The organism is ANME-2 cluster archaeon (assembly GCA_014237145.1).
GTDB lineage: Archaea > Halobacteriota > Methanosarcinia > Methanosarcinales > Methanocomedenaceae > Methanocomedens_A.
Genome location: JAAXOC010000046.1, coordinates 1 through 47,663 on the forward strand (window position 1 = coordinate 1; position 47,663 = coordinate 47,663).

General features: G+C 42.5%; 33 protein-coding genes, 1 tRNA gene, 3 rRNA genes, 1 other RNA gene and 1 pseudogene. 25 read left to right on the forward strand and 14 right to left on the reverse strand.

Translation table 11 applies throughout. The features are described 5' to 3' along the window. Positions 1-409: 409 nt before the first annotated feature. On the forward strand, positions 410-1,480 hold the full coding sequence (locus HF974_06550; GenBank protein ID MBC2697993.1) for an NADH:flavin oxidoreductase: 1,071 nt from the start codon (positions 410-412) through the stop codon (positions 1,478-1,480). Between the two features lie 456 nt (positions 1,481-1,936). Here HF974_06550 and HF974_06555 read toward each other — a convergent pair whose 3' ends face one another. Further along, the gene (locus tag HF974_06555) at positions 1,937-2,383 is read right to left on the reverse strand and encodes a CGGC domain-containing protein (protein MBC2697994.1); all 447 of its coding nucleotides are present in this window, start codon (positions 2,381-2,383) and stop codon (positions 1,937-1,939) included. A 410-nt stretch (positions 2,384-2,793) separates the two neighbouring features. Between HF974_06555 and HF974_06560 the strand changes: the two genes are divergently transcribed. From HF974_06560 to HF974_06585, 6 genes are all read left to right on the forward strand, one after another. Continuing rightward, on the forward strand, positions 2,794-3,564 hold the full coding sequence (locus HF974_06560) for a hypothetical protein (protein ID MBC2697995.1): 771 nt from the start codon (positions 2,794-2,796) through the stop codon (positions 3,562-3,564). 176 nt (positions 3,565-3,740) lie between these two features. Next, positions 3,741-4,049, forward strand: a complete 309-nt coding sequence (locus HF974_06565) for a hypothetical protein (GenBank protein ID MBC2697996.1) — start codon at positions 3,741-3,743, stop codon at positions 4,047-4,049. Positions 4,050-4,199: 150 nt separating this feature from the next. After that, complete coding sequence (locus HF974_06570) at positions 4,200-4,445, forward strand: hypothetical protein (GenBank protein MBC2697997.1); 246 nt, start codon at positions 4,200-4,202, stop codon at positions 4,443-4,445. Positions 4,446-4,765: 320 nt separating this feature from the next. After that, positions 4,766-5,956: an IS110 family transposase gene (locus HF974_06575; GenBank protein MBC2697998.1), complete on the forward strand. Its 1,191-nt coding sequence runs from the start codon at positions 4,766-4,768 to the stop codon at positions 5,954-5,956. Between the two features lie 1,080 nt (positions 5,957-7,036). Further along, positions 7,037-7,510 (forward strand): hypothetical protein, encoded by a 474-nt coding sequence (locus HF974_06580; GenBank protein MBC2697999.1) that lies wholly within the window; start codon positions 7,037-7,039, stop codon positions 7,508-7,510. Between the two features lie 18 nt (positions 7,511-7,528). Next, positions 7,529-12,172 carry a M6 family metalloprotease domain-containing protein gene (locus HF974_06585; protein MBC2698000.1) on the forward strand — a complete coding sequence of 1,548 codons (4,644 nt, stop codon included), beginning with the start codon at positions 7,529-7,531 and terminating at the stop codon, positions 12,170-12,172. 25 nt (positions 12,173-12,197) lie between these two features. Here HF974_06585 and HF974_06590 read toward each other — a convergent pair whose 3' ends face one another. From HF974_06590 to HF974_06635, 10 genes are all read right to left on the reverse strand, one after another. After that, entirely contained in the window at positions 12,198-12,956 is a 759-nt protein-coding gene (locus HF974_06590; protein ID MBC2698001.1) for a hypothetical protein, read from the reverse strand. 540 nt (positions 12,957-13,496) lie between these two features. After that, a complete protein-coding gene (locus HF974_06595; protein ID MBC2698002.1) occupies positions 13,497-14,483 on the reverse strand; it encodes an MBL fold metallo-hydrolase in 987 nt (328 codons plus the stop codon). 58 nt (positions 14,484-14,541) lie between these two features. After that, a complete protein-coding gene (locus HF974_06600; GenBank protein MBC2698003.1) occupies positions 14,542-14,787 on the reverse strand; it encodes a thioredoxin in 246 nt (81 codons plus the stop codon). 244 nt (positions 14,788-15,031) lie between these two features. Further along, on the reverse strand, positions 15,032-16,519 hold the full coding sequence (locus HF974_06605) for an ATP-binding protein (protein ID MBC2698004.1): 1,488 nt from the start codon (positions 16,517-16,519) through the stop codon (positions 15,032-15,034). A gap of 225 nt (positions 16,520-16,744) precedes the next feature. After that, entirely contained in the window at positions 16,745-18,052 is a 1,308-nt protein-coding gene (locus HF974_06610) for a prephenate dehydrogenase (protein MBC2698005.1), read from the reverse strand. A 26-nt stretch (positions 18,053-18,078) separates the two neighbouring features. After that, positions 18,079-18,924 (reverse strand): shikimate dehydrogenase, encoded by an 846-nt coding sequence (gene aroE, locus HF974_06615; protein MBC2698006.1) that lies wholly within the window; start codon positions 18,922-18,924, stop codon positions 18,079-18,081. Further along, entirely contained in the window at positions 18,921-19,619 is a 699-nt protein-coding gene (gene aroD, locus HF974_06620) for a type I 3-dehydroquinate dehydratase (protein ID MBC2698007.1), read from the reverse strand. The genes aroE and aroD overlap by 4 nt, the downstream gene beginning before the upstream one ends. Positions 19,620-19,848: 229 nt before the next feature. After that, positions 19,849-20,994 carry a 3-dehydroquinate synthase II gene (locus HF974_06625; protein MBC2698008.1) on the reverse strand — a complete coding sequence of 382 codons (1,146 nt, stop codon included), beginning with the start codon at positions 20,992-20,994 and terminating at the stop codon, positions 19,849-19,851. After that, on the reverse strand, positions 20,991-21,788 hold the full coding sequence (locus HF974_06630) for a class I fructose-bisphosphate aldolase family protein (GenBank protein ID MBC2698009.1): 798 nt from the start codon (positions 21,786-21,788) through the stop codon (positions 20,991-20,993). Before HF974_06630 ends, HF974_06625 begins: the two co-directional genes overlap by 4 nt. Before the next feature lie 580 nt (positions 21,789-22,368). Then, entirely contained in the window at positions 22,369-23,568 is a 1,200-nt protein-coding gene (locus tag HF974_06635) for an HD domain-containing protein (GenBank protein MBC2698010.1), read from the reverse strand. A gap of 73 nt (positions 23,569-23,641) precedes the next feature. Here HF974_06635 and HF974_06640 point away from each other — a divergent pair, with 73 nt between their 5' ends. The 4 genes from HF974_06640 to HF974_06655 all read left to right on the forward strand — a co-directional run bounded on the left by HF974_06640 (position 23,642) and on the right by HF974_06655 (position 29,008). Further along, positions 23,642-24,352, forward strand: coding sequence for a UPF0280 family protein (locus HF974_06640; protein MBC2698011.1), 711 nt, complete (start codon positions 23,642-23,644; stop codon positions 24,350-24,352). Positions 24,353-24,499: 147 nt separating this feature from the next. After that, on the forward strand, positions 24,500-24,802 hold the full coding sequence (locus tag HF974_06645) for a nucleotidyltransferase (protein ID MBC2698012.1): 303 nt from the start codon (positions 24,500-24,502) through the stop codon (positions 24,800-24,802). Positions 24,803-25,151: 349 nt separating this feature from the next. After that, positions 25,152-26,375, forward strand: coding sequence for a hypothetical protein (locus HF974_06650; protein MBC2698013.1), 1,224 nt, complete (start codon positions 25,152-25,154; stop codon positions 26,373-26,375). Continuing rightward, a complete protein-coding gene (locus tag HF974_06655; GenBank protein ID MBC2698014.1) occupies positions 26,375-29,008 on the forward strand; it encodes a tetratricopeptide repeat protein in 2,634 nt (877 codons plus the stop codon). The genes HF974_06650 and HF974_06655 overlap by 1 nt, the downstream gene beginning before the upstream one ends. Before the next feature lie 21 nt (positions 29,009-29,029). Here the strand turns inward: HF974_06655 and rnpB are convergent. From rnpB to HF974_06670, 3 genes are all read right to left on the reverse strand, one after another. After that, an RNA gene (rnpB, locus tag HF974_06660) (RNase P RNA component) lies at positions 29,030-29,412 on the reverse strand. A gap of 65 nt (positions 29,413-29,477) precedes the next feature. Further along, on the reverse strand, positions 29,478-29,726 hold the full coding sequence (locus HF974_06665; protein MBC2698015.1) for a hypothetical protein: 249 nt from the start codon (positions 29,724-29,726) through the stop codon (positions 29,478-29,480). 5 nt (positions 29,727-29,731) lie between these two features. Continuing rightward, positions 29,732-30,724, reverse strand: a complete 993-nt coding sequence (locus tag HF974_06670) for a hypothetical protein (GenBank protein ID MBC2698016.1) — start codon at positions 30,722-30,724, stop codon at positions 29,732-29,734. 251 nt (positions 30,725-30,975) lie between these two features. Between HF974_06670 and cofH the strand changes: the two genes are divergently transcribed. The 14 genes and pseudogenes from cofH (at position 30,976) to HF974_06740 (ending at position 47,570) form a co-directional block, all read left to right on the forward strand. Continuing rightward, positions 30,976-32,115, forward strand: coding sequence for a 5-amino-6-(D-ribitylamino)uracil--L-tyrosine 4-hydroxyphenyl transferase CofH (gene cofH, locus HF974_06675; protein MBC2698017.1), 1,140 nt, complete (start codon positions 30,976-30,978; stop codon positions 32,113-32,115). Between the two features lie 45 nt (positions 32,116-32,160). Next, positions 32,161-32,964: a hypothetical protein gene (locus tag HF974_06680; GenBank protein MBC2698018.1), complete on the forward strand. Its 804-nt coding sequence runs from the start codon at positions 32,161-32,163 to the stop codon at positions 32,962-32,964. A gap of 7 nt (positions 32,965-32,971) precedes the next feature. After that, positions 32,972-33,442, forward strand: coding sequence for a hypothetical protein (locus HF974_06685; protein ID MBC2698019.1), 471 nt, complete (start codon positions 32,972-32,974; stop codon positions 33,440-33,442). A 4-nt stretch (positions 33,443-33,446) separates the two neighbouring features. Next, positions 33,447-34,478, forward strand: a complete 1,032-nt coding sequence (locus HF974_06690; protein MBC2698020.1) for a hypothetical protein — start codon at positions 33,447-33,449, stop codon at positions 34,476-34,478. 2 nt (positions 34,479-34,480) lie between these two features. Continuing rightward, complete coding sequence (locus tag HF974_06695) at positions 34,481-36,478, forward strand: hypothetical protein (protein MBC2698021.1); 1,998 nt, start codon at positions 34,481-34,483, stop codon at positions 36,476-36,478. Then, positions 36,475-37,683 (forward strand): hypothetical protein, encoded by a 1,209-nt coding sequence (locus tag HF974_06700; GenBank protein MBC2698022.1) that lies wholly within the window; start codon positions 36,475-36,477, stop codon positions 37,681-37,683. The genes HF974_06695 and HF974_06700 overlap by 4 nt, the downstream gene beginning before the upstream one ends. Then, positions 37,680-37,976 (forward strand): DNRLRE domain-containing protein, encoded by a 297-nt coding sequence (locus HF974_06705; protein MBC2698023.1) that lies wholly within the window; start codon positions 37,680-37,682, stop codon positions 37,974-37,976. The genes HF974_06700 and HF974_06705 overlap by 4 nt, the downstream gene beginning before the upstream one ends. Before the next feature lie 424 nt (positions 37,977-38,400). Then, positions 38,401-38,763 carry a hypothetical protein gene (locus HF974_06710; GenBank protein ID MBC2698024.1) on the forward strand — a complete coding sequence of 121 codons (363 nt, stop codon included), beginning with the start codon at positions 38,401-38,403 and terminating at the stop codon, positions 38,761-38,763. A gap of 150 nt (positions 38,764-38,913) precedes the next feature. Then, positions 38,914-39,285 carry a hypothetical protein gene (locus tag HF974_06715; GenBank protein MBC2698025.1) on the forward strand — a complete coding sequence of 124 codons (372 nt, stop codon included), beginning with the start codon at positions 38,914-38,916 and terminating at the stop codon, positions 39,283-39,285. Positions 39,286-40,836: 1,551 nt separating this feature from the next. Continuing rightward, positions 40,837-42,317 (forward strand): 16S ribosomal RNA (locus tag HF974_06720). A 146-nt stretch (positions 42,318-42,463) separates the two neighbouring features. Next, positions 42,464-42,567 (forward strand) — tRNA-Ala (locus HF974_06725). Positions 42,568-42,825: 258 nt separating this feature from the next. Then, positions 42,826-45,671: ribosomal RNA gene (locus HF974_06730) — 23S ribosomal RNA — on the forward strand. A 166-nt stretch (positions 45,672-45,837) separates the two neighbouring features. Then, positions 45,838-45,959, forward strand: a 5S ribosomal RNA gene (gene rrf / locus HF974_06735). The 16S, 23S and 5S rRNA genes sit together here with 1 tRNA gene alongside, the layout of an rRNA operon. Before the next feature lie 850 nt (positions 45,960-46,809). Continuing rightward, positions 46,810-47,570, forward strand: a pseudogene (locus HF974_06740) (IS630 family transposase). Positions 47,571-47,663 lie beyond the last annotated feature (93 nt).

Sequence of the window (47,663 nt, forward strand, 5' to 3'; positions counted from 1 at the left end):
GTTACATTAAATGTTGGTATTATCAAACTAACCGCAAATGAACGCGGATAAACGCGGATAAGCTACCTGAAAATCTGTGTTCATCTGTGTTCATCTGTGTTCATCTGTGGTTTAATTAGATTAACCAACACAAATTGTAACGGTCTCAACAAACCGAAAGGTATAATAGTACGTTTATCTGTGGTTTAATTAAATTCACCAACACGAATTGTAACGGTCTCAAAAAATAGATGCAGTTTAGTATATCGTAAAATCGTATGAAAATGCGAAGAGTAATAATTTTTAAAATCGTTACGCGTAAGGTCTGGAGGGTCATATGAACCTATGTCAAGTTTGAGTAAGACTATTGAATCATAGAATAAAGTGTTTGCTCATGAGGTTTATATATAATAAAAAAGGATGCACCATCATGCTTTTTGAGCCGATAGAGATAGCAGGATCGCATATCCAAAACAGGTTCGTGCGCTCGGCCACCCATGAATGGCTGGCAGGGGAAGACGGCACACCTACACCAGCCATAGGTGATATGTACGAGGAACTGGCAAAGTACGAAGTCGGGCTCATTATTTCAGGCTATTCTTACGTGAACCCGGCAGGCAAAAGCAGCCAGTGCCAGCAGGGTATCTACGACAACAGGTTCATCGAACCCTACAGGCAGATAACTGAGCGGGTGCATAAATACGGCAGCAAGATAGCACTCCAGATCGTACACGGCGGCAGGCAGGCGCTGGTCACACCCGAATACACACACACACTGGCACCATCGGCAGTTAAGGATTCATCTTCAGGCATAACACCGCAGGCCATGACCGAAGAGCAGATACAGCAGACCATCGAGGATTTTGCCCAAGCTGTGCGCCGGGCACAGGCGGCAGGTTTTGATGCGGTACAGCTTCACGTTGCCCATGGTTTTCTGCTCAGCAGTTTCATCTCACCATACACCAACCAGCGCACTGATAAATGGGGCGGGTCAGTGGATAACCGCGCGCGCATCATTGCAGATATTATCAGGCGAGCCCGGGATATGGTGGGTGAGGACTTCCCTATCATGGCGAAGATGAACGCCACCGATGGCTTTGGGGACAGGGGACTGGATGCACCCGAATGTGTGGATGTGGCCGTAGCACTGGAATCGGCTGGTGTATGTGCAATAGAGGTCAGCGGCGGGATATTTGAGGCAGGGGAAGTGATGTCCGGACCGGGTATCAATTCGCCAGAGGTGGAGGCGTATTTTAAGGAGTATGCAAGGATGATAAAGCAGAGTGTGGGTATCCCGGTGATGCTGGTAGGGGGACTGCGGTCGAGAGCGGTGATGGAGGAGATGCTTGCCAGTGGCTGTGCCGATATGGTGTCGCTTTGCAGGCCGCTTATCAGGGAGCCGGACCTGGTGGTGAAGTTCAGGGAGGGGGCGCAGGAGGCGGAGTGTACTTCGTGTAACAGGTGTTTTGATGAGAGTGGGATCAGGTGTAATTCCAGGTAGATGGGCACCTGAATTCTTAAGACAGTAATCTATATGCCAGATGAGTATAGTGGTCTTGTCTGACCGCCTGATTCCGGTCAAGCATATGATCCATTTCAAGGGTCATATTTTCCTGACCTCATCAAAATAATCGGGTCTTGGAATTACTTTATCAGCAGGGTTGATGCTGCTTGTCTGCCACCAGTAGGTCCTTTTTTTTTAGTAAGTTATTATAAATTATTTATCCATATACAAATATAGTACGCAATATATATGTAAATGTTGCGGTGTGTATTTGCATTAAGTGGTGCAATAGGGAATTAATTGGATATTGCACCAGTTATTAGGATATGGTGATACTGTTCCATGATCCAGTTATGTGCCATCAGTCTTCATGACCCTCGATGACCAGCCATGACTATGAAAATGTTATTTCCTGAAAAAATTCCAGCATTATGTAATTCCATCACTTCGACATCAGTCGTACGACAAACGGGTCTCTTCATCCGCAAGTGTCGGTTGAATGATCTCCTTCCATCGAGGAGAGTTCCATGTCCCGAGTTTCGTATGCATTTCAAAGTAGTTCTGGGGGATAGGATGCGTCCCGATCACAACGTCAAGTCCATACTTTGCCTGGATAAAGTCACGAAAGTTGGTCACACGAGGGCATGGAGGATATCCGACGATCAGTCCTGTGGCGAGGTGTATCACTTCTGCTCCGTTCTTCTTCATCTCCTCCGGAGCGTATTCGATATTTCCACCAGGACAGCCACCACACGCAGTATATCCGACCAGTTTCACTTCTTTATCGTTATAAATGCTGAATGCACCTTCCCGGTTATGGAGCGCCCTCAGACATTTACCTCCGGCACACACATGGTAGCGGTCACATATAATTATCCCAATCCGGATTTCATCACTCATTTTACGTTCTCCGTATCTTTTAATTTTTGATACGGGTTCATATGGATTGTGGTTAATAAATGCTTTTTGGACATAATCTTTCACCCCGGACCCTCTTCCCTCCTAAACCCAAAAATTCGGCTTCAAGAGATATGTTTCAAATTATTTTGAGAAGGGGGATGCCCCTGTAGGTGGGTGCACTCCAAACTGTCCCTACACTATTAGTCCTTGGAGAAAAGGATAATTTAGTAGGCCATCCAGAAAAATCCAGATAACTTGACCGGAACATCCCCTATATCCAAATCAACGTGCTCAATACCGGGCATGCAATAGGTGTTGAATAGCCTTCAAGTCAATGTTCTTATCTACGAATTCTTCGAGGAGCTTTACATGAAATAATTAAATATGAACCGGGATATTTCTATTATACCATGTTTCAAGTGATAATTACACCAGCAGCAGGAAAAAGGCTTATTGCCAAGGCAATTACTCAACATGCAGATGTGAAGAAAGCTCTTTCTTCGGGTACGGTGGTGATTATTGCCGGTACAACAAACGGCTATGTTGCTGAGGAAATATTGAAACTTACTGATGAAAATGATGGCTTTATACGAAGACGGTTTTTCCGAGGAATTACATTACCTCCCAATATTCTAACAACTGACAGCGGAAGGCTTTCAGATGAATCAGAGTTTCCAGGTGATGTAGTTCTCGTTAATGGAAAATGGCAGAAGGGTAAGACCGTCTTTGATGTTATCGACGATTTGAAAGAAGGAGATGTTATTTTAAAAGGCGCTAATTCTGTTGACCTGAAGGAAAAGAAAGCCGCCATTCTTATTGGTCACCCGAAAGGTGGTACTATCGCTATATCGATGCAGGCTGTTATTGGAAGGCGTGTACGCCTTATTGTTCCTGTTGGTCTTGAAAAGCGTGTCACTGGAAATCTTGATGAATTAGCAAAAAGGTTGAATGCTCCTGGTTCTACCGGACCAAGACTGTATCCGGTACTTGGTGAAATATTTACAGAACTTGAGGCAGTCTCCCTTCTCTATGGAGCAAATGCGGAACTTATTGCAGGAGGAGGTGTTTGCGGAGCAGAGGGGGCTGTCTGGCTCGCTATTGACGGGCAACCTGATAAACTTAAATCGATCAAAGGCATAATCGATTCGATTCAAAATGAGCCTGCTTTTACACTTCAGTAGGTAATAGATAATGTCCAGCTTAATTATATCAAAACTGAGTAATTCAAAGGATAGTGGGGAACTTGATATTCATAATTATACCCCGCAGCTCTGCTGTGGTTGGGTGTGACGTCTGCGTGCCTTGAAGCATAAAAGAGAAAGATAAATAAACAGGACATTGGAGGTTAAAAAAAATCATGTCCCATTGCGGGTTAAAATCCCCCCACCTGGGTCTGCTCCCGGATGAAGAGAACCGGAAGTGCGGTATTGTGAGGTGCTGTGCGGCGTTCCCTAGTATCGGCAACCAAAGCCCGAAGCGCAAGCGAACGCAAGGTGGCCTTAGCGATTGGCGACATTCCCGCCGCAAATGGAAGCCTGAGCAGAAAATAATCGCTGGGGTGGTTATCGTTGGGATGGTTGTGAATGCTCTTTTGTGTGACCGAGGGAGGTCTCATGCTGTCCTGCCCGAAATTGAATTTACATCCTACACGTTTCAGGATAAATGAACTCAAAGGAAGGAGAACAGGTAGGCGAGGTATAACCGAATGGGAAAGCCAGACCAATGCAGTATGAGAAGTCGGACGAACTCATAGTAGCCATGATGGTCAAGCTGATGATATACCGAACCTGTGCCGCAGGGTGCAGGGGGCGACGGTATGAGGAGAAAACTTGACTTAACGAAAATCCTTCCTACGGTCGGATTTTCTATGCCTTCATTCCTATGGAATGCTGGTAGCGAAGGGGTTCTGAAGAAGCGGTTTGAGGAACTGGACGGATATGTCAGAGCACGATTACGAAGTTTTCGGGTGAAGAAACGCACCTGGAAGGTCATTCTGTACACGCTCCCGAAACCCGAACTTGAGAGAATGGATCTGGTTTCACTTAGTTCATTACTTAAATAGTCCATCTCCTGCAACGGGATAGTCCAAACGAAAGCCGCTTACGGGAAATCTCGTATATAGGATAAGTGCACCCACTGCTTATATTGGGTGTTTCAACATATTTGTTGAACGTAGGCTGAGAGCGGTAGGCTACAAATCTTACGGCATTGTCCGGCAAACACAGACTACCACCCTCGCTCCTACGACCCTCCGGCAATTTAACATGTTACAGCCCTGATTTAACAGGTGTCTGGCTATTGGCCACGAGATTACGGTTCGTAGAGAGTAAAGGGATATTTGGTCCTCAGCCTATTAAACAATTTCGGGCTGAAAATATGTATTTGAACATTGGAATAGACATCGCCAAAAATGTGCATGAAGTATGCTTTGTAGATGAGAACGGTAAACAGATCGGGAATTTCATGAAGCTTAAAAATTCCAGGAAAAGCCTAGATAAATTCAGGAATAAGATCGAATCCATCTCAAAAGAGCTAAATGCAAAACCAAGAATCGGGATTGAAGCCACAGGAATATACTGGTATTCACTATACAGTGAACTGTCCAAGTATTACGAAATACAAGTCTACAATCCATCTCAAATCAGTGGATTTAGATCTGTGAATATCAGAGTTTCCCACAACGACAAGATTGATTCGAGGACTATTGCAAATATGCTCCGATTTGGAGAAGCTCCAAAAACCGATTATAGCGATAAGCAAATACTCGAGATGCGTGAATACTGCAGGTTCCATTTTAAATTGATAACTATAAAAACAAACTTAAAGAAACGGTTTAGACGGAATCTGCATTTGATATTTCCAGGCTATGATATGGTTTTTAAAAATGTGTTCACAAAAACATCGAGAGGAATACTTGTTCAATCTCCTACACCTGATGACATACTTGACATGGGTACGGAAAAACTTCGTGATTTGATGAAGGATCTAAGCAGAAACCACATTAATCCAGACAAAGCAAATGAACTGATGGAAAAAGCAAGAGACACAATCCCCTCCGAGATAATAAAAGAATCTGCACTTTTCGAACTTCAGATGTTACTTTATCTAATAGAAACTCTGGAAAAACAGATTGAAGAGGTGGAATCTAAAATATTAATTATTTGGGACTCTGTGAAAGACCGGTATTACACACAAACAATTACTGGGATTGGAGATATCAGAGTTGCAACAATCTGTGCTGAGATTGGAAACTTTGATCATTTCAGTCATCCGGACAAGATTCTCGCATTCGCTGGTCTGGATCCTAAAGTGACACAATCTGGAAACAAGGAAATTGTTCGTGGACCAAATAAGAGAGGTTCAAAGATGTTGAGATGGGCATTGGGCTGGGCCGCAGAGGAAGCTAAAAGGAATAATCCTGTTATAGGTTCATTTTTTCAGAAAAAGCTGGATGAAGGAAAGCACTACAATACTGCAAGATGTGCTACAGCTAAGAAACTTGTTAGAATTATCTGGTCGGTTGAGAATAATAAAAAACCATTCCAGATTCCACCCAACTATCTATCTTCTTAAGTGAAAATACAAGCCAAAAATGATACCACCATAGTGGATTGTCACTCGTAGATATGTAAGTAGACTGAGCATTAAAGGAGGGGCAGTGAAATGTCCCACGGTATAATAGGAGTTGACCCATAATAACGGTTGAAATCTATTATTTATATAGCAGTAGCTATATATAAATGGAATACGCGCAACATCCTTTTCATCGTATATCTCGCCTATCGCCGCCCTGCCTTACGATATATTTGCAGACAGGCAACAAAATGCTTGCGGCGTAGCGTACCCGAAGGGCGCAAGCTTTTTGATTGCCTGACTGCCTCAAATGAGGCAGGGCGGAGGTAGATAACGAAAATTGAGTGACAATACAACAATTCCCTTTTCATCGGAATTGAGCCAGGAGCTGTCCTGCCTTCATCTGAGATTTAGTTAATCTGTACAGTATTTTGAAGATGTTGGGGTTAAATATCATATATTGGTGAGAAATAGTTATACTGTGCGGGAGATAATCTTATATAACATGTCTGTTCGCTGGTGTGGGACAATTCAGCATTCTGATCGAGTAACAGGGCTCCACCAAGCAGAGTAAAACCCATCACCAACAGAGAAGAAGTAAATTTTTGGTTTCAGTCTATTTGCAGGCTTGTCGATCTTGTTGATAGCAGTGCAGTTATTGCGTAAAAAGGAATAGATTGGGCTAGAACCCAATGGTGGAGATGGATAAGATCCAAAGTCCTGTTGTCTGGTCAGGGACGGGTGCTGGTGGATAAGAAGGGGATTGGAGTGCACTCCTTCCAGCGGAGAAGGTAGTCTGGAATTGTGAGGGAGATCGCGAAGAAGATAGGGGAGAAGCGCGGGTGATTGGAATTGTTATCCTGCCTTGTGCAGTGATCTATAGCCCAGGACCTGGAGAAAATTCTATACATTCGAATACATATAATTAATTTCTTAATATTTTTTCCCATATTTTTAACACAATATTTTAAATTGGTAATTTTTATATATTTCCATTGAAAAAACAGAAAAATTCATGCATGATCAATTAATAATATATAAATGGCATTTTCAACTGGAGGGAGGGAGATTATAAGAGCTATGTCTAAAATCATATGTTTAAGTCTTATTACATGCTTAATTACGATGATAATCAGCGGATGCATCGATGAGGGAGAAAATGCCAATGGCATAGATCAAAATATCACACCATTTTTCACTCCAGAACAACCAGACTCCTATGCTCCACCAGCCCCAAAACAATTGTTTATTTACCCAAATTCCAGCGAGACCTTTCAATTCTGGGGTTATAACATGACGGTCTCTTATTTATCTGCATTCCCTCATGTGGTTGAAGTTACAATAGGCGGGGTCACAGAGACCATTGAGATCAACCGCAGCACCCCGTGTCTGGGAAGTCACTGCGGCTATTATGCCGTAAAAGATGACATCGATTATTCTCTAAAACCTGTGGTCTGGAGATATAATGAGGTGGATGAGAAGATCTGGTCCTTTGAGACCTGGAATGCCAGTGAATTGTATTTTGAAGCTCATATTAAAAGTATAAAAAGATAGGTTAGGGAGTAAGAGGTTATGAGAAAAATAACTGTTAGTTTGTTTGTGTTCTGTTTGATATTGATCATTGAAAATGCGGCTGCAGTTACTGCAAGTCCGTATCCTTTCACACTTGAGCAGCCGGATGGGTATAGTTTCCAGGCTAGGCAGTATGGGGATGAACGTCTTCACTGGATTGAGACTTTGGATGGGTATACTATTGTCAAAGAAGAAAAAGGTTGGTGGACGTATGCGGCAAAAAACAATGAAGGGAAATTGATTCCTACAAATAACCGTGTGGGAATGGTTAAACCGCTAAGTATAGATATTGAAAAACATGTTACACCGATTTGGAAGCCAGATGACATTATGATTAGAAAATCCTCTCCCAGACCTGTTAAGATCAAGACACTTGATCTAAAAGCAAATGGGGTGTCTGGAATCGCATCTGTAACCACAGAAAAAGTTGTAGTAATTTTAATCAATTTCACAGATGTTTCTCAGGAATCTACACATGACAAAACCTATTATGATAATCTCATCTTCAACGATTCAACTGACGCCAATAGTATGTTTAACTATTATAGGGAAGTCTCATATGATCAGTTAAATATTACAGGTACAACTGGAAGTAAATGGTACCAAAGTTCGCATAAGATGGCGTATTATGGGGAAGACGCTACCGATATTGATGAAAATACAACCCGCAGTGATCCAAATACATGTTATATTGAAAATCTGGCAAGAGAAACTGTTCAATTGGCAGACGATGATTTTAATTTTTCTGAATACGATACCGACTCCGATGGAGTTGTCGATCATGTCATAATAGTACATGCAGGCAATGCCCAAGAATCAAGTGGGGTTTATGATGATATCTGGTCACATCAAGGGAGCATCTGGAATTATTACAGCGGGAGTTGGCATGAAGATGGTGAAATGACTGATGATGGAGTAAAGGTGATCGGTTATACAATGGTGGCCGAGAGCTCTCCCCTTGGTACTTTTGCACATGAATTCTTCCATGATCTGGGAGCGCCGGATTTATATGATTACGACACGGGAGTTGATGAAGGTTTTCCGGTGCAGGATTGGGATCTTATGGCTGGTGGCAGTTGGGCTAACTCGGGTAATACACCAACACATATGGGAGGCTATCTGAAATGGGATATCGATGCTGACCCGACTAATGGAATTAACGGCTGGTTAACGCCTACAACAGTTTCAACTCCGCAAACTGTTGCAATAGACCGACTGGAATCAAGTACAGGAAACAGGCTTTTCAAGGTAGATATTCCAGAAACCAACCAATATTTCTTAATCGAAAATCGACAACAAACTGGTTACGACGCTTATCTACCAGAAGCAGGAATTCTCATATGGCACATCGATGAAGACATGATATCATATCATAATGACATTAAAGACGGTTGGGTAGATTTAAATGATGGACCGCCATGGAATCCTTACTACCGTGCATGGGTAGAAGACCCTGTAAACACTAGTTTAAAAGATGGCGCTGCTTATTCGTATGACGACGGTCAGACCTCATTCAACCAGACCACAATACCAAACAGCAGCCAGAACAATGGTGACCCTACTGGGATCAGGATATACAATATCGGAGCTAAAGGTTCTTCAATGAACGTCACATTCTTCAATACCGCACCTACGGTCAATGTCATATCTCCCAATGGCGGAGAAACGATATCAGGCAATATAAACATCATATGGACGCATAGCGATATCGATCCGACAGATACCCATACCTTTACCATTAAACTATCTTCTGACGGTGGCACTACATATCCCACAATAATAGTATCGGGATTGGGCGAATCGCTTTCGTCGTATGTCTACAACACCACGGACATGCCCGATGGTTCAAACTACAAGGTTCAGGTGATAGCCACAGATAATTATACCCTGCCATTGAGTGGAAATGACTCATCTGACGGCGTATTTACCATCGATAACCACCCACCCGTATTGATTGGGAATCCTACCGGATATCCCGCAGGTCAGACCGCAGCTAAAAACGGCAGTCAAATAACGTTAAATGTCAGCATAATCGAATCTGGAGCAGGAATAAAGAATGCCACAGTTAATGCATCCCAGATTAATGCAAGCTTGATCATACCCCTGATATTTGAAAAAGTGAACGATTACTGGATCAATCAGAGCATCATTGTCAATGCTGTAGATGGAGTTTATTACCTTCCGGTGACGGTTTACGATAATGCTTCAAGTACTAATACCAGTTCAGTCGTTCAGGTTATAGTCGATAACACTCCACCTGTTGTAATTGCAAATCCAATCGGTTATCCTGATGGTTTAAGTGCTGCAAATAATGGTACAAGAATAATCCTTAATGCATCCATATCAGATACATTAGCAGGCGTTAAGAATTCTACAGTGAACGTCTCACAGATTAACAGCAGTTTCGGTGATATCCAATTGACCAATATTAACGGCTTCTGGATAAACGACCGTGTCATTGTAATGGCTCCGGATGGCACTTACTTTTTGAATTTCACAGCATATGATAATGCGTACAATTGCAACGATAGCGCTCAGGTTACAGTAGTGATAGATAGTACTATGCCTATCATACTCAGTGCTGATGCTAATCCATCCGTTATTGAGTCAAACGGAACTGATAATACATTGCTAAATGTCACAGCGATTGATAATGGCAGCGAAATTGCATCGGTGACAATTAATCTTTCTGCGATCGGCGGATTGTCGGCTCAGGTAATGACCAATTACAGTGGAGTATGGCAGTTCATCACAAATACAACCAGTTTCGGCACATTTGAACTACCGGTCAATGTCATAGATAATGCAGGCAATTCCAATACGTCTATTACGATCTTGCTGATCGCAAATGATACTACACTTCCGGTTGTGATTGATACATTACCTAAAAACCTGGCAACTGATGTAACGATTGGTTCCAGCATTACAGCCACATTCAGCGAACCCATGAACAGTTCAACACTGAACGATGCAGCAATAAAAGTGTACAGTCTTTCAAGTGGCAAGATTACAGGTGATATCTTTGAAAATACCAATGGCACATGGAACTCCAGTAATTTCCAGGATTTAAGATATGATGAGGAACTCACAGTTTTTCAAACTCCGATAGATGATGCACACAGAATCATTTTAAAGAATAATCTTGTATATTCAGCCAGCCCCCTAACGAGATACTATCAACTCTATATCTATCAAGGTGAAAAAGTAGCTGGATCTGAAAATTACAGTATTATCGGTTGGCTGGGAGATGAGTATGTTGCAGTAAATGGCACACCAAACAAATTGACAAAGCTAGTTTTAGAGCAAAAGTCCTATGAAACCAAAACATTGCGGATAAATGAGATTTGGGATATGGGAGATGGATATTCATTAGAGGTTGCTGAAATTGATTATTATGACGGTGAAGCATGGCTAGACTTGTATAAGAATGGTGGGCCTTTTAATAGTAAGGTAGTTGATAATCAGTCCTACTGGTGCGTGAAGGATGATATTGCAGGCGAGTCTAAGGTCCCAATTTTTGTAACCTATCTTGACAAGGTCACCAATAATACGATCCAGATAAAGTACACATGGTTAATATCTCAAGATGCCACTGTTATTAATTTGGGCGAATACTTCGGTGTGTTCGAAGTAAAATCTATTTCCAGTGATGCAATTCGATTGGCCAATGATGAAAATGTCTCGCTGAGAAGAGGCAGCGCAATACCTCTGGCAAATGATCTGAAGTTTGAGGTTGAGGATACCCCAACTGTACGATATTGTCTTGTAGGCACAGGTGAAAAAAAGACGGGATTGGTAGGGGATATTTCTTATGACAGCGCCATCAGAACAGTGACTTTTGATCCCGTTTCCAATCTTATGTATGATACAAATTATATTTCATACATTACAACCGTTGCAGAAGATCCGGCTGGTAATGGTTTAATAGAAGATTATGAATGGGAATTCAAGACAATGTATTATACTCCGAGTAGAAATGGCGGGGGAGGAGGAGGAGGTGGCACCTCTGGAGAAGACTACTATAATATTGTCCTTTCAGAAACCGACAGGCAGAGCGTATTCAAGAACTCGCGTATCTCATATAGGTTCGATCTGGAGGGCAACATAGTCAAGCATATCAATTTCACAGCCCTGAATAGCGCCGGTACAATAGCCGCCAAAGTTGAGATATTGAATAATACCTCTACGATGGTGAGCACACCGCCACCAAATGAAATATATAAAAACCTGAACCTATGGGTCGGAAACGCTGGATGGGCTACAAAGAGGAATATTGCCGATGTCACTGTTGTTTTCACTGTAGATAAATCATGGATCACTGAAAACAATATCGATGAATCATCAATAGCCCTCTATCGTTACAGTGATGATACATGGCATGAACTGATAACCAGAAAAATCGCCGAGGATGCCAATAGTTTACAATTTGAAGCTGAAACGCCAGGATTTTCACCATTTGCTGTAACAGGTAAAGGGGGAGAGGGAGAAACAGGAGGAGAAGATATTATTGCAGAGCCTACAGTAACAGTAGATAAAACCCCTGTCCCGACACCAACTGAGAAGAAAGGGATACCTGGATTTAGTCTATTTGCAGGCTTGTCGATCTTGTTGATAGCAGTGCAGTTATTGCGTAAAAAGAACTAAATAGGGCTGTATCAGCCCTTTTTTTTTATTTTATTGGATGTATACCATCTAGATCTATTGTAACCCACTCTTCATCTATAGTAGGATTTGAATTTTGCCAGATTATGACGTTATTTCGATTAATATCAGCGTAATTGATCTGGTCATTAAAATAATATCTTACCACCCAATGCAGTCTTTCGTTTATTAAAGTCACCCCAACGACTTCAGCAGAAATTCCTTTTGCCTCCAGTATTGAAGCAAATGCCACTGAAAAATCCTCACAATCGCCTATAACACCATTTGCTAAATAATAATCGGGGTTTTGCCACATATCACCATCAGGAGGATAATTAAACAAATTATCATCTGTTTGATAATTAAAAACTACTGCACTTCCATTATGTTTCCACAATAAAGCATCATCTGTTAAAACAGTATTTTCTGCATACCATGTTACCACTTCGTTTTCAGGTATAATATACAACGATGCATCTTTTGGATATAAAATATGGTTATTCCAGTTCAACTTTCCCATTAGCCTTAATTCAGTTTCGAATTCAGGCATCTCTATAAGTATGTCCATATTTTCCGGATAATCATCCATACTTAAGGAATTATTAACTATTCCCAGAATTGTTGGGTATCCAATTACTTCACCAGAACCTCCTTTTAAATCAAATAAATGAAATTGAGGAAGATATAGTTGAGTAATGATCACTATCATGATAATTTCAATTAAATTGATGTGATTTATCAAAACCCGTTTTTCAAAGCATACTGTTTTTAAATAATCCAATTCCATTTTGCACCAATCATCATTATTATCATTATGATGATGATTAGTATATTGACGCCAATGTATATAATTATATCTTCTCTATTATGCTAATAATGATGAGGTAAATTGTTTTGAAGACAGTTGTGCGAAATTAGTAAAATTGCAACTATACAAGCAAAATAAGTTTATAAGTTCATCATTGGCCCATAACCAACAGCTACAGCTAACTTTTCAGCATATATAGTGTAAAAAATGTTTGATATCAGATGAACACTAAGAATAAAAGAAGAGCCAGATATAAGTATTCTATTTTGCTCTGAAAATAGCATTTTCATGCTCATGGGTGTCCCGACGGGTCATGAATGCTTATTCACTGTTTCATATTCCCCACACCAGCGCTACCAGGTAAAACATCCCACACAGGACATCAGAAGGTTATACCACCTCATGCATAGCAAAACTTGAGACACACCAATTATTATGGTGCCAGGAGCTCATCCTCATTGGATTCAAAAATGCTGCCTAAAATTCATAACCCGGTAAAATTATATTTTCCAAATCGGGTTATCGATCCAATTCACTTAGTGCCACAGCCGGACATCCAACCTTGTTTAAATGTTCGGCCATCTTTGATGGCCTATCCCCTCCAGGGTGATATACCAGTGTAGCCTCTGGCTTGAGTCCTGTTACCATATCCACAAGCCCGGTCACATCCATATGGTCGCTAATATGTATAGCAGGGTAGTAGTAGTCCCGTCTGCCTGTAAGTACATATTTTTTCATGCTTCCAGGCAGTTTTCCCAGGTCCCATGGCGGTACGATAACCATCCCCTCATGCCTGCCATTGTACTCCAGTATCTCATTAAGGGGTCCGCAGTCACGCATAAGGCCTTTGGTCAGGTTATACCCCTTGCTGTCCATGGATATTGCATCCTGCCAGCCCGCATTGCGTACCAGGCTTACCGCCCGCTGTGCCTTGCCGAAGGCGTAGGCCCCAATAGCTACATTATCACCTATCACCTGCTCAAGCCCACTCACATCGTCTTCGAAATAACAGGCAGGATCAGCCGGGTCTCCGTAATTAGCCTCTGTTACAAGAAAATCACAATCAGGCAGGTGCGACGAATCCTTTACATCCCCTGTGACCAGTATCCTGGTGCCCTGTTCGTTCTCCCATGAAAAGGCAGTTGACCCGATGGTATGGTGGGTGTGGTGAGTGGATACTTCAATTCCGTTAATATCAATGGTATCGCCCAGCCCGAACGTCCTGCCTTTGTATTCCTTGCCAAAGCGGATCTCAAGCGCCAGGGCGGTCTCTTTTGAGCAAACTGCATTTGGGGATAGCATGGCAGATTTGCCATTGTGGTCGGAATGGGCATGGGTAATAAGATATGCATCAGGCTGTACAGGGTCTTTCTTGAATGTCCGGCTGGTGTCAATGGCAAAAACATGCTCATCAAATGACAGGAATACATGGGGCCTGTAGTTACCACGGGTATTGGTTAGCCTTACGGGGGATACACCCATACTTTCTATTATTGATCGAACCATTCTTTTATCCTGCTTTGATAGATCCTAAAACTTATTTCAATGCCTCATTCAGGTCCTTTTACAGCACATCAGGCCTGGTAACGCCCACATATTTCTTGAAGATCGCCCCATTTTTCCCTATCGCAAGAGTAGGAACGGCATGAATACCATATTTGCTTGATACATCCATATTTGAATCCACATCGACTTTCCTGAACTTTACTGAGTTTGCGAACTTTCCCTTTAATTTATCTATGATCGGATCCTGCATCTTACAGGGTCCGCACCAATCAGCATAAAAATCAATCAAGACCACTTTACTCATTGTTTTCCACCTTTTTTTGAGTTTAGGAAAATATAACAGGCACGTCAGGCATTTTTATTTCAAGCGTTAGTAGATCCCATTGTTGGCGTTTTTGCCTTTGTGTCCATTCTACTACCAGTCATAGTATCCAACATTTAAATAGATTATCAACTTTTCACGGCAGGGGAGCGGTCTAATATTTCAAAATCCGTAGAAAATGGAATGGAAATTAAAATCTGGTTCTTGAAGATCAAAAAAACTCAATTCACAGTGTTTTTTGTGATTTATCCGTACATACAAGGAAAACAGAAATTGGTATAAACAATAGGTCTTTATGAATTTCAAACTGGTTTTTTGTTAGCACAATTGTCATCTTGACTTCAGGTGTCCATGTAATTTCCTGCGTATTAACCTCTTCTTTATATTTCACCTCGATTCCAAGATACCCATCACCCTTGTAAATGAAATCTATTTCTTTGCCGGTACGAGTAGTATAATAGAACCACAAATAAGTATTCCATTCCCTAAGATATGGAATTTCCTTTGTCTGGGCAAGATGGTTTTCAACTATACCTTCAATTAGTACATCCTTATTTCTTGATACAATTTCCTTGCTGGCAGTAAAACCGTCCTCACCAGATAATAGCGAATTGATGCTGTAAAAAATGAATGGATTTGAAAAATATATTTTCTTATCACCTTTAAATCTGGGAGTTTTTTTAGTGAAATCGTAGGAACTCAGCACATCTACCAAAAGGGAGTTCTGGAATAGTTCGAGATACTCGATAATAGTCTGGTGTACAATGCCGCCTGTACTTTTCCCTAAAGTTGTATAACTATATCTTGTACAGTATTTTGTTGCAATATTTTTCAGGATATCTTTTGCTGTGGTTTCACTTCTTCGCAGCTTAGAAATGTCTCCGAGTATAAGCCTGATGAATGTTTCATATATTTTACCATCAATATTCCCGGATTCATGAATATATTTTTGAGCCAGGTAATCATTCACAACCAGGGGAATACCCCCGGTCAGGATGTATATTTCGAACAGCCAATCAAGTTCCTCTTTATATGGTAAGGCCTTCTTGATTGTGGAAACGTTAAAATTATCCATATCGATTTTGCTATATAAAATGGCATCCTTCGATTTTTTCAAGGCATTTGCCAGTTCTTTGGATGTGGTGAACTCTGCTATTCTTTCGATGGATTGCAGGGCAAAATCCCTGAAACTCAAGGGTTTGAAGTAGTATTCATTACCTTCCACTCTTCTTCCGGGAAGCCGTTCGGTTTTTTCCTTCAACTTGATAGGATTTGACCCTGTTGCGACTACTATCAACTTATCAATATAATTCCCATCGGCAATGGTTTTTAATTCCAGCACCCAATCCTTTAGATATGTTATTTCATCCAGAAAAATGTATAATGCTGATGATTCCATATTTTGCTGTAGAAAATTTGATACCAGATTATGAAGTTCTTTTCTTGATGAGAGCCTGTCACATGAGATAAATAATATTGTTTGCGGGTCGGTGCCTTCATTAAGCAGCCTAAGGATTGTCTGCTTTATATAAGTGGTCTTACCTATCTGCCGCATACCTCTTATTATGTAAATGTTGCCGCTTTGCAGGTCGATGGGCTTTCTTTTAAATTCTATAAAGGCCTCACTTAGTTCCCTCAAGTGACGGTCATATCTATGGAAGTCATTGCCAAACTTCCACCATATATTTTCCTTTGATAGCTCTTCAAATCTCACATTTGGTTATTACAATTACCAAATGATAAACATTTTGGTAATCGTAGTTACCAAAATAACCGATATTTGGTAATCGTAATTACCAAAATAACCGATATTTGGTAATAGTAATTACCAAAATGACAAATATTTGGTAATTGTAATTACTAAAATAACCGATATTTGGTAATCATAGTTACCAAATTGCAGCATTTTTAGATTTACAGATTCCACATCGAACCTGCATTACCTTAACGTACACCCTATACCCGACAGCAGGTCATTTACCTTCCTGTGGACATCACCTGCATCCAGGTCACCTCTGATGGTAATCCTGATAGTCACACTGGTACTGTCACTGTTAGGGTGAATATAAACATCAATTACCCTGACTGAAACCACACCGTCCACCTGGGAAATGATATCTTTGATGATCTCTGGTCTGGCACCATGTGGGATGAATGCGGATACATCCCGACTTGAGTGGTCAAGGTTGTTCTTCTTCCATTCAAGCAGTTCATCCATATGCAGCAGGCAGGTATTCTCAATCTTGAGTTCGACCTCCCTGCCTCCCCGCTCAATAGTCACCATAAGGGGTGTAACCTTCCTGACCGTGCCAATATGGGTCACTCCCGAATACTGGTGACGCAGTCCCCGTTCTTCACCAATGGAACGGATCAGTTCCTGGAATTCCGATATCTTGGTATTGATCAATTTGTCAGAGCGTCCAAGTGCAGCCTGGGTATCACCGAAATGAACCGCCGATCGCTTTATAATATCCACAAAACCCTGGACATCGTTACTGTTGACCTTATCTGACATGTCCTCGCACACTTTCATGAATGCCTGGTGGACAGCCTTCACTTCCGGGTTCATCTGGATCATGGCATAGAGGTACGGGTTCTGGGCCAGTATCCTGCCTACAAAATCCAGCATAATCTCATAGACCGGGCTCATGAACCTGCGGGAAGCGGGAACGTCAAAGTCAAGTTCTGCCGTGGCAGCACCGATGGAGATGTATGCAAAATGGGTCAAACCCTGCACCACAGCCATCATCCGGTCATGTTCCTGTGGGGTTGCCAATTCGATATGGGCACCTTGCTCCTCATACAATGAACGGATCACAGGCAGCCAGTGTTCACTACGTCTTTCAACAGGTACCAGTATAATGATCTGGCCGTGCAGGTCAGGAATGGTGGGACCGAACATGGGGTGAGTGCCAAGTATCTCAACACCAACAGGTGCATATTGCTGCATAGCATGCACGGGCATGGTCTTGACCGAAGTAATATCCATTAGCAAACTGCCCGGTTTCATTTTGGGTGCAATATCTGCTATCACCTGTTCGGTGAGATCAATTGGGACAGATACCATTACCGCATCAGACAGTGCCAACTCTTTATCCAGGTCATCGGCAAAGGGCACGCCAAGTCTTTCAGCGATATCCTTCCTCTTATTTGCACCCCATACCGTTACATCCCATCCATGTTTTTTGTAGAACCGGGTGAACCACTCCCCAGTTTCGCCTGTGCCGCCAATGATCAGGATCTTCATAGTATCCACTGTAATTTCATCAACTGTTATTTACTCCCAAGTACGTCCCGTACTGCCTGCTCCATCACGCCGACAGGTGGTTCGATGCCGGTCCATATCCTGAAACTTTCGGCACCCTGTAGTACAAGCATTTTGATACCGTCTATGGTAACAGCCCCTACTTTTTTCGCTTCCCTGAGCAGGCGGGTCTCAAGCGGGCTGTACACGATATCGAATATCACCTGTCCAGTATGCATCATATCTGCAGTGATAAGGGTCTGCTCAATGTCAGGATGCATTCCCACTGATGTGGTATTTATTATAATATCAGCATCTGCTGTTAGTTCGGGCAGTTCTTCCAGGCTCGTACCATTTGCATCTCCCACTGACCTGACATTTCCAGCCAGCTCCTGTGATTTTCCAAGTGTCCTGTTTGCTATTATTACCCGGGCACCATCCTTTGCCAGCTGGTAGGCCACGGCCCTTGCCGCACCTCCGGCACCAAGTATCAATACCATGCTACCAGGGATATCCACACCAGATGCTGCTAAAGCTTTCACTGCCCCTATGCCGTCAGTATTATAGCCGACAATGCCGGTAATGCCAGCAATGGTATCATCTGAAAACTCTATAGTATTCACTGCCCCAATAGCTTGTGCCATAGTATCCGGCTCCACGATCCCCAGTGCTTTCTCTTTAAGTGGAATGGTAAGATTGAGCCCACCAAAACCCATGGCTCTGGCACCTTTAATAGCACCTTCAAGGTCATCCGGGGTGACCCTGAACTTGTGGTATTCACAATCCATACCCAGGGCTTTATAGGCAGCATTGTGCATAACAGGTGACAGGCTGTGCTCTACAGGGTCGCCTAACACCGCAAATATGGTTTTCAGATCAGCACCTCCATGAAGTGTTTCAATTCATCTATTCTTAACTGGCCCGGTGCCACCGCATCCTCCACTGCGCCGTAAGTAAGCACAGAACCATAGATGGGGGCCACCACCCTGGTATGGCTTCCCAGTTTACCCATGGCAATGGTACTCACAGGAAAGTCCGCGTCCTGTGTGACCATAAGGAGGGACAGAGTATCAGCAGTGCTGTTGGGGGTCACTGCAAGTTTGGCAATGTCTGCCCCAGCAGCCATGGCCTGCTGCAATGTAGCCGTCATAACACTGGCAGGTGGCGTGACCTTAAAATCATGGGATGAGATTATCAATACCCTGTTCAATGATCTTGCCGCATCCACCACCCTGCTGCGTAGAGGAGCGGATAGTTCCACGTCCACAGCATCCACCCTGGTCAGTGCAGATATAAGCAGTTCCACCCTGGCCCCCTCACTACCGTCCCAACGTCCGCCTTCCTTTAGGCAGCGGTTGGTGGCTATGATGGGCAGGCCAACCCGTTCATGTAATTTATCCAGCAGCAGGGCCAGTTCATTTTTATCCTTTATCCCCAGCAGGTCTATCCTTACTTCAAGGATGTGGGCACCCATTGACCTGGCCTTACTGGCAGTCTGGATGGGGTCAGCGCCAATGGCAGCCACTATGCCCGGGCCCTGCCCAAGGTCAACATGTCCTATATGTACCATTCCTTTGTACCGTGCTATTTGAGACTTTTTATTATTTAGCATGAAAGTACCCTTGGGTTCTTTCATTTTTTGAGCATGTCATTCGAAGAATTTCATGTACGTTTCCTGGAATGGTCTATAACCACAGAGTGCACAGAGAGCACAGAGAAACAATAACGCTCTGTGTGCCTCTGTGTTTGATCTTCTTTGCCATGATCTATTTCATCCAGAATAAATTAAAAAGTCTCTGTTATTTCTCGATAATGGTTTCCTCGATCTTCATACCGAAATGCCGGGCAGTATCCTCATAATTGACCATCACTTCATCTCCTTCCTTCAGGACAGCTACTGAAATGGGTTTTCCGTCCCTGCCGACAAGTTTGATTGTCTCGGCATTCTGGAGTATGGTCTTGACAATATAATCATCTACCATTGCTTCGACAAGCAGCATGGGTCTTCTCTCGATCTTGACCCTTCCAACAATGGCAGGCCTCTGGCATCCTTTGGAATCCACTACCAGCACTTCATCCCCTGCACTAAGTTCTGAGAGGTACTGGGTTCGCTCACCCACCTTGACATAGGCATGGACTGCACCCGCATTCACCCTGAATGGCCTGGCTGCGACATAGGGGCTGTCCTCTGATTCGGAATGTACCAGGAACAGACCGTTGGACTGGCTGCCAACCAGCATACCTTCACCCAGCGTCATTAAGGAACATGTGTCCACACAGACACGGTCCCCCATTCCAACAGGCTTGACCTTGGTGATTGTGGCAACACTAATGGGTATTTCCTCAGACCCGGTCTGCTCTACAGCCTTAACCGTTCTCTTGATCTCAGATAGGTCATCGGTATCCAGGAGCACCCCGTCTGAACCGTGTTCCATTGTCTCGTATGCGACTATGGTCTCTTCTGCATCCCTAACACCTGATATGATCTTAACGTCCAGTTCCTGCAGGGCTGCGATGAGATTCTCCAGCGGGATGACTTTCCAGTCCGTTCCCACCACTATGATATAATCACAGACCTTGCCTAGTTCGGCAGCAAATTCTTCGTACTCTTTATCCTGGATTACTACATATCCGGCTGTGGTCAATCCCCTGTCCTTTAACTGGATGGCCAGGTTGATATCCCTGCTTCCTGACAGGTCATTTGGCAATGGATGTGTGCCGTCGCCTTCGCTGTTCTTACCCACAACAAAGACATCTGCATCCCCTTCCCCATCCCTGACAAAGGCAGCCACTTTTATGCTGCCCAGTTCCCGTACCAGGGCAATATCGTCTTCATTGACCAGAATGAAATCTACTCCGGATTCAAGTCCGGTAGTTATCCTCTGTTTCCGGTCATCCCAGTCCCCGGTATCTGCTTTTATCCATAATGTCTTATCAACGTTCACTTCAGTTCCTCCAGGGCTTCCTCCACACTTGTATTGTTATGCACTATCCTGGTGATTGCCCTGGTCATCTTTGTTGGATTGGGATGTTGAAATACATTTCTACCTATGGCGACGCCCCTGCCACCTGCATCAAGGCAGCCCTTGATCATCTCCAAAAACTCAGCATCGGTCTCGGTCTTGGGACCGCCTGCCATGACCACAGGGACCGGGCATCCGGCAACAACGTCCTTGAATGTGTCAGGGTCACCGGTATAGTTGGTCTTGATCACATCGGCTCCCAGTTCAGCCCCTGCACGTGCGGCATGTGCTACCAGTTTAGGGTCATTGGGGTCAGTAATGTTCTTTCCCCTGGGATACATCATGGCCAGCAGGGGCATACCCCAAATATCACAACTTTCAGCAACATTACCTAGTTTTTTCAACTGGTCTGATTCGGTTTCGCTACCTATATTGACATGAACGCTTACAGCATCTGCTCCCAGTTTGATGGCCTCTTCTACTGTACATACAAGCACTTTATCATTAGGATCGGGTCCAAGGGCAGTGGATGCACTCATGTGGATGATAAGCCCCACATCGGACCCATAACCCCTGTGTCCGTGCTTTGCCATCCCCTTCTGGAGTAGTACCGCATTGGCACCACCATCGGCAACCTTATCTACCATCTTTGGCAAATCTACCAGCCCGGTCACAGGGCCTACTGATATGCCGTGGTCCATTGGTATTATTACCATATTCCTGCTCTGCCGGTCCAATATTCGTTCTAATCTAATGCTTTTTCCGATTTCTGACATAAGTCCACCTCACTGTGCTAGTGTGTAACATAGTAGCACGATTCAATATATAAGGATATCGCTTTAAGTAATCGCTCATCCCATTAGCAACCTGCGAAATAATTATATAAAAGTTAGGCTTTATGAAGATGTGAATCAGGAAAATATTTTCCTGAAAAAAAGAATGTCCTGTAAATTTCACATCATTCGATCTGGACAGATAATATGTGTGATTTACAGGATTTCCACATTTAAAATTTTCTACAAAACTCAAATCGACTTTTAAAACACTTTCAAGCTTGATTTTTTAAGCCTTGGGTTTCGGAGCTTTTCTGTCTCTCACTTGTGCATCATACTTCTTGAGTCTATCTTGTTCTTCCTTAGAAACTTTGGATTCAGCCATTTTATATTCACCTCTTGTTCAATGTGTTTTGCCTGCCAGTCCTTATTGCTAGCATATAAGCACATTTAAGTTCCGCACCCAGTTCTCCACTAATCCTGGAAGCAAACCTATTATTAAGTTTTATCTAATTGTACATAAATATATGTGATAAATGCCAGGATGATTTCGGTTACCCTAATAAAATCGGTAATTTCACAATTATTCGCCCAGCATCTCACTGAGGTTCAACTGCCTGGTATCCTTTTTAACCTGGAAGAAATCACTGGCACTAGTGGTGACCTGTTCCCTGTATTCGGGCAGTGTATATACACCCAGTCTCCAGTTATCCATATGCGCCTGCTCCAGGTTGCGCACTATGGGTGATGCCTCGTCCAGCCGGACCATCCTGCCGTTGAACACAATATTGGCCTTCATTTCACTCATGTCTGGCATCCCTGGTATATCCACAATCACATACTCGGCAGGTACGCCTGCTTCCCCGGCCAGTTCCTGCTCAAGTCGTTTTGGGCTGTTGCGGTAACGCTCCACCACTTCCCTGTTTACCGATGCCAGGCTGGCATACAGTGAACGTTTGAAGAGTTTACGTTCCCGTATCCTGGTCATCAGTTCGGTAGCATAACCGCCGGCATCCATCAAACGTGCTTCCAGCATGCCGTCATCCATGGATTGCAGCCCGGCAGTTTCCAGTGCCCCTTCGGAAATGGCAGCCTGACAGGCTCGCAGCAACATGGTCTCTGCAATCCTGCTTACATGATGGTAATATACTGTAGGGTGCATGAAAAACCTGGACACCAATAAGCTTTCACAAGCTTGCAGGCCCCCTGGTTCTATCACGAATTTTCCCTCATAGAATTTAAGGGAATGAATGAGTCTTTCCAGGTCGATGACGCCGTAGGCCACACCAGTATAATGGGCGTCCCGTACCAGATAGTCCATACGGTCCATGTCTATCTCGCTGTTTAGCACACTACCTATTTGGGTCTCACCCCTGATGTGGGCGGTGATGCTGGATGGCTTGATCGAGAACTCATCCAGGATGACTGCAAGTTCAGGCTGCCTGAGTATGTGGGACATCTCCTCATGCCCGCGTCTTGTATATTGCCTGAGCAGGTCTTCGGTGACATGTGAGAACGGACCGTGCCCAACATCGTGCAACAGTGCGGCAAGCCTGACCTCATCGGGTGTGTTATGGTCAATGTGCTCAAGCAACTGGCATGTCAGGTGATACGTACCCAGGGAGTGCTCAAACCTGGTATGGTTAGCTCCAGGATAGACCAGGTGTGACAGGCCGAGCTGCCGAATCCTGCGCAGCCGCTGCATCTGGGGTGTATCGATAATTGCTAGTGCCAGTTCATCCAGTTCGATATAACCGTGAATGGGGTCCCGCACTACCTTCATGGTTAAGGAATTATATTTAAGATAGATAAACATATGGCAGTTCATATGCATAAACAAGGAAAGTGATGCTTATTTGCGGGTTCACTACAGGTTGAAAGAAACTATTGTAACACTGGGCGCTGATAAGGAAGAGTATATCGAGATAGCCAGGGCAGCCATTAGGAAACAGCGAAGCCTCCTGGAGGGTTATATCAGCTCTGACCCTTTTTTCAGGATCACACTTGAACCATATAATGTACCGGACTCAGCCCCTGATATTGTCCGCAGGATGGCAGGGGCATGCAGTACAGTAGGCATCGGGCCCATGGGTGCTGTGGCCGGGACCATTGCATGGATGGCAGTGGAGGCCATGGTGGAGGCAGGAGCTACTTATGCATTTGTGGACAATGGAGGGGATATTGCGCTTTTTACTGACCGGCCCCTGTTAATTGGTATATTTGCCGGCAATTCTTCCATAAAAGACCTGGGGCTTGAAATACAGCCAGGTGACACTGTCCAGGGCATCTGCACTTCATCGGGTACTGTAGGGCCGTCTATCAGTTTTGGGACTGCCGATGCAGCCCTGGTGGTGTCCGGGAATGTGTCGCTGGCAGATGCGGCTGCTACGGCACTGGGTAATGCTGTGCCGGATGAGGGCGAACTTGAGGAAGCCTTTGATGTGATCAGGGGAGTGCAGGCCATCCAGGGTGCAATTGTGATCAGGAATGACGGGTTTGCTATATGGGGAGAACTGCCGAGGCTGGCCAGGGCCAGGATGAAGCAGGATTTTATTACACGTGGTTAGGTAGTTTTTCTCCAGGTGATTGTACGTTATCAAAACCGTTTAAAAAATATTATATATTATGAAGTTAAGTAATTGAAGGTATAAAAAAAATGTATGGCACTATATAAATGTAAGTTTTAAAACCACAATGTTATAGGGAGTGAGTTGATGTACAATAAATTTACCACTGAAATCCCCAGAATAGAGCTTTCAGAGTTCTGCAGGAAAAATTATATTCGTATCCTGTCAATTATTGGTTCCCCCAGTCAATGGAATGGTATATCGGCTGATCATGTCAATATGCTTGTTGAATTCGAATCGAACCGTATACCCGGGCTGATCAAATTAGGTAAGATCAAGATTGAGTTGTCAGTACTTCTCGGGTGCATTGTGGATATTTGGACATCACCGGATATCAGTCATTACTCCAGGCAGGAAGTAATAAGCTCTGCAGAACCGCTGTATGCTTAGGGTTGATTTTTGGCAGGACCAGTCTACTGTGTTGTGGAGTAAGTAGTAGTTGGCAGTCATTAATTGGGGCTTATGTTCGGGCAAGTGAGTTTTTCTGTTCTGTTGATACATGATTATACTAATCGTGTTTCAACTATTTTTGCTTCAAGATATTATTAAATTGAGGAACATGGGGGGGGTTTGTCTGCTGTGTTTGGAATGGGTGCAGAAGTTTCCCCTCCGCCATGGCCGCCATGCTCACATGAATGTGCATTGTGAAAAAAAGCAATAAAATAATTAGAAGGAATTACCGTAACTATTTATCTAATAAATATAAATCATGTGAATAAAGTTTTTTGAGGGTAACAAAATGCCGCTTTACATTATGTGTATGAGGCCAAATAGTTTTGATACAAAATTATTCGCAAATCGTGACGAAGAGTATTCGAAAATTAAAGGAAAAATTGGAATGTTCCTTGATAATCGGGATGAAGAAAGAAGAAAATTAATGATATATGGAGAAAGGGGTGTGGGAAAATCGATATTAATTCGAAAAATTATTAAGGATATTTCCGAAGAACGAGACCTTATAAGTATTATGATTGACGGCGATGAAGCAAGAAATCCAGAAGATCTCCTAAGAGATATTTGCAAGAATTTAGCTGGTGAATTACATGATTTTTATACCAAAAATCAAAATAAAAATGATGTAATTGATAAAGAGATTGCATTTTTAGATTATATCTCTTATGCAAAAACATTAAAAGATACTGATGTTATAACAATTGTTGAACGTTTAGAGGGAAACATAGAGAGCAGTATCGGTATTTTAAACATTTTAACATTACGCTCAAAGATTGGCGCAGTTGATGGAAAAGACCACACAACATCACATGAAATTGAGCAATCCATTGATTCAAAATTCATAATAAAATTATTGGAAAATGTTACTAAAAAAATCCATGATTTTGCTGATATTTTGATATACATCGACAATTTAGATCAACTGGAAGATAAAGACTCAATTGATGGTTTTGTTACAGAGATCATAAAACTAAAAAAACCAATAATTGTTACATCTATGCGAAGAGAGGTTGCAGATAGGAATATAGGTAGAGATTTTAAGGAGGTTCAATACATTGAACCAATGACTTCTGATGGATTAATGCTTGTACTTAAAAAGCGATTGGAAATTGGATGTCCTAAGAAAGATGAATTATTAAGAACGCAGTTGTTGGATATTGCAGAAATACTAAAGGATTGCACAGGAAACCCACTTTCATTTCTGACCTGGTTACATTATTTGATTGTTGATGCCGATTTGGATTCATCAGGAATCGTCAACAATTTAAGAGGATTTACTAAAGCCCATTACAGCACTTTTGATGAACCAACCATTGAAAGGATTGCTAAACATTTCATTTCAGCTGGCTCAGAATTTCTTCCGAAAGAAAAAATTATTAGTGAATTAGGAATTGAAAACGATTTATTAGATATGCTTGATGATTTTGGAGTCATCATTCCTGAAAACAGGTATAATCCTCATTCATATAAGATTTCATCTGATTTCATGTTTTATCGGTTGGATTCCTGATGCATTTCCTATTCCCGTCATCGGTGCCCAATTTCACTCTTGAACTGGGGCAGCTTGAAAGACCTTTGGTAATTCCATTTGATATTCCAATTCAAAAAAGAAACAAGTTGTTGGATTTAATCTTATATGGATTAAGAAAAAAAGATCCCATTTTATTAGAGTTAAACTGGGAATCAATTGAAGAATCTTTTTCAAATCAACATCGTCCTGCTGAAATAAACGGATTAAAATTAGATGAAAATATAATAATTGCCACTTATATTAATAATGAACAGCAATTAAATAATTATTATCAAAAATATAGGCGCCTCCCAGTATTATTAACAATTGCGATCATAACCAAACCTCAAGTTAAAACCTATCGTAAATGGATATCGCAATTAAAAGTAACAGTTGTAGAAAGTGTTCAAAAAACGATTTTTGATGATAAACTTTTAAACCCGGAATTATTTAGTGATTTTCCATTTAATTTTGCACTTCAAAATTTTGAAGATCCAATCGATTGCATGGATTTTCTCAATGATGCTATAGATATAAGAATGAAATGTGATGATGTTGATCATGCTATAAAAACAGCTTTTTGTGAATTAGTGGCAAATCAATTTGCTGAATTAAATTCAGATGAATTTAAAATTATTTTTTCTCTTACTGTTACTCAAATCAATGATGAAATTTCGAATCTTACTTCATTTGATGAAACTAAAATATTAACAATTGCACAAACATTAGCTTCTAAAGGATTTATACATCTTTATGGTGATTCATTAAATCCAACTGCTCCAATAAAAAAGTTATCTGATGCCGATTTTTTTGAGCAGATTGGTAGAATCCTCAGGAAATCGATGAATGAAAATTTTAAATCCTCTGAGAAATTGTACTCAAAAATCCTTATTTCATTAAGACCACGGTTAGAGGACATTTTAATTAAAGAAGCTGACCTGATTGAAGTTTCCGCTTCAGATGCATTTTATTTGGATACTTCTTACATACAGGATTTAATAGAAAGCAAATTGATCAACGCAAATTTAGGAGATATTATCTCTAAATTGGACGATGATAAAAAGATCATTGATTTATCTACTACCATTTTATGGGAAGAAACAGATGAGAATAAAAGAAAAGCACTTTTAGCTGCCAGGTCTTTAGCATACTTAAAGGAAAATAATCCGGAAAAATCATTAAAAGACGCATCCAAAATCAAACTTGACAAGAATTATAATGATATTGCCAGGATATTATTTCTTGAAAATTCCAGGTTGCTTGAACGACATGGAAAATGGGATTATGCACTGCAAATTTTGGAAGAGGCATTAGAGGTTTCGAAAAATAAAGACAAAATCTATGGAATATTGCTGGATTCAATTAGCTCTATTCTGATCAATAAAGGTGATTATAATCTTGCCTCAGAAAAATTAAACCAAGCTTTGGAAATTCAAAATGTGCTCGGTGACCGCAGCGGAATTGTCACCACGCTTATCAACAGGGGTAACATCCACCAGTTAAAGGGAGAGTACAAGGATGCATTGGATAAATATAATGAAGCATTAGAAATTATAAACGAGCTGGGCGACCGCAGCAGGATTGCGACCACGCTTCATAACATGGGTAACATCCACCAGTCAAAGGGCGAGTACGATGCGGCATTGGATAAATATAATGAAGCATTAGAAATTAAAAACGAATTGGGCGACCGCAGCGGAATTGCGGACACGATTAACAACATAGGTATCATCCACCAGTTAAAGGGCGAGTACGAGGATGCACTTGAAAAATACAACGAAGCGTTAGAAATTAAAAACAAGCTGGGCGACCGCAGCGGAATTGCGGACACGATTAACAACATAGGTATCATCCACCAGTTAAAGGGCGAGTACGAGGATGCACTGGAAAAATACAATGATGCGTTAGAAATTGAAAAAGAGCTGGGCGACCGTAGCGGTATTGCGAACACGCTTGGCAAGATGGGGAACATCCACTTCTCAAAGGGCGAGTATGAGGATGCACTGGAAAAATACAACGATGCGTTAGGAATTCAAATCGAATTGGGCGAACGAAGCGGCATTGCCACCTCACTTCTCAAGAGGGGTAACATCCACCAGTCAAAGGGCGAGTACGATGCGGCATTGGAAAAATATAATGAAGCATTAAAAATTCAAAACCAGTTGGGCGAACGAAGCGGCATTGCCACCACACTTGGCAACATGGGCATCGTCCACCGGTTAAAGGGCGAGTACGATGCTGCACTGGAAAAGTCTAATGCCGCATTAAAAATCAAAACCGAGCTGGGCGACCGCAGTAGTATTGCAATGACAAATGCACAACTTGGTGTTTTTTACAGAGAAAAAGGAGATTTGCTTACTTCTCTTGTTAATTTTTTAACTGCAAATAGGATATTCTTCGAAATCGGCGATATGCCTAATTATTTGAAATCACAAATGGAAATTGCAGCTACTATAGACCCAACAGACATTTCAACCATACCTGACATTAATGAGTATTTAATTTTTGCGTTACAAAAAGTCCGTGACCTTTTTTCTAAAGCAGAGGATGAAACAAGAATGGCCCAAATTGATGCCCTGATTTCTGAAGTAAGGACTTCAAAGTTAGATATTCAAAAACAAATTGAAAATTAATCAATAAAATAATTATGAAATGAGTGAGGAGAGTAAGCCCCCTTCTGTTTTAGCGGCACTTCCCTTAAGGATGTGATCCGCCATATAACGGCATTCGGCTAAGCGCCAACTCCGGACCGGCCCCGGACAGGCATATGGCCCCTGTTTGGCTTGCACCCACGAGGATTCACGCGTTCCATCCGCCTCCCGCGCGACCTCAGCTTTACAGCATCATAGCATTGACGCGGAGCGGTATCGTTTCTGTGCCATCATACAGCCTGCCATAAGGCAGACCGTGTGAGCCACCGGTTTTAGACGGCAACTGCCAGGACTCTCGTCCTACGCCCTCTACAGGCGTTCGTGTATCCGGGTGGTGGGGGGACTTTCCTCAGGTCAGGTGACCCGGTGGCCGTCCTTCCTCTCTCAGAGTACAATAGTATGCAGGCTTGATATAATTTGGGTCGGCCAGAAGAAATAGCCTTAAGAAAGATTATTGTCTCTTGATATAGAATTCCCTGACGACATACAGTATGGCCGCTATTATTGCCAAGTCAAAAATGGAACCTATAAGGTTTGTATATCTGTAGTCAAACAGGTCATAGATGGCGTCGTGCATGCCCTGGTAGAATCCAAAGGAGGCAACCAGCAATATAAGTAGCAGGATTAAAATCAGGCCAGTCTTGAATAACCTGACATTGTCTGTATGGCCTTTTTTCTTAACAGTTTCATTCTCTTCCATCCATCTCACCTGTCCTTATTTTTTCTTCTTCCCAGTATCACAGCCACTGCCATCAGACCCACAATTGCGACAAATATGCCTGGTCCTTCCGCCATCGGGGCTCCGTAATCCCCTGTCCTGTACACATCATCGGGGGGCCTGGGGGCAGATTCTGGCACAACAAATTCAGTAGTAATGGTCTCTGTTGTACTCACAGACCTGGTCTTCGTAACCACATCTTCATCACCTTGACTGTCGGGTGCCATGAATAATGATACGCCATATTCGGTAATGATGCGGTCATTTTCGAATATCATTACCTCCACCCTGTAATCCCTGTCTTTTGGCACTTCAAGTTCGATATTCTTGACCACAGTGGTATCTGCCTTTACCACGCCTACATTGATATTGCCGCTTTGGCCTATGAGGTTGGTCTTTGCATCCCGCAGTTTCACCAGTGATGTTAAGGGTGACGAATCCGACCTGCCGTAGTTATCCAGGAAGGTGGTCACCTTCAGGATGGTGGTGGTATCACCTCTTGATAACATGGCCACGTCCACATCGCGGATATTGATATATGAATGCTTTGGGCTGGTGAGCAGGGATTCGAGGCCTGATATGGTAGCAGTGCCCGAAGTTATCTGCCCGCCGTCCTCATACAGTGTTACTTCAATGCGGTAGTTGCCTGTAATTGGAACCTTTAGCTCCACTGTACCGTTCCGGGTCCTGTCCTTACCGATGTTGCCCATGGATATTTTCTCATCTGCCATGAGCAGGTTGGTACCCAGGTTGTAAGCTTTTGCCTGTATCTCGACTTCACCGGAGGTCTTGCCGTTGTTGCTTACGTAGGTGATGATGTTGAGCCGGGCGGTGTCGTCATCTATGACCTCGGCCGAGATGTCTACCTCATTGATGGCAAGGCTGGTGGTTTCGTACTCCCGAAGGCATCCCCCTGCCAGGACCGATGCGAAAATGAGTGCTGTTACCAGAATGGTCTTTACTGCAGGCGTTAGGTTCATAGTATTAATTAAGGGGGTGCTATTAGTTGAAATACTTTCCCGTAATTTTTTTGATAAATTGCACGTGATTATATACATTAAATATAAAAATATTAGACAGCAAGCAGAGCTTGTTTGTGACAGTCACATCCAGCATAAAAACCCTAAATGCAAATCGTATAATGTGCACTGACATGATCAGTGCTCTCGAAATCTATAAAAGCTTATATACTTTCCAGATTGACAACAGACCCAAGGAAAGTGTAATAGTCATGAATCAGCAATATGCAGTCCTGTTAACTGATATTTTCAATGATATCCTGGCAGATATGCCTGATGACATGATCGATCGTTTAATTGCCGGGGAAGCGACAAAAAAAGACGCTCAGGTACTGCTGCGGTGTGACCCAATTCTTATATTTAAGCTGGCTGACAGGTTAAGGGCCATTCTGGTAGGCAATACTGCAACATATATAATTAACAGGAATATTAATTTCTCAGACCAGTGCATTGGTACCTGCAGGTTCTGTGCATTTAAAGGATATAAGGGGTTCAGGTTAACCACTGGGGAGATCATTGACAAGGCAGGGGAAGCTGTTCGATTGGGTGCTTCGGAGGTATGTATCCAGGGCGGCCTGATGGAAGATATGTACCTTGAAGATTATTGCGGCATTCTCAGTGGAATAAAATCCAGGTTCCCACACTTACACATTCATGCTTTCTCGCCCATGGAAGTATTTCACATGGCTAAAAATAGTAAAACAGCTATTAATGAAACCATCCAGGAATTAAAACGAGCAGGGCTAGATACAATGCCTGGTACTGCTGCCGAAATTCTTTCAGAACGGGTCCGCCGGGAGATATGCCCCAATAAGCTTACAGTGGACCAGTGGACTAAAGTGATAATGACGGCGCACCGTGAAGGCATACCCACTACAGCAACAATGATGTATGGTCATATCGAAACAGAAGAAGAGCGTATAGACCATATACTTAAGATAAGGGATATTCAGGCTGCGACCGGAGGTTTTACAGAGTTTGTACCCCTGCCTTTCATGCCCTACAATAATCCACTTGGCAAAGAACTGATGTCTCAAGGGGCATATGCCACAACAGGTGTCGAAGACCTCATAGTACATGCCATGGCGAGGATATTGCTGTTCCCGCAGGTGAAGAATATCCAGGGTAGCTGGGTCAAGCTGGGTAAAAAAATGTCACAATTTTCCCTGCTGTGTGGTGTAAACGACCTGGGCGGCACGCTGATGGAAGAGAAGATATCAAAGAGCGCGGGGGCAGCTAATGGGGAATACATGCCGCCGGAAGAATTTGAATGGATCATCAGGGGTGCGGGGCGTGACCCCGTCCGGAGAGATACACTATACCGGCATTTAAACAATAAAAATCTTATATAGTAGTGTATCAAATAACTACTAATGATAATTTCCTGCTTGTTGCCTATGAACTATAAGAATCTGCTTAAGGACCGCAGTGGAGTATCTCCTGTTATCGGAATGATCCTTATATTAAGCATTGTTGTAGTTTCTATCGGGATAATCTATACTACGGGAATTCCTTTTATTGATTCGATAAAATATACTACCCAGGTATCTAACGCCAAGAATTCTTTTTCTGTCCTGCAGAATGATGTCCTGGAGATCATAAACGGTCCGGTCACCGGAGCCGGTATGGGCCGGATAACTAAAGTGAAAATGGGCGGTGGATCAATATTTGTTGAACCTCAAAATACTGAAATCAAGATAAGTTACTCTGGCAGCAGTAATCCTGTTACTGCGGTACCGGGTACTATAAGTTATAAGTATAAATCGCGGAGCGTGGTCTTTGAAAACGGTGCGACTATCTCCAAGTATTCAACCGGTTCATATATGGAAATAGACCCGCTGATCTATGCAAGTGACCTTGGCTCAGGTAATATCGGCCTGATGATCCATATCATCAATGTCACAGGGGCAAATAGTTCCATTGGTGGTGAAGGGACTGGAAAGATCCGGACGTCATTTGAAGGGAGGGGTAATCTTTATTCAGGAGAAGTAAATAGTGTTAATATCAAAATCTCCAGCCAGAATGATGACTCGTGGGGTCGCTATTTCAATGATACTTTATTAAATGCCGGCCTTGCTCCAAGTGATTTTTCAGTTGATCAATCCGGCGGCAATGTGGAAATAGAAATTGGTGTTTCAGGCAGCGGTAATTATATTCAGCTTTCAATTTATGAGACTAAGATATTGGCAAGAGTGGAGTGAATGAAAAATGAGGGTGTTGCTTAACGATGAAGATGGGCAGGCAATACCTGTGGAATATATTTTAATATTTACGATTTCAATGATATTCCTTGGATTAATGACCATGACGTTCAATTCAGTAGTAGATAGTTCTTCAAGACAGGCGATCTATATTGAATTGACAGATACTGGCAACCTTATATCCTCTGCTATTACAAATACATATCTTACTACTCCTACCGATGGGGCAAATAGTATTTCCCTGGATATACCTGCTGAAATCGCAGGCACGGGTTATTTTGTTGAAATATCAGATAATGATCCTTTTAAGATAGACAATAAAGTATTAAAATTGACATCTATGCGAAAAAGCGTCACTGCTTATGTTCCACTGAACTCTGTTGATGCCCTTATCGAAATTAATGGATCGGCTTTGAGTGATTCCGGAAAAATATTGATAATAAGTAATACTTCTGAGATTACGATTTCCCAGGGATAAGACTATGAGATCATTCCATTTAACAGAGGATGAAAAAGCAAATATAAGTATGGACTTTTTAACGGCTGTAGCTGTAATTGTCATTGCATTTATATTTGCAGTAAGTGTCCTTTCCAGTATTATTACACCTTATTCGGGATATTCGAAAGAACTGTATCCTACAGCCGACCGGGCAGTAACGTTATTGGTTGAGGATAAGGGGTACTGGGAATGTGATGATGGTGAAGGGACTGATTGGGAATTCAAATGGAATTATAGTGGGAATTATAATTATTCAAATGTCACTAAAATCGGTTTACTGGATAGTAATGAAAAAAATACGCTGGATCCGGGGAAGATCAACACTATTATGGAGAATCAAGGTTCGTGGTGGGAATATCCTGTATCGTCATCATCAGGTCCAGAACTTGATAATGCATCAAGGGCCATGGGTCTTGGAAGATATAATTTCTATATACAAATCAGACCACTTAATGAGAGTAAATATAATGTGAGTGCTGCTAACCAAAGAGCAACTGAAATGGTGGGAGATAAAGGAGATGTCGTATCTGTTGTTCGATATTCAAGGATGAATCAACTTGATTATGGGACAATGAGTTTAGAAAAACCTTTATTCGGTCTTGATAATAATAATTTTTCATACATTCTTTCTAATGGAGGTATAGAATTTACTGTTGCTAATTTGAGCATAATACCTGACCATTCACAAACTATTTCAGATATTTCAATTGGAATTGGATTAAACCATGAATCTGAAATTACTCATTCACATGATTTACAAAATGATGTGTTTGAAATTTATAAAAATGGTAATCTCACAACACTTCCAGTATCTGTATCTGAAGTAAGTGACATTATTAAAATTAACATTCCAATCAATACTATAAATAATATAGACAACTGGGAATCTGCAGATCTTTTTTATGTTCAGTTAAATGGCGATAATTTGATGGCAAGTCAACCTGGAATTACTTTTTTTAGCTCAAATTCTACGATTGAAGAGTTTTCATTAAAAACTACTATCTGGGTGTGGTAAGAATGAAGAATACGAATAACATAACCAACAATGAGACAGCCCAGATGATGACAGTCGAGGCTTTTATGGGGGCTTTGTTGATCATCACAGCTTTGTTATTTGTAGTATCCCAGGCCCCATCTGGTGTCCAGCAGGCGGATGCCCAATCAAAGACCCAACTCATGCATTACGGTGAAGATACAATTGACCTGCTGAAGAACAGTCCACCACCACCTGATAAACCTGATTATGACAATAAATTGCAGTATTATTTGTCTGAAAATAAATTCGATGATTTGAACGAATTTCTTAATTATACTCTACCAGATAATGTTGCATATAATGTCGAACTTTATGATGGAGGAAGGTATTTTACAATTATTCGAAATGGATATCCAAGTGGAAACGGGATATCCTTTAATGAGATTATAGTTACCAAGGGAGCACCTGCCGGCGGGGTTGGACGTCTCACTGGTATGTCTATAACCAATAAGAGCTTTGGTAATGGTTCTCTTATTATCCCAATGGATGAAAAGCAGAATAATAACATAACAGCTTATAATCTTATTTTGAAAATCTCTGATCTTGGGATACCTGTATATCAATTATTGATGGATCCAAGGGGAAATAGCCTCAATGAATCAGCATACCCTATCAATACTTCACTTGATCCATGGAATGGAAGTGGCGAAACAAAAGAAAGGGATTATGCAGGTGGACCTTATGTGATTGATGTTGCTGATTTAACACCAATTATTAAGAATCGAATAAGAGACTGGGCTGAAAATCCTATCGATGTACCATCTTGTAAAATTGACAAAATTGAATTCAATAATAATATGACAGGCACAGAAATTAACATGATCTTTAATCTAAGCGATGGTTCTAAAAAAATCATTTACCTTACTACTAGTACTTCAAATATTAATCCAGGGAATGGTCCTGATTCCGGAAATGATTCGGAATATCTGTATATTGATACAACAAGTGTAGCATATGATGATCTTAATGAAAGTAAAATAATTGGAATTGTGATATTTAATAAAGCGTCTTTCGATTTAACAATTTCCAATATTACTGTCGAATCAGTTGGCAAAGAACTATCAAGTATTACAATTAACGGCACGAATTGTCATGCAACGGATAATAAAGTTGAAATTGATGGTGGTCTTACCCTTGCACATGATAGTCCATCTGAAAAAATCATAATCCACAATTCAAGTGAAGAAATTAAGTATTCCCATACAACTTGGCTGACAGGCAGTCCCCGAATTGCAGTATATCCGGAAGCTGGGACCATGACCAACTATTTTTCTGATTCTGGAATATCTTATACCGTGCTTGATAGTTACAATATAATAAATGGAAACCTTGGAAATTATGACATTCTCATTGTACCCCACACAGAAATGATTGAAGATCGTTTGTCTGATTTTATGGTAGTAAGAAATATGATTGACTGGGTTTCTGATGGCGGCGTACTTCTTGCTGAATGTGCTTCAATTAAAGAAATCGATGATAGGGTAGAAGAGGTTGATCTGAATAATCATACATGGCACGGGTTTATAGGTGTACAAGAATATTTCAATACCAATAATACAATTCAGCTTCTTGGACGTTCACCATATCGAGATACCCTTGGTAAGTATTTAACTGATAATTTGACTGGGAACGATGGAGCATGTTTTCATCCTCTTGCACAGTCTTACACTGAATATGGAACACTTCCTGGTACAAATGGAACAGTTTCAGCATTTCGTTTAAATATTACTGGATTTAACCCAAAAAATAGTATAATGGCAGTACCCCAAAATGAATCTGGTGGTGTGGATCATCCAAAAATAACCTTTATAGAAGCACCATTTGACAAAGGCACCGTAATATATCTCGCAGGACATGACCAATCAACTTTCAGCCAACAGCGAGAACGTTTAATCTTCAACAGCATCCTGTATTCAACTACAGCAAAAGTATATTCATACGGCCTGTTAGAAATCCGGATAACGATGTGGTATAAATGAAAGATAAAGTCTGTTTTAAATCCGACACATCGGCACAGATAATCATACTTTCAGGTTTTGTAATAGCCATTATTGTTCTCGGGATGGGGACAGTCCTTTATTCTGCAGCCAATTCCGGGCAGCAAACATCCATACTACAATCAGACAGGGCATATGATTATTTTGAAAATATCAGAGAAGAATATGGAATTGCATTAATGGTCTCATCTGAGAAAGGTGAAATTGACCCTTTTAATGATTCCAATACAACAATAATTCTCGAATTCGAGGATAGAATGAAGACAATAGTGGAATCTCACGGCTTTGTCCTGAACTTCACAAGGTATGAGTACTTCTCAGATAGAAAGCGAGGCAGTGTCAATATTTTATTTACAGACGGGAAAAAAGTATTCAATGATACTGTTATCTATTGTCTGGTTACCGGTAGGATCATCTATGATACTATATCGCCGGGAAATATCACTGATCTGGGAGCAGGAACTTATCCTTGGTGTGAAGGAGATGGAGTAGTATTGTTTAACTGGACTGCTGTAGGCGACGATGACTATGATGATGACACTTCAGCTAATAAGTATGAAGTCCGTTATTCTAATTCTTCAATCAAAAATTTGGCTGACTTTGAGAATGCAATATTATGGGGATTTCTTTACGGTGCATTGAAAAATGGTAGTGAAGAAAATCGTTTTGTTTATGATATTGACCCTGGTAACTGGTACTTTGCAGTAAGAGTTTATGATGAAGCAGGTAATCCGTCTAATATTTCAAATACTGTTGCTGCAGAACCTTCTGGCTGGGCTCCGGAAATATATAATATTACTGCAAATAACGAGACCAGTACTTTCACAAAAGATGACCCAAATCAACCCAATCTGTTTGCGAAAAAGGGTGATAATGTTACTATTAAGTTCCAAGTTAGTGATAGGGATAATGATAATGTGACTATCAGCTTAATGATAAGAAATCGAACTTTAAATTCCACCGGTTGGAATTATGGAGATTGGTTTGAAAGTGGTAATTGGTCAATGGGCAATTATAGCTATCAGATATTATCTTATAATAATATCACAGAAATTAACGAGAGTTGGGAATATTATTTCAATATTTCAGATAATAGTACTTGTCTAACCGATCCGAAAATGAGGTCTGTTCCTTCAGGTGCTCCTTATAACTATTATTGGATTAAGAAGTCAATCAAAGGAATATGAGACCGTTGTCCTTGATTGAAGATTTGTCAATGAGACATATTATAGATAATAGTTCAGTAAATACAAACTATGGTAATAATTCTACAATAAATGTTAGAGACGTTCAAAATCTCTACGGTCTTATTAAGTTTGATTTATCTTCCATTCCAACCAGTGCAACTATTGAATCTGCAACTATTTCCTTATATCTTAATACAACTGTAAATACCAAAAAAGTCAGTTTCCATCGTGTACTACAAGATTGGAATGAGGATGATGTTATGGAACAATTGGTATTTACCAAGCAATTATAGTCTATCTGTAAATATTTCAGGTGACATTAGTGTAGAACAGTATTATTTTGGGACCAGTTTTTACTCGGGCACAGTATCCATTCTCAAATAATTCGTAAGATATTTTAATAAAAACGTCACTGATTTAGTTGTATATGACTAAACGAAAAGTGATTGTTGAACTTGATATCAACGACGATAGAATCAACAGTATCGAAGATCTTGAGCAGTAGATCCTTGCCCAGGATATCTATGGGCAAATTGCCAGGAAGTATCTCGATAGTTTGCAGGATGATATGGCACAACACGTGAATGCAAGAAAAGGTAGCAAAAATGTGCATATAAAAACACACCATTTTGAATTTGATTTACAAGCAAAGAGAACACTCAACGATATGGGAAAAAAACGTTCATAGTGCCTTATTTGCATAACAGAGTTAAAAACATGCTTAATTACATGTACTATCCTTCATGGAAATATCTCTGCACAATCGTATCATTCTCAGAAGCATCTTTTCTAATTGGCATTCTGCAGGAAATCAAAGTAAGTCCTTTCAAATTAAAGAAGATATTCTATGAAAACGACTCGCTACCCGTTAAACATTCAATCTATTCACAATACGATGGCCAAACTATTGGCGCCATAATCATCGATGATACTAAATCAAAAAGAAGATCGGGCGGTCGTCCCAGCATCAAGGGTGTTTTAGGGCTCAATTTGGAATTGGAGGAAGAATATCTACTATACCTGGGTACGGCTAAGAGTTGGTCAGAAACATTAACCCACATTAAAAATAATTGTGGATAGTCTGATGACGTCTATGCCGTGTGCGATGGGGACGGTAAATTACAATTGAATCTGGAGACATATGGATATAGAATTCAACAATATACAAATCATTTTGTTAAAACTTCGATGTATTATTTGTGGAAGGAGCAATATCCAAAAGAGGATCGAATGAGAATCAAAAAAGATATCAGCAGAATCATTTTGACATTGAAAAATTCAGTGAAAAAGCACAGAAAAGATTCTGATTTTGCGAGACTCAAATGGAGAATAGATAAAACTCAAGAAGAGTTGCTGGTAATTGCCAATGAGTTACTATCAAAAAATAAAGATAGTAATGCTGGCAAATTCATTCTCAAAACCGGGGGCAAAGTAACGCTATTTGCAGAATTAGCAACAAAGGGAATACAGATTCCAGATAACAATAATCATGTCGAAAACCTGATGGGAATCGTCGGGCAGAAGGTGAAAAATAATCGTCAGTCCTGGGTTGACGCAAATCTGAATATTATGCTGAACACTATCTGGCACATAATCTCATAGATCTGATCTGGAAGTGTACTGAGAACTTCACCAGTGTTACTGGATATTTTTGATCGATTTTTTGTGCCCCAAATCTATACTAGTGTCGAGTCAACCATACAATATCGCTAGATATATTATCTGACACTGTTCCATTTCCCAGTTATTTTTAAGACGCAGATTTACACTGATTTACGCAGATTTAAGGTTGTATCTGCGTAACCTGCACGCCCTTAAGGCGTAGCAGGCATTCACTTCCCGCGGAAGTGAATGTATCAGTGTAAATCTGCGTCTAATATAATTATTGAAATAATTTGATTTTAGAATTGTGCCCTATGCCCTTCATAATCTTACACTTGAAGGTTGACTCGACACTAGTCCCAAAAAATTCATAGATTTTGTGCGTGAAACCCTGTTGAAATCAATTTAACTGACACTACGGCGCATTTTAAAGATATTTGCATTACACGCGTTCGCAGCTACAGCTTTTGTACCTGCCTGTTTTCCATTATCCGAACTCTGCCCAGGGCGCCCTGCAGTAGCCACTATTCCAGACGTCGCTACATTCCCTGTCGTCTATGCAATCCAACTGGTGCCGTTTGCTCTGGGGAACGTGTCCCCATCGGCGGTGCGGCTCCATCAACACGTACATGCCGCGCGCAAGTTGTCTTGACACAGACGGCAGGCCCGGTGTAGGGTGTAAACTGGATGTAAGTATGAAAATCGCAGTCAATCAACCTGTTTTAGCCCCACCAGATCACGCCACAGGTAGGGCGAATTCACAATCGCAGGAGTGCGGGCACAAAACAAGAGTGTATCCTGAAATACAGCGGCGTACTTGCAAGCACTTATGGCTGTCGTACGACTCAATCTGTAAATCTAGACTATTAATAAATAACCTGTGTCAACCGGATGGACCACTATACTTTTCACAAAGGTGGTTCAATTTGTTGAAATTATATATGGATATCTCAAGAAAATGCCATTCATTTCGCATTTTCTAAGCATGCATGAATGTATATACTTTCATATATGCTAAAAAGAGCTAATGTTTTTATTGTAAAAACGATAATAACCGCAATGGTTATATACTAATGTCACTTTGTAGGGGTTCGCTCAATTGGGTTGGCTACCATACCATCCTGCTGAGAGATTATCTATATCAGGTATTATTTGACTTGCGCAAACATCGCATTTAACAGGCAAGAAAAGCCTTATATACCATTGAATATATATAGAAAAGCCCAGTGTGTGATTAAAAATCGCATGCAGGGGACAGATGCAAAATATTAATATAATTTTTGCATTCATTTATCACCACCTTATTTGCCGAGGTCATTTCCCGGCGTCGACCCGGATTTTGGGAATTGTCCCGAAAGTGAAGGGTTGCTCTCCGACCTTGGCACAATCATAAATGGAGACGAGATGGAACATTCTCGTCCGACGTTAGTATTGGCAGTTCGGTTAATTCTGATCGGTAGTGTATATATATATACATTATCGGGAATTAATTGGACAATACACCAAAACCCAAAAATTCCGATAAAAATCATTTCCTTTGTGTGTGATCAACAATTCTGGTTGATCCTGCCAGAGGCTACTGCTATCGGGGTTCGATTAAGCCATGCGAGTTAAATGTTCTTCGTGAACATAGCGAACTGCTCAGTAACACGTGGATAACCTACCCTTAGGACCGGAATAACCCCGGGAAACTGGGGATAATACCGGATAAGCCATAGACGCTGGAATGCCCTATGGTTCAAAGCTCCGGCGCCTAAGGATGGATCTGCGGTCTATCAGGTTGTAGTGGGTGTAACGTACCTACTAGCCGACGACGGATACGGGTTGTGAGAGCAAGAGCCCGGAGATGGATTCTGAGACACGAATCCAGGCCCTACGGGGTGCAGCAGGCGCGAACACTTTACAATGCGGGAAACCGCGATAAGGGAACCCCGAGTGCCAGCATCAAATGTTGGCTGTCCAGATGGTTAAAAATCATTTGTTAGCAAGGGCCGGGCAAGACCGGTGCCAGCCGCCGCGGTAACACCGGCGGCCCGAGTGGTAGCCGTTTTTATTGGGTCTAAAGGGTCCGTAGCCGGCCTGATAAGTCCTTTGGGAAATCTGACAGCTTAACTGTCAGGCTTCTAAGGGATACTGTCAGGCTTGGGACCGGAAGAGGTAAGGGGTACTCCAGGGGTAGGAGTGAAATCTTGTAATCCCTGGGGGACCATCTGTGGCGAAGGCGCCTTACCAGAACGGGTCCGACGGTGAGGGACGAAAGCTAGGGGAGCAAACCGGATTAGATACCCGGGTAGTCCTAGCTGTAAACGATGCTCGCTAGGTGTCAGACACGGTGCGACCGTGTTTGGTGCCGCAGGGAAGCCGTTAAGCGAGCCACCTGGGAAGTACGGTCGCAAGGCTGAAACTTAAAGGAATTGGCGGGGGAGCACTACAACGGGTGGAGCCTGCGGTTTAATTGGATTCAACGCCGGAAAACTCACCGGGTGCGACAGCAATATGTAGGTCAGGCTGAAGGTCTTACCTGAATCGCTGAGAGGAGGTGCATGGCCGTCGTCAGTTCGTACTGTGAAGCATCCTGTTAAGTCAGGCAACGAGCGAGACCCGCGCCCACAGTTGCCAGCATGTTCTCTGGAACGATGGGTACACTGTGGGGACCGCCGCTGCTAAAGCGGAGGAAGGAACGGGCTACGGTAGGTCAGTATGCCCCGAATCTCCCGGGCTACACGCGGGCTACAATGGTTGGGACAATGGGCACCTACCCTGAAAAGGGACGGTAATCTCCGAAACCCAACCGTAGTTCGGATTGAGGGCTGTAACTCGCCCTCATGAAGCTGGAATCCGTAGTAATCGCGTTTCAACATAGCGCGGTGAATACGTCCCTGCTCCTTGCACACACCGCCCGTCAAACCATGCGAGTGAGGTCTGGGTGAGGGCGTGTTTATGACACGTTCGAACCTGGGCTTCGCAAGTGGGGTTAAGTCGTAACAAGGTAGCCGTAGGGGAATCTGCGGCTGGATCACCTCCTAACGCAACGCCCAGACATTTAATCTGGACGCACTGCCGATCAGAAGCCGAAAAACTGCCAGTACAATGAATGATTCGATGGCCACGAAGCCAACTGATGTATCCCGTTGGGTCGCCAACGTTTAATTAATGTTGGCAGGCCAGACACATCAGAGGGCTCGTAGATCAGTTGGAAGATCGCTGCCTTTGCAACTATGGGTGCGAAAGTACCCTACGCAAAACAGGCAGAGGCCCTGGGTTCGAGTCCCAGCGGGTCCATTGCAGTCACTCTGACCAGTAGCGGGTCGTACATGTATGAAATTTTGCAGGTTCCATACGTGGACAATGCTCGTGATATGGAAAGAATGGCTGAATAAATAATATTCATAAACCGATGCACTTAGGATCGTAATGGCCTTAAGGAAGGGTTGAGAGCGGATCACAAGACCTGTGATCAAGTTGTATGATACCGTGTATAAGCGAAGTGCAAACTGGACGCTTACTGAAATATAGTAAAGCGGATTCTGGTAAATATACCATCCGGTGAATGGCTGGGCTCAAGAGCCGATGAAGGACGTGCCAAGCTGCGATAAGCCTCGGCGAGGTGCATGGAGCCTTTGAACCGAGGATTTCCTAATAGGACATCCAAACACATCTGTGTTGATCAGTCATGATCGGGAACGCCCCGAACTGAAACATCTTAGTAGGGGCAGGAAAAGAAATCAATTGAGATGCCGTAAGTAACGGCGAGTGAAACCGGTAGAGTTCAAACTGAATCCCTTCTGGAAACGGTAGGGACATGTGGTGTTATAAGCCCGGTCAATTACAATCCCAGTCGATGAAGTCGAACTTGTCTGGAACGTCAGACCATAGAGTGTGATAGTCACGTAGACGTAAATCGAGGGATTGTGGCCGGTGTCTTGAGTACCGTGGGTCGGAAATCCCGCGGGAATTTGGGAGGCATCAACTTCCAAAACTAAATACATCTTGAGACCGATAGCGTAATAGTAGGGTGACCGAAAGCTGAAAAGTACCCCAAGAAGGGAGGTGCAAAGTGCCTGAAATCGGATGGTGATGGAGCGATATGGCGTGAAAGGATCTGCACCATGAAGGAATCAGTCGTAAGGCTGTAGTACGAATGGTGTTGCCGGCGTTATATCATACGTTTTGAAGAACGGGCCAGGGAGTGTATTCAAGTGGCGAGGTTAACAAATCCAATTTGGTTAGCCTAAGCGAAAGCAACAAGCGCACAACCTTCGGGTGAGGCGCGGCGTATACAAGTGCGTGGAGTCACTAGGATACTACCCGAATCCTAGCGATCTAGGCGTGGGCAGGCTGAAGCGTGGGGAAACCTACGTGAAGGGCCGCAAGCGGTATTGATCTGCAAATCATTCGCGTGACCTGTGTCTAGGGGTGAAAGGCCAATCGAGCTAGGTTATAGCTGGTTCCTTCCGAAACATGTCGCAGCATGGCCTGACTGGAGATAGTCGGCGGAGTAGAGCACTGAATGGGGAACCCGGGGGAGAAATTCCTCGATCCCCTCTCAAACTCCAAAACCGCCGTCGTCGTAGAAGGTCGGAGTCCGGGCTACGGGGTAAGCCTGTAGTCCGTGAGGGAGACAACCCAGACCATGGTTAAGGTCCCCAAGTGTCGGCTAAGTGTCAACACTAAAGGGTGTCCTAAGCCCAAGACAGCTGGAAGGTTAGCTTAGAAGCAGCTATCCTCTAAGGAGTGCGTAACAGCCCACCAGTCGAGGTTTAGGGCCCCGAAGATGGACGGGGCTCAAGCCGACCACCGATACCATGGAACACAGAAATGTGATTTTGTAGGAAGGCAATCCGTTTGGGTAGAAGTAGGGCCGTGAGGTCCTGTGGACCATTCGGATATGAAAATCCTGGCAGTAGTAACAGCAAAGTCGGGTGAGAATCCCGATCGCCGTAGGGGCTAGGTTTCCTCGGCAATGATCGTCAGCCGAGGGTTAGTCGATCCTAAGATGTACCGTAAGTCGAGTACATCGAAAGGGAAACAGGTTAATATTCCTGTACCGTTTAGGCAATTAAACTGACGCATCCGGGTAGGTTGAGCAGTCATATGTCAGGCTGTCTAAGCACCGAAACTTGTGGAGAGCCGTAATGGCGAGAAGCAGGTGAATGTGTGATGGCGAAAGTCAACTTATCCCAGGTGACCGTGAAAAGGGAGCCTAAATGATCGTACCGAGAACTGACACAGGTGCCCCTAGCTGAAAAGGCTAAGGCGTGTCGGAATTACACTGGCTAAGGGAATTCGGCAAATTAGCTCCGTAACTTCGGAAGAAGGAGTGCCTGCCGTGAAGACGGCAGGTCGCAGTGACCAGGGAGCTCTAACTGTCTAATAACAACATAGCTGACCGCAACTCCGAAAGGACTAGTACGGTCAGTGAATCCTGCCCAGTGCAGGTACCTGAAAACCCGGTTCAACGGGGCGAAGGGCCTGTCAACGGCGGGGGTAACTATGACCCTCTTAAGGTAGCGTAGTACCTTGCCGCTTAATTGGCGGCTTGCATGAATGGATCAATGAGAGCTCTACTGTCCCTAGCCAGAATCCGGTGAACTTTACATTCTAGTGCAGAGTCTAGAGACCTCTAGGGGGAAGTGAAGACCCCGTAGAGCTTTACTGCAGCCTGCAGCTGAGTTGTGATTTTGGATGTACAGTATAGGTAGGAGGCATCGAAACCCCGGCGCCAGCCGGGGTGGAGCCGCCAATGGGATACTACCCTTTCAAGATTATGGCTCTAACTCAGAGATGAGGACCCCTGTAGGTGGGCAGTTTGGGTGGGGCGCCACGCCCTTGAAAAGATATCAAGGGCGCCCAAAGGTTGACTCAAGTGGGTCGGAAACCCACTGAAGAGTGCAAGAGCATAAGTCAGCCTTACGTGATTTCGCAAAGCAAGGAATCGCGAGACGAAAGTCGGGTCTAGCGAACCAATGTACCTCCTTGATGGGGGTCATTGACTACAGAAAAGCTACCTCAGGGATAACAGAGTCGTTTCCGGCAAGAGCACATATCGACCCGGAAGCTTGCTACCTCGATGTCGGTTCTTTCCATCCTGGCCGTGCAGCAGCGGCCAAGGGTGAGGTTGTTCGCCTATTAAAGGAGATCGTGAGCTGGGTTTAGACCGTCGTGAGACAGGTCGGTTACTATCTACTAGAGGTGTTCGTTGTCTGAAGGAAAGTTGCATTTAGTACGAGAGGAACTATGCAACGGTGCCACTGGTCGATCGGTTGTCTGACAAGGCAATGCCGAGCAGCTACGCACCAAGGGATAAGGGCTGAAAGCATCTAAGCCCGAAACCCATCCTGAAAAGAGACAACATTAAGGGCACTCGTAAAAGACGAGGTTGATAGAGTCGGGATGTACGCACCAAGGCAACGAGGTGTTTAGTCCGCGGCTACTAATAGCCTGTGCCACTCCTGCTGATCTATAAAGTAGGATTGTTCAGAATGTGAGTCCTTCGGGGCTCATTTCAGGCGATATTCAGTTTGTACTTCGCTATACACAATCATGTGTGAGTGTAGCGGCCATAGCGGAGGGGAAACTCCTGTACCCATCCCGAACACAGCAGATTAGCCTTCCTACGTTCCTTACTGTACTGAGGTGCGAGAGCCCTCGGGAACTCTGGATCGCTGCTATGCTCACTTACTTCTTATTTTAATAAATATCAATTTAAGTATTTCGCTAAAAAACCTAACAGATTCATTTATCTAATACACCTCACTGAAGATATTACTCCTAATTTATTTCTCACCCATTCTTCAATAAGAAGAATAAATACATCAAACCTAAACAAGTCATATTTTATAGTCATCGGACCTGTTTTAACAATCGAAAAATACCTTCTTTGAAGACAAAGCCATACATTTTTAAGAAGAAATGAGATCAATGCATAAAAATATCTAATTGTTGCATTTTTAGATGATCTTCTCGGTCGAACTATATTTCTTATTCTGTATGATGCCTCAATAGCGAACCTTTTTCTATAAATTGTACTAACTTTTCTCGGGGACCAGTTAACACCAAAAACAACAAAACCACTGCAATGTCCAGCAGAATTTTTTTCTGAGAGTTTTTCATGGTATAAGTATCACATCTGCTCTTAGTTTCATTGAGAATCTGCTTGATTTTTGCTACTTTTTTGACAACGGGGACTATATATGGAATCTAATCTGTCTTCAAAAATTTAAATACGTCAATTGAATAAAACTCTTTAACTAAACAAAGAATTTTGATCCTAAAATTTAACCTTTTGATTAAATCTATGAAATAGCCAAGATATTCAACCTTTGATTTGCCTTTTTCCACAGGCAGAACCGATTGAAGATTCCCGTTGAAAATTGACCTTTTTTTCCCACCAATTTTGACCCACCCTTATATGACCATTAATACCTTTTAATAGTAACTATATTCCACTAGTGTCAAGTCAACCCTATAATGTTGTAAAGTATATATCATATGTCCTCCATATTCAACTTGAGGGGATTGAATATGAAGAAATACATCGTGACGCTTACTAAAGATGAACGCGAAACTCTTAGGGCACTTACTTCAAAGGGAAAACATAAATCAAAGAAAATTCTCAACGCTCTGATTCTACTTGGATGCGATGAGGGTGAGTATCAGATAAAACATTCGACCAACGAAGAAATTGCCCACATCCTGAACATAAGTATGAGAAAGATTGACCGAGTGAAGGAACGTTTTGTCTCGGAAGGTATCGAGGTTGCCCTCAACGGAAGAAAGAGAAACCGCATCTACGATAAAAAAGCTGACGGTGATTTTGAAGCTCATTTGGTTGCAGTGAGTTGCGGTGAGCCACCCGAAGGCTTTGCGAGATGGTCTCTGAGGTTGTTAGCCGACAAGGTTGTTGAACTCGAATATATTGATAGCATCTCCCATGAAACGGTACGCCGTATCCTAAAAAAAACGAAATCAAGCCTTGGAAGCAAAAAGGTTGGGTAATTCCTCCAAAGCAAAACGGTAACTTTGTTGCAAATATGGAAATAGTGTTGGATGTTTACAAACGTCCGTTTGATCCACGATATCCTGTTGTATGCATGGACGAATCCCCTAAGCAGCTGATTGTAGAGACAAGAATTCCGATTCCGGGTTCGCCCGGGCATCCGACCATGCATGATTATGAATACAGGCGTTGCGGTATGTGCAATATTTTTATCGCCTGTGAACCATTGGCAGGAAAGCGCATGGTGAAAGTCACAGAAAGAAGAACTAAGCAGGATTGGGCTTATTTAGCATGAAAGTACCCTCAGTCTTAACATCCCGTGACTATCGTTGTAAAGAAAACAACAATTTTCTGGGATGTTAAGATCAAAGATATTTAT

What these genes read in the sequence shown, in the direction of transcription:
- HF974_06550 (MBC2697993.1), top strand. Translation starts at nt 410, where the DNA reads ATGCTTTTTGAGCCGATAGAGATAGCAGGATCGCATATCCAAAACAGG.
- HF974_06555 (MBC2697994.1), bottom strand. Translation starts at nt 2,383, where the DNA reads ATGAGTGATGAAATCCGGATTGGGATAATTATATGTGACCGCTACCAT.
- HF974_06560 (MBC2697995.1), top strand. Translation starts at nt 2,794, where the DNA reads ATGTTTCAAGTGATAATTACACCAGCAGCAGGAAAAAGGCTTATTGCC.
- HF974_06565 (MBC2697996.1), top strand. Translation starts at nt 3,741, where the DNA reads ATGTCCCATTGCGGGTTAAAATCCCCCCACCTGGGTCTGCTCCCGGAT.
- HF974_06570 (MBC2697997.1), top strand. Translation starts at nt 4,200, where the DNA reads ATGAGGAGAAAACTTGACTTAACGAAAATCCTTCCTACGGTCGGATTT.
- HF974_06580 (MBC2697999.1), top strand. Translation starts at nt 7,037, where the DNA reads ATGTCTAAAATCATATGTTTAAGTCTTATTACATGCTTAATTACGATG.
- HF974_06585 (MBC2698000.1), top strand. Translation starts at nt 7,529, where the DNA reads ATGAGAAAAATAACTGTTAGTTTGTTTGTGTTCTGTTTGATATTGATC.
- HF974_06590 (MBC2698001.1), bottom strand. Translation starts at nt 12,956, where the DNA reads ATGGAATTGGATTATTTAAAAACAGTATGCTTTGAAAAACGGGTTTTG.
- HF974_06595 (MBC2698002.1), bottom strand. Translation starts at nt 14,483, where the DNA reads ATGGTTCGATCAATAATAGAAAGTATGGGTGTATCCCCCGTAAGGCTA.
- HF974_06600 (MBC2698003.1), bottom strand. Translation starts at nt 14,787, where the DNA reads ATGAGTAAAGTGGTCTTGATTGATTTTTATGCTGATTGGTGCGGACCC.
- HF974_06610 (MBC2698005.1), bottom strand. Translation starts at nt 18,052, where the DNA reads ATGAAGATCCTGATCATTGGCGGCACAGGCGAAACTGGGGAGTGGTTC.
- aroD (MBC2698007.1), bottom strand. Translation starts at nt 19,619, where the DNA reads ATGGTACATATAGGACATGTTGACCTTGGGCAGGGCCCGGGCATAGTG.
- HF974_06630 (MBC2698009.1), bottom strand. Translation starts at nt 21,788, where the DNA reads ATGTCAGAAATCGGAAAAAGCATTAGATTAGAACGAATATTGGACCGG.
- HF974_06635 (MBC2698010.1), bottom strand. Translation starts at nt 23,568, where the DNA reads ATGAAGGTAGTGCGGGACCCCATTCACGGTTATATCGAACTGGATGAA.
- HF974_06645 (MBC2698012.1), top strand. Translation starts at nt 24,500, where the DNA reads ATGTACAATAAATTTACCACTGAAATCCCCAGAATAGAGCTTTCAGAG.
- HF974_06650 (MBC2698013.1), top strand. Translation starts at nt 25,152, where the DNA reads ATGCCGCTTTACATTATGTGTATGAGGCCAAATAGTTTTGATACAAAA.
- HF974_06655 (MBC2698014.1), top strand. Translation starts at nt 26,375, where the DNA reads ATGCATTTCCTATTCCCGTCATCGGTGCCCAATTTCACTCTTGAACTG.
- HF974_06665 (MBC2698015.1), bottom strand. Translation starts at nt 29,726, where the DNA reads ATGGAAGAGAATGAAACTGTTAAGAAAAAAGGCCATACAGACAATGTC.
- HF974_06670 (MBC2698016.1), bottom strand. Translation starts at nt 30,724, where the DNA reads ATGAACCTAACGCCTGCAGTAAAGACCATTCTGGTAACAGCACTCATT.
- cofH (MBC2698017.1), top strand. Translation starts at nt 30,976, where the DNA reads ATGAATCAGCAATATGCAGTCCTGTTAACTGATATTTTCAATGATATC.
- HF974_06680 (MBC2698018.1), top strand. Translation starts at nt 32,161, where the DNA reads ATGAACTATAAGAATCTGCTTAAGGACCGCAGTGGAGTATCTCCTGTT.
- HF974_06685 (MBC2698019.1), top strand. Translation starts at nt 32,972, where the DNA reads ATGAGGGTGTTGCTTAACGATGAAGATGGGCAGGCAATACCTGTGGAA.
- HF974_06690 (MBC2698020.1), top strand. Translation starts at nt 33,447, where the DNA reads ATGAGATCATTCCATTTAACAGAGGATGAAAAAGCAAATATAAGTATG.
- HF974_06695 (MBC2698021.1), top strand. Translation starts at nt 34,481, where the DNA reads ATGAAGAATACGAATAACATAACCAACAATGAGACAGCCCAGATGATG.
- HF974_06700 (MBC2698022.1), top strand. Translation starts at nt 36,475, where the DNA reads ATGAAAGATAAAGTCTGTTTTAAATCCGACACATCGGCACAGATAATC.
- HF974_06705 (MBC2698023.1), top strand. Translation starts at nt 37,680, where the DNA reads ATGAGACCGTTGTCCTTGATTGAAGATTTGTCAATGAGACATATTATA.
- HF974_06710 (MBC2698024.1), top strand. Translation starts at nt 38,401, where the DNA reads ATGCTTAATTACATGTACTATCCTTCATGGAAATATCTCTGCACAATC.
- HF974_06715 (MBC2698025.1), top strand. Translation starts at nt 38,914, where the DNA reads ATGAGAATCAAAAAAGATATCAGCAGAATCATTTTGACATTGAAAAAT.